Annotated in this window: 53 protein-coding genes and 1 pseudogene (1 of these 54 cut by a window edge); 40 read left to right on the top strand and 14 right to left on the bottom strand. The window is 68.9% G+C overall.

The annotated features are described in order from the left end of the window. A protein-coding gene (locus tag ACG04R_RS23900; RefSeq protein WP_394416134.1) for an HNH endonuclease signature motif containing protein crosses the window boundary here: on the top strand, positions 1 to 891 show its 3' portion. The gene continues 129 nt to the left of window position 1, outside the view; 891 of the gene's 1,020 nt are visible here — the last part of the coding sequence; its start codon lies off the left edge, out of view; the stop codon is at positions 889 to 891. Between the two features lie 97 nt (positions 892 to 988). Here ACG04R_RS23900 and ACG04R_RS23895 read toward each other — a convergent pair. Further along, a pseudogene (locus tag ACG04R_RS23895) lies at positions 989 to 1,855 on the bottom strand (YifB family Mg chelatase-like AAA ATPase); the annotation flags it as partial. A gap of 288 nt (positions 1,856 to 2,143) precedes the next feature. Here ACG04R_RS23895 and ACG04R_RS23890 point away from each other — a divergent pair. From ACG04R_RS23890 to torT, 7 genes are all read left to right on the top strand, one after another. After that, a complete protein-coding gene (locus ACG04R_RS23890; protein ID WP_394416133.1) occupies positions 2,144 to 2,908 on the top strand; it encodes a TorF family putative porin in 765 nt (254 codons plus the stop codon). A gap of 19 nt (positions 2,909 to 2,927) precedes the next feature. Next, positions 2,928 to 3,266, top strand: a complete 339-nt coding sequence (gene glnK, locus ACG04R_RS23885; protein WP_233370978.1) for a P-II family nitrogen regulator — start codon at positions 2,928 to 2,930, stop codon at positions 3,264 to 3,266. Between the two features lie 34 nt (positions 3,267 to 3,300). Beyond that, positions 3,301 to 4,830 carry an ammonium transporter gene (locus tag ACG04R_RS23880; RefSeq protein ID WP_394416132.1) on the top strand — a complete coding sequence of 510 codons (1,530 nt, stop codon included), beginning with the start codon at positions 3,301 to 3,303 and terminating at the stop codon, positions 4,828 to 4,830. Positions 4,831 to 4,930: 100 nt separating this feature from the next. Further along, entirely contained in the window at positions 4,931 to 6,064 is a 1,134-nt protein-coding gene (locus ACG04R_RS23875; protein ID WP_394416131.1) for a GGDEF domain-containing protein, read from the top strand. Positions 6,065 to 6,272: 208 nt separating this feature from the next. Continuing rightward, positions 6,273 to 7,541, top strand: a complete 1,269-nt coding sequence (gshA, locus tag ACG04R_RS23870) for a glutamate--cysteine ligase (RefSeq protein ID WP_394416130.1) — start codon at positions 6,273 to 6,275, stop codon at positions 7,539 to 7,541. 137 nt (positions 7,542 to 7,678) lie between these two features. After that, on the top strand, positions 7,679 to 9,562 hold the full coding sequence (locus ACG04R_RS23865) for a potassium transporter Kup (protein ID WP_394416129.1): 1,884 nt from the start codon (positions 7,679 to 7,681) through the stop codon (positions 9,560 to 9,562). 313 nt (positions 9,563 to 9,875) lie between these two features. Next, positions 9,876 to 11,006 (top strand): TMAO reductase system periplasmic protein TorT, encoded by a 1,131-nt coding sequence (gene torT, locus ACG04R_RS23860; RefSeq protein WP_394416128.1) that lies wholly within the window; start codon positions 9,876 to 9,878, stop codon positions 11,004 to 11,006. 81 nt (positions 11,007 to 11,087) lie between these two features. Here the strand turns inward: torT and ACG04R_RS23855 are convergent, their stop codons facing one another. Continuing rightward, a complete protein-coding gene (locus ACG04R_RS23855) occupies positions 11,088 to 11,723 on the bottom strand; it encodes an NAD(P)H-dependent oxidoreductase (protein ID WP_394416127.1) in 636 nt (211 codons plus the stop codon). A 100-nt stretch (positions 11,724 to 11,823) separates the two neighbouring features. Continuing rightward, positions 11,824 to 14,205, bottom strand: coding sequence for a TonB-dependent receptor plug domain-containing protein (locus ACG04R_RS23850; RefSeq protein WP_394416126.1), 2,382 nt, complete (start codon positions 14,203 to 14,205; stop codon positions 11,824 to 11,826). A gap of 135 nt (positions 14,206 to 14,340) precedes the next feature. Between ACG04R_RS23850 and ACG04R_RS23845 the strand changes: the two genes are divergently transcribed. Continuing rightward, entirely contained in the window at positions 14,341 to 15,693 is a 1,353-nt protein-coding gene (locus ACG04R_RS23845; RefSeq protein ID WP_394416125.1) for an APC family permease, read from the top strand. Here ACG04R_RS23845 and ACG04R_RS23840 read toward each other — a convergent pair. After that, entirely contained in the window at positions 15,680 to 16,525 is an 846-nt protein-coding gene (locus tag ACG04R_RS23840) for a hypothetical protein (RefSeq protein ID WP_394416124.1), read from the bottom strand. The genes ACG04R_RS23845 and ACG04R_RS23840 overlap by 14 nt on opposite strands. Positions 16,526 to 16,588: 63 nt before the next feature. Here ACG04R_RS23840 and ACG04R_RS23835 point away from each other — a divergent pair, with 63 nt between their 5' ends. The 3 genes from ACG04R_RS23835 to ACG04R_RS23825 all read left to right on the top strand — a co-directional run bounded on the left by ACG04R_RS23835 (position 16,589) and on the right by ACG04R_RS23825 (position 20,552). Next, entirely contained in the window at positions 16,589 to 17,761 is a 1,173-nt protein-coding gene (locus tag ACG04R_RS23835) for a benzoate/H(+) symporter BenE family transporter (protein ID WP_394416123.1), read from the top strand. Between the two features lie 131 nt (positions 17,762 to 17,892). Continuing rightward, positions 17,893 to 18,840 carry a glutathione synthase gene (gshB, locus tag ACG04R_RS23830; protein ID WP_394416122.1) on the top strand — a complete coding sequence of 316 codons (948 nt, stop codon included), beginning with the start codon at positions 17,893 to 17,895 and terminating at the stop codon, positions 18,838 to 18,840. Next, a complete protein-coding gene (locus tag ACG04R_RS23825; RefSeq protein WP_394416121.1) occupies positions 18,837 to 20,552 on the top strand; it encodes a DUF885 domain-containing protein in 1,716 nt (571 codons plus the stop codon). Before gshB ends, ACG04R_RS23825 begins: the two co-directional genes overlap by 4 nt. A gap of 109 nt (positions 20,553 to 20,661) precedes the next feature. Here the strand turns inward: ACG04R_RS23825 and ACG04R_RS23820 are convergent, their stop codons facing one another. Further along, positions 20,662 to 21,483 (bottom strand): TIGR02285 family protein, encoded by an 822-nt coding sequence (locus tag ACG04R_RS23820; protein WP_394416120.1) that lies wholly within the window; start codon positions 21,481 to 21,483, stop codon positions 20,662 to 20,664. 75 nt (positions 21,484 to 21,558) lie between these two features. Between ACG04R_RS23820 and ACG04R_RS23815 the strand changes: the two genes are divergently transcribed. From ACG04R_RS23815 to ACG04R_RS23790, 6 genes are all read left to right on the top strand, one after another. Then, entirely contained in the window at positions 21,559 to 23,967 is a 2,409-nt protein-coding gene (locus tag ACG04R_RS23815) for a tetratricopeptide repeat protein (RefSeq protein WP_394416119.1), read from the top strand. After that, positions 23,964 to 26,093 carry an FUSC family protein gene (locus ACG04R_RS23810; RefSeq protein WP_394416118.1) on the top strand — a complete coding sequence of 710 codons (2,130 nt, stop codon included), beginning with the start codon at positions 23,964 to 23,966 and terminating at the stop codon, positions 26,091 to 26,093. Before ACG04R_RS23815 ends, ACG04R_RS23810 begins: the two co-directional genes overlap by 4 nt. 2 nt (positions 26,094 to 26,095) lie before the next feature. Continuing rightward, entirely contained in the window at positions 26,096 to 27,196 is a 1,101-nt protein-coding gene (locus ACG04R_RS23805) for an S-(hydroxymethyl)glutathione dehydrogenase/class III alcohol dehydrogenase (RefSeq protein ID WP_394416175.1), read from the top strand. Between the two features lie 634 nt (positions 27,197 to 27,830). Next, the gene (gene fghA / locus ACG04R_RS23800) at positions 27,831 to 28,655 is read left to right on the top strand and encodes an S-formylglutathione hydrolase (protein WP_394416117.1); all 825 of its coding nucleotides are present in this window, start codon (positions 27,831 to 27,833) and stop codon (positions 28,653 to 28,655) included. Between the two features lie 22 nt (positions 28,656 to 28,677). Beyond that, positions 28,678 to 30,552, top strand: coding sequence for an ATP-binding cassette domain-containing protein (locus ACG04R_RS23795; protein ID WP_394416116.1), 1,875 nt, complete (start codon positions 28,678 to 28,680; stop codon positions 30,550 to 30,552). Beyond that, complete coding sequence (locus tag ACG04R_RS23790; RefSeq protein WP_394416115.1) at positions 30,549 to 30,929, top strand: hypothetical protein; 381 nt, start codon at positions 30,549 to 30,551, stop codon at positions 30,927 to 30,929. The genes ACG04R_RS23795 and ACG04R_RS23790 overlap by 4 nt, the downstream gene beginning before the upstream one ends. 7 nt (positions 30,930 to 30,936) lie before the next feature. Here the strand turns inward: ACG04R_RS23790 and ACG04R_RS23785 are convergent, their stop codons facing one another. From ACG04R_RS23785 to ACG04R_RS23745, 9 genes are all read right to left on the bottom strand, one after another. Further along, entirely contained in the window at positions 30,937 to 31,557 is a 621-nt protein-coding gene (locus tag ACG04R_RS23785) for a DNA-binding transcriptional response regulator (protein WP_394416114.1), read from the bottom strand. Between the two features lie 103 nt (positions 31,558 to 31,660). Beyond that, positions 31,661 to 32,023 carry a DUF6916 family protein gene (locus ACG04R_RS23780; protein WP_394416113.1) on the bottom strand — a complete coding sequence of 121 codons (363 nt, stop codon included), beginning with the start codon at positions 32,021 to 32,023 and terminating at the stop codon, positions 31,661 to 31,663. Beyond that, a complete protein-coding gene (locus ACG04R_RS23775) occupies positions 32,020 to 32,511 on the bottom strand; it encodes a GNAT family N-acetyltransferase (RefSeq protein ID WP_394416112.1) in 492 nt (163 codons plus the stop codon). The genes ACG04R_RS23780 and ACG04R_RS23775 overlap by 4 nt, the downstream gene beginning before the upstream one ends. 12 nt (positions 32,512 to 32,523) lie before the next feature. Further along, entirely contained in the window at positions 32,524 to 33,042 is a 519-nt protein-coding gene (locus ACG04R_RS23770; RefSeq protein WP_394416111.1) for a phage tail protein, read from the bottom strand. Between the two features lie 15 nt (positions 33,043 to 33,057). Next, positions 33,058 to 33,573, bottom strand: a complete 516-nt coding sequence (locus tag ACG04R_RS23765) for a phage tail protein (RefSeq protein WP_394416110.1) — start codon at positions 33,571 to 33,573, stop codon at positions 33,058 to 33,060. 15 nt (positions 33,574 to 33,588) lie between these two features. Then, positions 33,589 to 34,098, bottom strand: a complete 510-nt coding sequence (locus ACG04R_RS23760; RefSeq protein WP_394416109.1) for a phage tail protein — start codon at positions 34,096 to 34,098, stop codon at positions 33,589 to 33,591. 9 nt (positions 34,099 to 34,107) lie between these two features. Further along, positions 34,108 to 34,404, bottom strand: a complete 297-nt coding sequence (locus tag ACG04R_RS23755) for a DUF6916 family protein (RefSeq protein ID WP_394416108.1) — start codon at positions 34,402 to 34,404, stop codon at positions 34,108 to 34,110. Next, on the bottom strand, positions 34,397 to 35,119 hold the full coding sequence (locus ACG04R_RS23750) for a PEP-CTERM sorting domain-containing protein (protein ID WP_394416107.1): 723 nt from the start codon (positions 35,117 to 35,119) through the stop codon (positions 34,397 to 34,399). Before ACG04R_RS23750 ends, ACG04R_RS23755 begins: the two co-directional genes overlap by 8 nt. A gap of 100 nt (positions 35,120 to 35,219) precedes the next feature. Continuing rightward, positions 35,220 to 36,656, bottom strand: a complete 1,437-nt coding sequence (locus ACG04R_RS23745; RefSeq protein ID WP_394416106.1) for an aminotransferase-like domain-containing protein — start codon at positions 36,654 to 36,656, stop codon at positions 35,220 to 35,222. A 74-nt stretch (positions 36,657 to 36,730) separates the two neighbouring features. Between ACG04R_RS23745 and ACG04R_RS23740 the strand changes: the two genes are divergently transcribed. From ACG04R_RS23740 to ACG04R_RS23635, 22 genes are all read left to right on the top strand, one after another. Continuing rightward, positions 36,731 to 37,663 carry a DMT family transporter gene (locus ACG04R_RS23740; protein ID WP_394416105.1) on the top strand — a complete coding sequence of 311 codons (933 nt, stop codon included), beginning with the start codon at positions 36,731 to 36,733 and terminating at the stop codon, positions 37,661 to 37,663. Then, the gene (locus ACG04R_RS23735; RefSeq protein WP_394416104.1) at positions 37,660 to 37,950 is read left to right on the top strand and encodes a DUF2917 domain-containing protein; all 291 of its coding nucleotides are present in this window, start codon (positions 37,660 to 37,662) and stop codon (positions 37,948 to 37,950) included. The genes ACG04R_RS23740 and ACG04R_RS23735 overlap by 4 nt, the downstream gene beginning before the upstream one ends. 82 nt (positions 37,951 to 38,032) lie before the next feature. After that, positions 38,033 to 38,728 (top strand): aspartate/glutamate racemase family protein, encoded by a 696-nt coding sequence (locus tag ACG04R_RS23730; protein WP_394416103.1) that lies wholly within the window; start codon positions 38,033 to 38,035, stop codon positions 38,726 to 38,728. A gap of 28 nt (positions 38,729 to 38,756) precedes the next feature. Then, entirely contained in the window at positions 38,757 to 39,965 is a 1,209-nt protein-coding gene (locus tag ACG04R_RS23725; RefSeq protein ID WP_394416102.1) for an aminotransferase-like domain-containing protein, read from the top strand. A 146-nt stretch (positions 39,966 to 40,111) separates the two neighbouring features. Beyond that, positions 40,112 to 41,341, top strand: a complete 1,230-nt coding sequence (locus ACG04R_RS23720) for an ABC transporter substrate-binding protein (RefSeq protein WP_394416101.1) — start codon at positions 40,112 to 40,114, stop codon at positions 41,339 to 41,341. Positions 41,342 to 41,452: 111 nt separating this feature from the next. Next, positions 41,453 to 42,328 (top strand): branched-chain amino acid ABC transporter permease, encoded by an 876-nt coding sequence (locus ACG04R_RS23715; RefSeq protein WP_394416100.1) that lies wholly within the window; start codon positions 41,453 to 41,455, stop codon positions 42,326 to 42,328. A gap of 15 nt (positions 42,329 to 42,343) precedes the next feature. Next, a complete protein-coding gene (locus tag ACG04R_RS23710; protein WP_394416099.1) occupies positions 42,344 to 44,257 on the top strand; it encodes a branched-chain amino acid ABC transporter ATP-binding protein/permease in 1,914 nt (637 codons plus the stop codon). A gap of 10 nt (positions 44,258 to 44,267) precedes the next feature. Next, the gene (locus ACG04R_RS23705) at positions 44,268 to 44,990 is read left to right on the top strand and encodes an ABC transporter ATP-binding protein (RefSeq protein WP_394416098.1); all 723 of its coding nucleotides are present in this window, start codon (positions 44,268 to 44,270) and stop codon (positions 44,988 to 44,990) included. Positions 44,991 to 44,995: 5 nt separating this feature from the next. Continuing rightward, on the top strand, positions 44,996 to 45,442 hold the full coding sequence (locus ACG04R_RS23700; RefSeq protein WP_394416097.1) for a GNAT family N-acetyltransferase: 447 nt from the start codon (positions 44,996 to 44,998) through the stop codon (positions 45,440 to 45,442). After that, on the top strand, positions 45,435 to 46,274 hold the full coding sequence (locus ACG04R_RS23695; RefSeq protein ID WP_394416096.1) for a PhzF family phenazine biosynthesis protein: 840 nt from the start codon (positions 45,435 to 45,437) through the stop codon (positions 46,272 to 46,274). The genes ACG04R_RS23700 and ACG04R_RS23695 overlap by 8 nt, the downstream gene beginning before the upstream one ends. Continuing rightward, positions 46,271 to 46,975 (top strand): alanyl-tRNA editing protein, encoded by a 705-nt coding sequence (locus tag ACG04R_RS23690; RefSeq protein ID WP_394416095.1) that lies wholly within the window; start codon positions 46,271 to 46,273, stop codon positions 46,973 to 46,975. Before ACG04R_RS23695 ends, ACG04R_RS23690 begins: the two co-directional genes overlap by 4 nt. 25 nt (positions 46,976 to 47,000) lie before the next feature. Next, positions 47,001 to 47,516 (top strand): GNAT family N-acetyltransferase, encoded by a 516-nt coding sequence (locus ACG04R_RS23685; protein ID WP_394416094.1) that lies wholly within the window; start codon positions 47,001 to 47,003, stop codon positions 47,514 to 47,516. 17 nt (positions 47,517 to 47,533) lie between these two features. After that, a complete protein-coding gene (locus ACG04R_RS23680) occupies positions 47,534 to 48,427 on the top strand; it encodes an SMP-30/gluconolactonase/LRE family protein (RefSeq protein WP_394416093.1) in 894 nt (297 codons plus the stop codon). Between the two features lie 159 nt (positions 48,428 to 48,586). Next, on the top strand, positions 48,587 to 49,084 hold the full coding sequence (locus ACG04R_RS23675; RefSeq protein WP_394416092.1) for an ATP synthase subunit I: 498 nt from the start codon (positions 48,587 to 48,589) through the stop codon (positions 49,082 to 49,084). A 16-nt stretch (positions 49,085 to 49,100) separates the two neighbouring features. Continuing rightward, positions 49,101 to 49,973: a F0F1 ATP synthase subunit A gene (atpB, locus tag ACG04R_RS23670; protein ID WP_394416091.1), complete on the top strand. Its 873-nt coding sequence runs from the start codon at positions 49,101 to 49,103 to the stop codon at positions 49,971 to 49,973. 69 nt (positions 49,974 to 50,042) lie between these two features. Next, positions 50,043 to 50,309 carry a F0F1 ATP synthase subunit C gene (gene atpE / locus ACG04R_RS23665; protein WP_394416090.1) on the top strand — a complete coding sequence of 89 codons (267 nt, stop codon included), beginning with the start codon at positions 50,043 to 50,045 and terminating at the stop codon, positions 50,307 to 50,309. A gap of 71 nt (positions 50,310 to 50,380) precedes the next feature. Further along, positions 50,381 to 50,851, top strand: a complete 471-nt coding sequence (locus ACG04R_RS23660; protein ID WP_394416089.1) for a F0F1 ATP synthase subunit B — start codon at positions 50,381 to 50,383, stop codon at positions 50,849 to 50,851. Then, a complete protein-coding gene (locus tag ACG04R_RS23655) occupies positions 50,852 to 51,385 on the top strand; it encodes a F0F1 ATP synthase subunit delta (protein ID WP_394416088.1) in 534 nt (177 codons plus the stop codon). A 95-nt stretch (positions 51,386 to 51,480) separates the two neighbouring features. Next, complete coding sequence (gene atpA / locus ACG04R_RS23650; RefSeq protein WP_394416087.1) at positions 51,481 to 53,034, top strand: F0F1 ATP synthase subunit alpha; 1,554 nt, start codon at positions 51,481 to 51,483, stop codon at positions 53,032 to 53,034. Between the two features lie 58 nt (positions 53,035 to 53,092). Continuing rightward, a complete protein-coding gene (atpG, locus tag ACG04R_RS23645; RefSeq protein WP_394416086.1) occupies positions 53,093 to 53,965 on the top strand; it encodes a F0F1 ATP synthase subunit gamma in 873 nt (290 codons plus the stop codon). Positions 53,966 to 54,005: 40 nt separating this feature from the next. Further along, positions 54,006 to 55,418 carry a F0F1 ATP synthase subunit beta gene (gene atpD, locus ACG04R_RS23640; protein WP_394416085.1) on the top strand — a complete coding sequence of 471 codons (1,413 nt, stop codon included), beginning with the start codon at positions 54,006 to 54,008 and terminating at the stop codon, positions 55,416 to 55,418. 73 nt (positions 55,419 to 55,491) lie between these two features. Continuing rightward, positions 55,492 to 55,905 carry a F0F1 ATP synthase subunit epsilon gene (locus ACG04R_RS23635; RefSeq protein WP_394416084.1) on the top strand — a complete coding sequence of 138 codons (414 nt, stop codon included), beginning with the start codon at positions 55,492 to 55,494 and terminating at the stop codon, positions 55,903 to 55,905. The last annotated feature ends 189 nt before the right edge of the window (positions 55,906 to 56,094 follow it).

Here is a 56,094-nt window from a genome sequence, read left to right as displayed (position 1 = left end):
GAGCCCTGGGCCAAGACCCATGACCACACGGCCCGGAACCTGGCCGTGTTGTGCGCGGAGCACCACGGTGAAGCGCACTCAACCCACGATCTGCAGATTTCGCTGACCGCTGCTCGACTGCGCGACTTTAAGCGGCGTTGGGAGGAACAGGCTGGGCGAGACGACGCACAAGCGATCCAGATGGGCACGCAGTTGCAGTCCGACCAGTGGAACTACTTCAATCACCTGCGCCTGGCTGAACTAGCCCGCGCGAATGGTGTCGATCTCGCCGGCTTGCCGGGGCGAGTGCAGGCCGAGCGCGCCGGCGTGTGCAATGAGGAGGGCGACATCATCGCGACGGCGCCACACGGCGGCTACATCTACGACGGCTCGCACAGGATGGCGCTCTATCGGTATGCCAAGGCGATGCTCTATCAACTCCTCGACCGTTCGGCAGTTCGGAACATCTCCGACGATCTGGATCGTGGCCCCTTGAAGGTGGCCGTGCTGCAGGGCGACCTTATTTATGTGCAGGGACGCCACATCTTCGAAGACATCCAGCCGGCTCCGGCGAACGTTGAGGCTGTCCGCGCCCGGCGATCAGCGAACCGGGTGGAGGTCACTTTCGATTTCGACCGCCGAGAAGCAACCTCGAATTCGGCATGGACTATCTGGCTGCGCGGTGCGCAAGACGTCGGCAGCCTTGTGCAGGTGAAGGCATTGAAGCGCGGTGATCGGGGCAAGCTCTACATCGTCGGCACCGTGATCGGCATGCGCAACGCCCTAGAGGGGCTGAAGACGCGCACCTATGAAGCGGGGCTCTACAAGACCGGCCTAATCAGACCCTTCGGCGGTTGGGATGATGAAGATCCCGACGACCTCGGCGGATATGACGACACTGACTCGGAATAGAAGCACCGAACGCATTGAAATCAAAGCCATCCCCACGAGTGGTGGCATCCCAGTCGCAACTATTTCTGGTTAGTCTCGCCTTCAGCTGGAATTGACAGCCGCCTCCCACCAGTGCCACGCTGGACGCCGAATGGTGCGGCGCCCGGAAAGGCCGTTGCCCCCAGCGCGCGATGTCGAAATGGCCGGCCAGGCTCAGCACCGCGGCGGACTCCAGCGCGGCCTCGTCGTCCAGCGGCGGCAGCAGGCCGGCCAGGCGCTGCGCCAGCATGGATTTGCCGGAGCCGGGAGGGCCGCTCATCAGCAGCGAATGACCACCGGCGGCGGCGATCTCCAGCGCGCGCTTGGGGCCGGCCTGGCCCTTGATGTCGGCAAGGTCCGGCAGGCCGCGCTGGACCTCCCGCGGTAGCGCGGCGGCGCGGGGCAAGGCCTCGCCCTCAGGCTGCAGCGCCGCGACGACGTCCAGCAGGTGGCGCGCCTGGCGTATCGCCAGCCCGTCGACGAGGGCGGCCTCGGCGGCGCTCGCCTCGGGCAGCAGCAGCTCGCGCTGAACCGCGTCGTTGGCGCCGGCCTGGCGCAGCGCCAGGGCCATCGCCAGCGCGCCGCGCACGGGGCGCAACTCGCCGGCCAGCGACAGTTCTCCGGCGCATTCGAAGCTCGCCAGCCGGGCCGCGTCGAGTTGGCCGTTGGCGGCCAGCAGGCCCAGTGCCATCGGCAGGTCGAAGCGGCCACCTTCCTTGGGCAGGTCGGCCGGCGCCAGGTTCACGGTGATCCTCTTGTTGGCCGGAAAGCCCAACCCGCTGTTGGCCAGTGCGGCGCGCACGCGCTCGCGGGCTTCCTTGACCTCGGTGTCCGCCAGGCCCACGACCGTGAACGACGGCAGGCCGTTGGCCAGGTGCACCTCCACGGTGACCGGCGCGGCGGCGAGGCCGTCGAGGGCGCGGCTGTGAACCGTGGCGAGGCTCATGGAGGGTGTCCGCTGACGGGTGGATGGGCGCGTCGGCATGGGGCGCCGGGCGGGGCGGAGCGAGTCTAGCCGCGGGGCCGGGGTGGCGCATCGCGGTGCTTTTCCCTCAAATGCACGCATGTGGTGCGCAAATCCTCCGGAATCGTCGCCAGATTGGTGCGTCCGCCTGCTTGTCGGGCGGGCGTTGCCCAGATTTGTGCAAATGACCGAGGTGTGACGCTTGGCACGGAAGCTGCAAATGTCCCTTGGCAACGTCCTTCCTCTCACTATTCAAACTGGAGCCTCGCCATGAAGTTGTCCCCCACGCTGCTCGTCCTGGCGCTGTCCGCGGCCGCACTGCCCGCCTTCGCCGATGAGCCTGCGCCGGCCGACCCGCTGTCCTTCAACGTCGGTGGTGTCACCGAGTACCGCTACCGCGGCATTTCGCAGTCTCGCCTGAAGCCCGCCCTGCAAGGTGGCATCGACTACGCCGCTGCCAATGGCTTCTATGTCGGCACCTGGGCGTCCACGATCAAGTGGATCAAGGACGCCGGCACGATCAACAGCGTCGATGCGGGCAAGACCGGGCAAGAGATCGACCTGTACGGTGGCTACAAGACCGAAGTGGCCAAGGACCTGACGCTGGACGTCGGTGGTCTGTACTACCTCTACGCCAGCAACAAGTACGGCAACGTGCCCGGCGGTGCGAACGCCAACACCTTCGAGATCTACGGTGCGCTGACCTTCGGCCCGGTCACGGCCAAGTATTCGCACAGCACGACCAACCTGTTCGGCAATGCCGACAGCAAGGGTTCGGGTTATTTCGACGTGACGGCCAACTTCGACCTCGGTGACGGCCTGAGCCTGGCGCCGCACGTCGGCCACCAGACGGTCCACCACCTGGGCGTGGCTTCCTACACCGACTACTCGCTGACGCTGACCAAGGACTTCTCCGGCCTGGCGCTGAGCGCGGCCCTCGTCGGCACGGATGCCAACAAGTCCTTCTACGTCAGCCCGGAAGGCAAGTTCCTGGGCAAGACCACGCTGGTCGTCGGCCTGAAGAAGACCTTCTAAGTACTCACTGGAGCGCGACATGAAACTGATCACTGCCGTCATCAAGCCCTTCAAGCTCGACGAGGTGCGTGAGGCCCTGAGCGCCATCGGCGTGCAAGGCCTGACGGTCACCGAAGTCAAGGGCTTCGGCCGCCAGAAGGGCCACACCGAGCTGTACCGCGGCGCCGAATACGTCGTGGACTTCCTGCCCAAGGTCAAGATCGAAGCCGCCGTGAACGACGACGTGGTCGATCGCGTCATCGAGGCCATCGAGTCCTCCGCCCGCACCGGCAAGATCGGTGACGGCAAGATTTTCGTGTCGCCGCTGGATCAGGTCGTTCGCATCCGCACCGGCGAAACCGGCAATGACGCGCTCTGAGCGTCGCATCACCATCCTGTTGGAGACCTATCAAATGAAGAAACTCCTCGCCGGTCTTGCCCTTGCGGCTGGCCTGCTCGCGCCGGCAGCCTGGGCCCAGGACCCGGCCGCCTCGGCTCCCGTTGCCGCGTCCGCCGTGGCGACCGCAGCCGCTCCGGCAGCGCCCGCTGCCTCCGCTGCTGACGCCGCCGCCTCCGCGCCGGCCGACGCGGCCTCCGCTCCCGCCGTCGTGCCCAACAAGGGCGACACGGCATGGATGATGGTGTCGACCCTGCTGGTCATCATGATGACCGTGCCTGGCCTGGCGCTGTTCTACGGTGGCCTGGTGCGCAGCAAGAACATGCTGTCCATCCTGATGCAGGTCATGGTCGGCTTCTCGCTGATCGTCGTGCTGTGGGTGCTGTATGGCTACAGCCTGGCGTTCACCGAGGGCAATGCCTTCATCGGAGGCACGGATCGCCTCTTCCTGAAGGGCATCTGGAACAACGTCGCAGGCACTTTCGAGAACGCGGCCACCTTCAGCAAGGGCGTGGCGATTCCTGAACTGGTCTACGCGGCCTTCCAGGCGACCTTCGCCGGCATCACGGGCTGCCTGATCGTTGGCGCCTTCGCCGAGCGCGCCAAGTTCGCTGCGGTGATGGCCTTCCTGGCCCTGTGGTTCACCTTCGCCTACCTGCCGATCGCGCACATGGTCTGGTTCTGGCCCGGCCCGGATGCCTACACCTCGGCTGCCGTCGTCGATGCGACCAATGCCAAGGCCGGCCTGCTCTGGCAGTGGGGCGCGCTGGACTTCGCCGGCGGTACCGTCGTGCACATCAATGCCGCCGTGGCGGGCCTGGTGGGCGCCATCATGATCGGCAAGCGCATCGGCTACGGCAAGGAGCAGTTCACGCCGCACAGCCTGACGCTGACCATGGTCGGAGCCTCGCTGCTGTGGGTGGGCTGGTTCGGCTTCAACGCCGGCTCGGCGCTGGAAGCCAACGGCTCGGCCGCGCTGGCCTTCATGAACACCTTCGCCGCCACGGCTGCCGCCGTGCTGGCCTGGTGCGTCGGTGAAGCGCTGATCAAGGGCAAGGCCTCGATGCTGGGTGCCGCTTCGGGCGCCGTCGCCGGCCTCGTCGCCATCACCCCGGCCGCCGGCAACGTCGGCATCGGTGGCGGCCTGATCGTCGGCCTCGTGGCGGGCTTCGCCTGCCTGTGGGGTGTGACCGGTCTGAAGAAGCTGCTGAAGGTGGACGACTCGCTGGACGTGTTCGGCGTGCACGGCGTGGGCGGCATCCTGGGTGCCCTGCTGACCGGCGTGTTCAACGCGCCCCAGCTCGGTGGTCCGTCGTTCCCGGTGGACTGGTTCACCGGCACGCTGACCAGCGCGGATGCCTACTCCATCGGCGCCCAGGTGCTGGTGCAGGCCAAGGCCGTCGGCGTGACCATCCTGTGGTCGGCAGTCGTCTCCGTCATCGCCTACAAGCTGGTCGACCTGACCATCGGCCTGCGCGTGACGGAAGAGGAAGAGCGCGAAGGTCTGGACATCTCGTCGCACGGCGAGACCGCGTACCACAAGTGATCCCCTAGGGCCGGCCGCGTGCCGGTCCTTCATCACGCGAAGCCGCCCTCCGGGGCGGCTTTTCTTTTGGCTGCGTGAACCGGCCGTTATGCTGGCCCGCATGCACGTCATCACCCTGCTCGTCGCGGTGCTGGTCAATGCGTTGCTGATGAGCCTGGCGTTGGTCGTCAGCGTCGGTATCCGCGCGCGCAGCGGGCTGCAGGCCTGGCAGTTCATGCTGCTGGGGCAGGCGGCCGGCTTCGGGCTGTTGATCGGCGCGACGCTGACGCTGCCGAGGCTGCTGGCCACGCTGGGTGTCATGGCGCTCAGCGCGTCGGCGTCGGCCATGGTGTTGACGGCCTGCCGCTTCCTCGGCTTGCCGGTGCCGCGGCGCGCGCTGCTGGCGGCACCGCTGGCGCTGGGGCTCGTGCATGCCTTCGTGTTCTGGCACCAGGGCTTGTCCACGGCGGTGACCAACCTTGTCATCGGCGTGCAGATCCTGTGGGCCAGCTGGCTGCTGTTGCGCGGCGCAGGCCGGCTGCGTTGGCGTTGGCTCTGCGGCGTGGCCTCGGCGGCGAACGCATTGCTGATCCTGGGCCGGGCCGCGCTGGTCCTGGGCTGGCCGGAGACCTACCCGCGCTTCATCGCGCCGCACCCGCTGAACTTCGCGTCGCTGATGCTGCTCAACGCCAGCCTGGTGCTGGGCACCATGGGCTTCCTGCTGGCGCACCGCGACGAGGCCGAGCAGGCGCTGGTGCGGCTGGCGTCGCTGGACCCGCTGACCGGCCTGCTGAACCGCCGCGAGTGGATGCAGCGCGCCGCCCGGGCGCTGGGCGCCAGCGGCGCGTCCGAGGGCGACACGGTGCTGCTGATGCTGGACCTGGACCACTTCAAGTGCATCAACGACGAGCGAGGCCACCCGGTCGGTGACGAGGTGCTGAAAATCGCCGGCGAGGTGCTGCGCGGCGAACTGCGCGCCAGCGACCTCGTCGGCCGCTACGGTGGCGAGGAGTTCTGCCTGCTGCTGCGCCACTGCGAGCCGGGCGCCTTCGGCCGGCTGGACGCGCGGCTGCACATGGCGCTGACGAAGCGCTGCGAGGCCAGCCTGGGTTTTGCGGTCGATTTCAGCGCCGGCGCCGTGCGGGTGCAGCCCGGCGAAACGCTGGCGGCGGCCATCAAGCGCGCCGACGACCAGCTCTACCGCGCCAAGCACGCCGGCCGCGGTCGCACGCTCTGCACCGACGGCGTCTTGTGATCCGCTCGAGCGCCCCAAAGTGGGCGGCCCTGCAGAAGCTGTAAACGAACCCCGCACGCCCGCTCATCCCGCCGCAACGCCACCACTCGGCGTTGCAACCCTTGCCGTAGCGCCCAGCCACGGCTGCGGTTTGCGCCTTGATTGGCGACGTTGCGTCGGTCCGCTCGGCCGCGCAGAGTCCATTCACAGCTTCTGAGATCATTCGGCCATGGTTCCCCATCTGATCACCGCCCTGAACGGCCCCATCAACGAGTTGGAGGCCCGCATCCTGGAATCCATGCCGGCCACGGAACGCTGGTTCAGGCTGGAATGGATGGAGCACACGCCGACCTTCTACGCGTCCGTGGACCTGCGCAACGCCGGCTTCAAGCTGGCGCCGGTCGACACCAACCTCTTCCCGGGCGGCTTCAACCTGCTCACCGACCAGATGCTGCCGCAGGCCGTGCAGGCGGCTATGGCGGCCATCGAGAAGATCTGCCCCGAGGCGCGCAACCTGCTCGTCATTCCCGAGACCGGGGCGCGCTGCAGCTTCTACCTGGAAAACCTCGCCACGCTGGCGCGCATCTTCACGCAGGCCGGCCTGAACGTGCGCTTCGGGACGCTGGACGCCGCCATCACCGAGGCCACCGAGCTGAAGACGGCCAACGGCGTCAGCATCGTCATCGAGCCGCTGGTGCGTAAGCGCGGCCGGCTGACGATCAAGGGCTTCGACCCCTGCACCATCCTGCTCAACAACGACCTCTCCGCCGGTACGCCGCCGCAGCTGATGGGCCTGCACGAGCAATACCTGCTGCCGCCGCTGCATGCGGGCTGGAGTGTGCGCCGCAAGAGCCAGCATTTCCGCGCCTACGAGGAGGTGGCCAAACGCTTCGGCAAGCTGCTGGGCATGGACCCGTGGCTCATCACGCCGTCCTTCCAGGCCGTCGACATGCACGGCAAGAAGGGACTGGAGGCACTGCAGACCGCCGCCGACGCCCAGCTGACCAAGGTGCGCCGCAAGTACAAGGAATACGGCATCAACGAGAAGCCCTTCGTCGTCGTCAAGAGCGACGTGGGCAGCTACGGCAAGTCCGTGCTGACCGTGCGCGACGCCAAGGACATCGAGGCCCTGGCGCAGCGCCTGCCCGAGAATCTGGGCTCCGAGGTGCTGGTGCAGGAGGGCGTCGCGACGCACGAGCGCGTGCACGAGGCGGTCGCCGAGCCGGTGGTCTACACGATGGACCGCTACGTCGTCGGCGGCTACTACCGTGTGCATGCCAGCCGTGGCATCGACGAGAACCTCAACGCCCCCGGTGCCAGCTACGTGCCGCTGGCGTTCGCCGATTCACCGCACCTGCCGCGCCCCGGCGAGAAGCCTGGCGCCAGCGCGCCCAACCGCTTCTACATGTATGGCGTCATCGGCCGCCTGGCCATGCTGGCCGCCAGCTACGAGCTGGAGGCCACCGACCCGCAGGCGGAGGCCGAGGAGGCCGCCTGACCCGTCCGGCGGTACGTGGTGCCGCATAAGGAGTCAAGACGGAGTTGCGGGTTTGCTGCACTGCACCAAATCCCAAAACCGAGCGCAGAATCCCCACTTTCGAACAAACGCCACCCCAAGCCGGTGGTCCTCGTGAAGTGAGTTCTTCCCACGCGGTTCGCAGCCCTTCGGCGCTGGCGGGCCTCACCCTTGGTGCCCTGGGCGTCGTCTACGGAGACATCGGCACCAGCCCGCTGTACGCGCTCAAAGAAGTCTTCCATGGCGGCCATGTCGCCACGACGCCGGACAACATCCTCGGCGTGCTGTCGCTGCTGTTCTGGACGCTGACGATCGTCGTCTCGCTCAAGTACGTGCTGCTGATCCTGCGCGCCGACAACAACGGCGAGGGCGGCCTCATCGCCATGCTGGCGCTGGCCACCAACGCGGTGAACGACAAGCCGCGGCTGCGCCGCGGGCTGCTGCTGGTGGGGCTGTTCGGCACGGCCATCTTCTTCGGCGACGCCGTCATCACGCCGGCCATGACGGTGCTGGGCGCCGTCGAGGGCATCGACGTCTACGAGCCGCAGCTGCACGACGCCATCCTGCCGCTGACGCTCATCGTCATGGTGGGCCTGTTCTCCGTGCAGCGCTTCGGCACGGGTGGCATCGGCAAGGCTTTCGGGCCGGTCATGCTGGCCTGGTTCGCCAGCCTGGCGCTGCTGGGCCTGCCGCACATCCTTGAGAACCCGCACGTGCTGGCCGCCGTAAACCCGCTGTACGCGGTGCGGTTCTGCCTGGAGTACCGCTGGGTCGCCTTCGTCGCCCTGGGCGCGGTCGTGCTGGTCGTCACCGGCGGAGAGGCGCTCTATGCCGACCTGGGCCATTTCGGCAAGCAGCCCATCCGCATCGCCTGGTACGGCGTCGTCATGCCTGCGCTGGTGCTGAACTACTTCGGCCAGGGCGCCATGCTGCTGGACAACCCGCGCGGCGTGGAGAACCCGTTCTTCCTGCTGGCGCCATCGTGGGCCGAGATCCCGCTGTTCCTGCTCGCCACCGCGGCCGCCATCGTCGCGTCGCAGGCCCTCATCACGGCCGCGTTCTCGGTCACCAAGCAAGCCATCCAGCTGGGCATCCTGCCGCGGCTGCGCATCCTGCACACCAGCGTGCGCGACACCGGCCAGATCTACGTGCCCTTCGTCAACTGGGGCCTGTTCGTGCTGGTCCTCGTCGCGGTCGTGTTCTTCGGTTCGTCGACCAAGCTGGCCGGCGCCTACGGCGTGGCCGTCACCATCGACATGACGATCACGACGGTGATGACCTTCTTCGTCATCCGCTACGGCTGGCGCTACCCGCTGGCGCTGTGTATCGGCGCGACGGGGGTCTTCTTCCTGATCGACGTGACCTTCCTCGCGTCCAACCTGCTGAAGATCATGGCCGGCGGCTGGTTCCCGCTGCTGATCGGCATCGGCATGTTCACGCTGATGCTGACCTGGAAGCAGGGCCGCCGTCAGCTGTCGGCCAAGCTGCGCGAGGACGCCATCGAGCTGGGCGCCTTCCTGGAGGCGGTGTTCATCAACCCGCCCACGCGCGTGCCAGGCACGGCCGTGTTCCTGTCGGCCGAGAAGGGCACCACGCCCAACGCGCTGCTGCACAACCTCAAGCACAACAAGGTGCTGCACGAGCAGAACATCTTCGTGACGGTGAAGCACCACGAGGTGCCGTGGATCGGCTTCGACAAGCGCTGCGAGGTCGAGGCGCTGGGCCACAGCTGCTGGCTGGTGGCGCTGCACTTCGGCTTCAAGAACGAACCCGACGTGCCCGAGGCGCTGGAGCTGCTGAAGAAGCACGGCGTGCAGCTGGAGGAGATGGAGACCAGCTACTTCCTGAGCCGCGACATCGTCATCCCGACCATCGGCTCCGGCATGGCGCTGTGGCGCGAGAAGCTGTTCGCCAGCATGCACCGCAACGCCGCCGCGGCGGCGGACTTCCTGCACCTGCCGACGAACCGGATCGTGGAACTCGGCAGCAAGGTCGAGATCTGAGCCTGCGGGCGCGAGCCGGGCGGCGAGGCCCGTCAGGGGCGGCCTCGGCGCAACTCGCAAGCACAGGTGCTAGCGTCCTCTGAGCGCACACACCTTCAACGGCGGCACGCCACTGTGCTGTCCGTGCCGAACGAGGTGGCGCTTGCCTTTGCACAATCGACGACAACCCCAGGCAGGCCTTCAGGGCTCTGGTCCACGCCCGGCGGCGCAATGCGTCGGACAACTTCTGTGAGCCTCGACCCCGCTACCATGCAGACGATGTTGATCCCGGGCCTAGGTAGAGGAGGTAGGCGTGCCTAGCCTTTTCAGGACCATGGCGATGATGGCCGCATTGGGCGGCATGCTGGTGTCTCCTGCGAGTGCGGGGGGCAACCCTGCAGCCTGGGATGCCGATCCCGTCGCCACGTATTCGATCTTCCCGCCCCTGAAGCCGGGGGGTACCGCCGATGACGCCTGGGCGACCGGCCGCGTGGTCCGTGGGTACTTCAGCATGAAGGCGCCGGCCAGCAAGCCCTGGCGGATTGCCTTTCTGTTTCCCCACATCAAAGACCCTTACTGGGTCGGTTGCAACTACGGTGTGATCACTGAGGCGAAGCGCCTGGGTGTCGCTGTCCGGATCTTTGTTGCCGATGGCTACGACGACATCGGCGGCCAGTTGCGCAAGATGGCCGAGGTGACGGCCGACAGGTACGACGCCATCGTCCTGTCTCCCATCGACCTGGTCGCGAACAATCCCTCGATAGCCGCCGCCCGTGCCCAGGGCATCCCGGTGTTCGAGCTGGCCAACGACAGCACGAGCGACGACCTGGTCAGCAAGGTCACGACCTCGCTGAAGGGCATGGGCGAGGAAGCGGCGCGCTGGATGATCCATGACGCGCTGCGGCGCGGCCTGAAGTCAGTCAATGTGGGGTTGCTGCCCGGCCCGCGAGGCGCGGGTTGGGTGACCGGCGAAGTGGAAGGCAGCCGCGAGGTGTTCGCCAAGGCGCCACTGCCCGTCCATGTCGTCGACATCAAGTACGGGGACAGTGACCAGCGACTGCAGGGGCACCTCGCCCGGCAACTGCTGCGCGAGCAGGGGCAGTCGCTCGACTACATCATCGGCTGCACCGGCTGTGCGCCGGCTGCGAGTGCCGAGATCCGCGCCGCCGGGCTGCAGAAGAAGATCAACGTCATTGCCTACGACCTGACCCGCGAGATCGCCGACCTGATCAAGAACGGTCAAGTGTCTGCCGCTGCCGATACCAAGGCCGTGAGCCAGTCCCGGGTGGTGCTGAACACCGTGGTCGACTACCTGGAAGGACGCGCCGGCAAGCCGCCCCACACCGTGCTGATCAAGCTGGGGCTGATCGACCGGAGCAATTACGCCAGCTACAAGCTCGACGCCAGCATCGCACCGGCAGACTTCGTCCCCGTGTTTTCCTATGTTCCGACGAGTCAGAAGTAGCTCGCGGCCCAGGGTGGCCGGCTGGCGCAGCAGGCGCAAAAAACGGCCCCTCGGGGCCGTTGTTCCTGGCGACGCAGGCGTTCAGATCGTCGTGACGAACTGGTCCTTGGCGCGGCGCACCTTCTTCAGGTTCACGAGCCAGTCGCCTTCGGGCTGGCGGTAGCCCAGCGGCACCAGCAACACGGAGCGCAGGCCGCGGGCCGTCAGACCCAGGATCTCGTCGACCTTCGCGGGGTCGAAGCCTTCCATCGGCGTCGCGTCCACCTGCTCCTCGGCGGCGGCGATCAGCGCCGTGCCCAGGCCGATGTAGGCCTGGCGGGCAGCGTGCTGGTAGTTCTCCTCGGCGCTGCGCTGCGGATAGCTGGACAGCAGCTTCTGGCGGTAGGCCTCCCAGCCTTCGTTCTTGAAGCCGCGCTGTTCGTTGACGAGGTCGAACATCTGGTTGATGCGCTCGGCCGTGTAGTTGTCCCAGGCGGCGAACACCAGCAGGTGCGAGCCTTCGGTGACCTGGGCCTGGTTCCAGGCGTGCTCGCGGATGCGTTCGCGCAGCGCCTTGTCGGTGACGACCAGCACCTCGTAGGGCTGCAGGCCACTGGAGCTGGCTGTCAGGCGCACGGCCTCCAGGATGCGGTCCAGCTTGTCCTGCGGCACGGGCAGGGCGGGGTTCATCTTCTTGGTGGCGTAGCGCCACTGGAGCTTGTCGATCAGCGTGGTCATGGACGGGAGAAAAACGAAAGGTGCGGGATGCTGCCAGTTCGGCCGCCCGCCTGCCGGGCGGCGCGCGCGTGTCCCTGTGCGACGCTCGCCCTTGTGCGGGTCAGAAACTCAGGCGGGCCCGGGCGTAGTAGTACGCGCCGTTGAAGCCTATGGGCGACAGCACGTCGTAGGGGAAGTTGCCGAAGTAGGCGATGTCCGGGATGGACCGCGTCGGGTACTTGTCCGTCGCGTTGACGGCGCCGACGCTCAGGTTCAGCGCCTTCGTGACCTGGGCCTGGGCCTCCAGGTCCAGCTGCCAGACGGCGGCGTAGGTCTGCGTGGGCACGTAGCCGTCGCCGAAGTCGAACACGCGCGTCGTGCTGCCGTGGCGCGTGGCCCGCGCCAGCAGGCCCCAGATGCCGCCCTGCCACTGCGCCGTGAGGATGTGGCGCTGGCGCGGCGAGGCGTCGGTCAGCGTGTTGATCTCCTCCAGGCCGACGTTGTCGCCGCCGCGTACCGTCGTGCGGTTGAACGAGGCCGTCCAGCCCAGGCTCAGCTCGCCGCCCAGCGCGGCGCCGCGCCATTGCGTGACGAGGTCGGCACCGCGGGTGTGGGTGTCCAGCGCATTGGTGAAGAAGTTCACGCCGTCGATGCCGCCGGCGCCGAACTTGGCCAGCAGCTCGTCGGCCAGCCCGTCGCGGCTGATGCGCTCCGACAGCGTGATGCGGTTCTTCACGCGGATGGCGTAGGCGTCCAGCGTCGTCGACCAGGCCTTGCTCGGCTGCCAGCTCAGGCCCACGCTCGCGTTGCGCGAGGTCTCGGCCTTGAGGTCCTGCGCGCCCAGGTAGCGGGCGATGGGGTTGTCGACCGGCAGCGTGCGCACCTGGCTCAGCGTGCCGCCGTCGCCGCGGTCGGTCACCGTGAACGCGAAGCCCTGCTGGGCCAGCGACGGCGCGCGGAAGTTGGTGGACAGCGCGCCGCGCAGCGCCAGCGTGCGGTCCAGCGCGAGGCGGGTGGAGAGCTTGGCCGTCGTCGCGCTGCCGAAGTCGCTGTAGTGGTCGTGGCGCAGTGCCAGGTTGGCCTGCCAGTCGCGCGTCAGGTCGGCGCTCAGGTCCACGTAGGCGCCCACGACGTTGCGGCCCAGCCGTGTCGCATCACCGGCCTGCAGGCCCGGGCCGGCCTGCGCGCCGCCCGGGGCGTCGAACGTGCCGACCGCGTAGGACGCGGCATCGCCCGCACCGGTCACGAAGCCGTCGCGCCGCACGTCCAGCCCGGCGGCCAGCGTCAGCGGCCGGGCCAGGCCGGGGGCGGCCAGTTCGCGGCTGAGGTCCAGCGTCAGGCCGGTGAGGCGGCTGCCGAAGTCGCCCAGGTGGAACTCGCGCGGGCTGGCGGCGCCCAGCGACGCATTGATCGTGTGGCGCACGCCGTAGTCGAAGTCGTTGCGGCCGTGGTTCAGCGCCACGTCCACGTCCCAGTCGGCCCAGCTTGTCTTCAGGCCGGCCACCAACTGCAGGTCGCGGTTGTCGCCGGTGGTCTGCGGGCGGTAGCCGTCAGGGTAGACCGACTTCACGTTGGCCGTGCTGTCCGGGTAGCGGTAGTAGGCCGCGCCCAGCGTGCGGCGCTGCTGCCAGGTGCCGAAGGCGTAGGTGCGCGTGCCGGGCGCCACGTCCGCGGCGGCGTTGAACCAGGTCTGCCACTGGTGCGTGGCCGGCTCGCCGGGCGCGTAGTTGCGCTTGCCGACGGTGGCGAGGTTGTCGGTGCTCTGGTCTTCCCACGGCGGCAGTTCGTCCAGGCCGGCGCGGTTGGTGGGGTTGCGGTGCAGGCCTTCCAGGCCGGCGCGCACGAAGCCGTGGCCGGCCAGTGCCCAGCCCTGCGTGATGCTGGCGCTCTGCGTCTGGCCATCGGTCAGCGTCTGGCCCGTGGGCTCGAACTTGGTGTGGAAGGCCCCGGCCTCGGTCACCAGCTCGCCGCCGCTGGCGCGTTCGTCCAGGATGATGTTGACGACGCCGGCGATGGCGTCGGAGCCGTACTGCGCGCCCGCGCCGTCGCGCAGCACCTCGATGCGCGCCACGGCCGACAGCGGGATGGTGTTGAAGTCCACCGGGTTGGTGCCCTTGCCGGTCTTCGATTCGAGGTTGACGACGGCCGAGGTGTGGCGGCGCTTGCCGTTGACGAGCACCAGCACCTGGTCGGGCGACAGGCCGCGCAGCTGGGCGGCGCGCACGTGGTCGCCGCCGCCGGAGTTGGACTGGCGCGGGAAGTTGAACGACGGCAGCAGCGCCTGCAGCGCGGCGGCAAGGTTGCCGTCCGGCCCGGCGGCGCGCAGCACGTCGTCGCGGCTCAGCACGTCCACCGGCACGGCGGTGTCGGCCAGCGTGCGGTCCTTGGCGCGGGTGCCGGTCACGATGACGGCTTCCAGCGAGGACGGCGTGGCCTGAGCGAAGGCGGTGGTGGCGATCAGCGCCTGGGCGGCGGCGAGGGCAAGGGGACGGAGCTTGGGCATGCGATGGCGGCGTGCGGGAACGACAAAGCCCGACAGCCTACGGCTCCGCGCACCTGCCGGCTCAGACATGTTGCGCATATGCACATGCCGCTTCGGCGCCAGCTAGCATCGCGCGCTTTGTCCCGCACCGATGCCATGACCGCCGTACCCCACGCCCAGCCCGAACGCCGCCTCGATGTGCGGCATGCCGGCGCGCTGTGCGTGGGCATGGTCATCGGCGCCGGCATCTTCAAGACCTCGCCGATGGCCGCCCAGGCGCTGGGCGACCCCACCCAGCTGCTGCTGGCCTGGGCGCTGGGCGGCGCGCTGTCGCTGGTGGGCGGGCTGTGCTTCGCCGAGCTGGCCGCGGCCTTCCCCGACACCGGCGGCGACTACCACTTCCTGCGCCGCGCCTATGGCCACCGCCTGGGCTTCCTGTTCGCGTGGTCGCGCTTCGCCGTCATCCACACGGGGTCGATGGCGCTGCTGGGTTTCGTCTTCGGCGACTACCTCGCGCAGGTGGTGGACTTGACGCCATGGCTGGGCCCGCACGCCAGCGCGCTGATGGCGGCGCTGCTCATCGTCGGCCTCACCGGGCTCAACCTGCTCGGCGTGCGCGTGGGCCTGGGCACGCAGCTGGGCCTGAGTGCCGCCGTGCTGCTGGGCCTGGTGCTGCTGGGGCTGGGCGCGGGCGCGCAGGTACTGGCCGGCCATGCACCCGCCACGCCGGTGCCGGCCGCGCCGGGCACGGATTGGGGCCTGGCGCTGGTGTTCGTCTTTCTGGCCTACGGCGGCTGGAGCGACGCGGCCACGCTGTCGGCCGAGATGCGCGACCCCAACCGCGGCATCCAGCGCGCGCTGCTGCTGGGCCTGGGCCTGGTGATGGGCCTGTACCTGCTGGCCAACTGGGCCTACCTGCGCGTGCTGGGCGTGGCGGGCCTCGCGGCCAGCGAGGCGCCAGCGGCCGAGCTGATGCGCGTGGCCTTCGGCCGTGGTGCGGAGCTGCTGATGGTGGGCGTGGTCACGCTGACCGCGCTGTCGGTCATGAACGCGCTGCTGATCGCCGGCCCGCGCACCACCTACGCCGCCGCGCGTGACCTTGCCACCGAGTGGCACCTCGCACGCTGGAACCATGCGCGCGGCACGCCCACCGGCGCCGTGCTGGCCACGGCCGGTGTGGCGCTGCTGCTGGTGGCCTTCGGTGACCTCACGCGCGGCGGCTTCTCGACGATGGTGGACTACCTGTCGCCGGTCTACTGGTTCTTCATGACGCTGAGCGCGCTGGCCGTCATCGTGCTGCGCCGTCGCGAGCCGCACCAGCCACGGCCGGTGCGCGTGCCGCTCTACCCCTGGCTGCCGCTGTTGTTCGCGGCCAGCAGTGCCTACGTGCTGTGGTCCAGCGTGGTCTACGTGAAGGCCGGCGCGCTGGTGGGCCTGGGCGTGCTGGCGTTGGGCGCGCTGGTGCTGGCCTGGCATGGCCGGGCGCGCGACGGCGTCAGGGCAGCATAGGCAGGTCGGTGCCGCCTGGTGGCGGGCTGCACAGCGGCTGCTCGGGCAGGGTGTCCAGCAGCGGGCCGGCGTAGATGAACTGCTCCGGCACCTGCAGCATCCTGGCCGTGTCGGCGCGGCTGGCGGGGCGGTAGCCGGGTGCATCCACCCCCAGCTGGCGCAGGCCCTCGGCGTCGGGCAGCCACCACAGGCAGCGCTGCGGGCCGCCCTCGAGGCCGAAGCGGAAGCTGTCCTCGTTGAAGCTCAGATTGGTGATGCGCCAGCCGCCCACCGCGGCTTCGAGGAAGCTGCGCACGCGGTCCGGCAGCGGCGCCAGTTGCGACTGCAGCTCACGCAGGGCCAGCGATTGTTCGATGCGGACCTTGAAGGTGGCCAGGAATCGCTCGCGCGACGCCTGGCTGCGTTCGTCGTCGCTGAACAGCTCGCCGGCGTCGACCTGGTCCTTCACGGTCGCAAACGTGTTGCCCATGCCGCCGAACGCGATGACGGTGCCGGGCTCGATGCGCAGCGGCCCGCCGCTCATCAGGAGGGATCGGGCGCAGCTGGCCACGCAGCTGCGGGAGAGCTTGAGCTCGGGCCGCCGGGGCTGCATCCACAGCCCGATGCGGGCCAGCTCGCGTGCGTCGCTGAGTGGACTGAGCGACAGGGCGAGCGGCAGCTTCAGCGTCGCGGTGAAGGTCCTGGCCACCTCGTCGGCCTCGCCCGGCTTCACGACGCCGATGATGTGCGGCGCCGCGTTGAACGGCCCGGTGCCGATGAACGCGGCCTGCGCCATTGGCGCGAGCAGCGCCCCCGCGCAAGCCGTGGCAATGGCCCGCCATGTCTTTGTCATCCCGTCTCCCCGTCTTGTTGTCGTCACAGATTGTGAAGACGTTGCGTCGCTATGCTGGCCGCCATGCGCGCGCTGCTGAAAGACTTCTCCCCTTCGACCGTCGTGGCCGGCTTCGTGGCCGTGCTGGTGGGCTACACCAGTTCGGTGGCCATCATCTTCCAGGCCACCGTCGCGCTCGGCGCCACGCCGGCGCAGACGGCCTCGTGGCTGTGGGCGCTGGGGCTGGGCATGGGCCTCACCAGCCTGGGCCTGAGCCTGTGGACGCGCAAGCCCGTGCTGACCGCCTGGTCCACGCCGGGCGCCGCGCTGCTGGCGTCCACGTCCGGGCTGGACATGCCCGAGGCCATCGGCGCCTTCATCGTCTGCGGTGCACTCATCACCTGGGCGGGCGCCAGTGGCTGGTTCGAGAAGCTGATGGACCGCATCCCCGTATCAATAGCGTCGGCACTGCTGGCCGGCGTGCTGGCGCGCTTCGGGCTGGACGCCGTCGGCAGCGTGAAGACCGACCCCGGCCTCGTGCTCGCGATGGCCGCGGCCTACCTGGCCGGGCGGCGCTGGTGGACGCGCTATGCCGTGCCGGGCGTGCTGCTGGTGGGCATCGCCTACGCGCTGGGCGAGGGGCGGCTGAGCTTCGTCGGGCTGGACACGTCCCAGGTCTGGGTGCTGCCGGCGTGGACGAAACCGGTGTTCACGTGGCATGCCGCCGTCGGCGTGGCGCTGCCGCTGTTCATCGTCACGATGGCCTCGCAGAACCTGCCCGGCGTCGCGGCGCAGCGCGCCAGCGGCTATGCCACGCCGGTGTCCACGTCCATCGCCGTCACCGGCGCGGCGACCACGCTGCTGGCGCCGTTCGGCGGCTACGCCTTCAACCTGGCCGCCATCACGGCCGCGATCTGCATGGGCCGCGAAGCCCATGAAGACCCGGCGCGGCGCTACACGGCCGTCGTTGCCGCGGGGCTGTTCTACGTGCTGATCGGCCTGGCCGGCGGCGCCGTCGCGATGCTGCTGGCCGCCTTCCCGCCCGAGCTGGTCAAGACCATCGCCGGCCTCGCGCTGCTGGGCACCATCGCCGGCGCGCTGGCCACGGCGCTGAAGGACGAAGCCCACCGCGACGCGGCGGGGCTGACCTTCCTGGTCTGCCTGTCCGGCGTCAGCGCCTTCGGCATCGGCGCCGCCTTCTGGGGCGTGGTGGCCGGCGGCACGGCGCTGCTGGCGATGCGGCTGGGCCGGCGCTGAGGCGCGGCGGCGCCCGTCCACCCGCTCGCGCCGCACCTCGCGGCGCAGCGTTGCAGGGGTACTCCGGGCCGGGCGGGCGGCGGTGCAGGGCTCTGTGCAACACTGCCCAGCCATCCCGTGAGATGCCCACCATGAAGCTGTTCTTCGTTGCCGACCCGCTCGAATCGTTCAAGACCTACAAGGACTCCACCTTCGCGATGATGCGGGAGGCCGCGCGGCGCGGCCACACCATCCTCGCCTGCCAGCCGCAGCAGCTCGTGTGGCAGCGTGGCGGCCGCGTGACGGCGCGCGGCGCCGTCGAGATCACGCTGACCGGCGACCCGCACGACTGGTTCAAGGTCGAGGCCACTGCCGACGTGGCGCTCGCCGACGTCGACGCCGTGCTGATGCGCAAGGACCCGCCGTTCGACAGCGAGTTCTTCTACACGACCCACCTGCTCAGCCAGGCCGAGCGCGAAGGCGCCCGGGTCTTCAACCGCTCCAGTGCGCTGCGCGAGCACCCCGAGAAGCTGGCCATCCTCGAGTTCCCCGGGTTCATCTCGCCGACGCTCGTCACGCGCGACCCCGCCGAGATCCGCGCCTTCCACGCCGAGCAGCGCGACATCATCCTCAAGCCGCTGGACGGCATGGGCGGCATGGGCATCTTCCGCGTCAAGGACGATGGCCTGAACCTCGGCAGCATCATCGAGACGCTGAACAAGGACGGCACGCAGACGGTGATGGTGCAGCGCTTCATCCCCGCCATCGCCGAAGGCGACAAGCGCATCCTCATCATCGGCGGCAAGCCGGTGCCGCACTGCCTGGCGCGCATCCCGCAGGGCGGCGAAGTGCGTGGCAACCTGGCCGCCGGCGGCAAGGGCGTGGCCCGGCCGCTGACGCCGCGGGACCGCGAGATCGCCGAGCACCTCGGCCCCATCCTCGCCGCGCGCGGCCTGCTGCTGGTGGGCCTGGACGTCATCGGCGAGAACGTCACCGAGATCAATGTGACCAGCCCGACCTGCTTCCAGGAGATCACCGACCAGAGCGGCTTCGACGTGGCCAAGATGTTTGTCGATGCGCTCGAGGAGGCGCTGTCGTGAAGCGCCGCCAATTCGCGCATGTCGCCGCGCACATCGCCGCGCTGGGTGCCGCCGGCCTCGTGCGGCCGGTGTTCGCCGACGACGCCGGCTTCGACCGTCAGGCCGAGGCCTTCATCGAGGCACTGTGGCAACTGGACCCCGACGCGGCAATAGCCGCTGGCCGCTTCGAATTCGCGCAGCGCATCACGTTGCCGAGTGCCGACCAACGCGCCAGGCACCGCGCCTTCCTGAAGGGATGGCAGGCACGCCTGGGCGCCGTGCAGGAGGCCGGACTCTCCGCCGGGCAGCAGATGGACCGCGCGATGCTGCTGGCCAAGATCCGCGGCGACCTGTGGCGGCTGGACACGCTGCGTGAATGGGCCTGGAACCCGGCCGAGCACAACCCGGCCGCCCCCATCGACCTCGCCCTCAACACCGATTGGGCGCCCGAGCAGGAGCGCGTGAAGGCGCTGCACGAGCGCATCCGGCGCCTGCCGGCCTTCTACGCCGCGGCGCGCGCCAGCCTCAGTGGTGTCACGCGCGAGCACACCGAGTTGGCGCTGCAGCAGGCGCCCGGCGTGCTGGCGGTGCTGGACGATGTCGAGTCCCACGCGCAGGAGCTGGGCCTGGGCTCGCTGATGCGGCCCGACCTGAACGCCGCCCGGCAGGCCGTGGCCGGCTACCAGGCACACCTGAAGACGCTGCTGCCCACGGCCAGGCGGCCGTGGCGCCTGGGCGCGGCGCTGTACGAGCCCAAGTTCGCGCACGACATCCAGTCTGCCGCGACCGGTCGCCAGACCTACGAGCTGGCCCTCGCGCGCCGCGAGGAGGTGCTGGCCAGCATGCACACGCAGGCCGCCGCGCTGTGGCCCGGTGTCATCGGACCCGAGGCGCCGCCCACCGACCGCTTCGCGTTGATCGGCCGCGTCATCGCCAAGCTCAGTGAGCGGCACGTCAAGCGCGAGCGCTTCGTCGACGAGATCCGTGCGCAGATCCCGCAGCTGGAGGCCTGGGTGCGCGACCACGACCTGCTGACGCAGGACGCCGCCAAGCCGCTGGCCGTGCGCGAGACGCCTGCCTACCAGCGCGGCGTGGCCGGTGCCAGCATCGACGCGCCCGGCCCCTACCGGCCGCAGGACCGCACCTTCTACAACGTCACGCCGCTGGACGACCTCTCACCCGAGGAGGCTGAGAGCACGCTGCGTGAGTACAACCACTGGATTCTGCAGATCCTCAACATCCACGAGGCCATCCCGGGCCACTACACGCAGCTCGTCTACGCCAACCGCTCGCCCAGCAAGGTGAAGGCGCTGTTCGGCAGCGGCTCGATGGTGGAAGGCTGGGCCGTCTACGGCGAGCGCGTCATGATCGAAAGCGGCTATGAGGCCTCGCCCGAGATGACGCTGATGTGGGGCAAGTGGCATCTGCGCTCGGTGACCAACACCATCCTCGACTACAGCGTCCACGTGCTGGGCATGGGCGAGAAGGACGCGCTGGACCTGCTGACCCGCCAGGCCTTCCAGACCGAGCGCGAGGCCGCCGAGAAGTGGCGCCGCGTGCAGCTGACATCGGTGCAGCTGACCAGCTACTTCAGCGGCTACAGCGAGATCTTCGCGTTGCGCGAGCAGCTGAAGGCCCGGCCGGGCTTCAGCCTCAAGGCCTTCCACGAGAAGTTCCTCAGCTACGGCAGTGCGCCGGTGCGGTTGATCGCGGCGGAGATGCTCAAGGCGTGAGCCTGCGGCGCCGTTGTTGGCGTGATTGGCAGCTCGCCGGTCATGTGCAGGCCTCATCGGCCGCAGTGCATTCCTTGAACAGAGGCGGAGGATTGCCTTGTCGGCTGCCTCAAGGCCGGTCGCTCGGCCGCGACCCGCTGCTGTAGCCCGTCTGCATCTGCGGCTCGGCCAGCACGACGTTGGCGCGCTTGATGACCTCGGCACCCAGTTCGCTGCGGGAGCAGGCCACGTGGCCCTGGCGCGCCGTCGGCTGTTCCACCAGCGGCAGCAAGCGCAGCCCGTTCAGCTTCACGCCGTGCGTGGCGGCCAGCGCGCGGGGCTCGAAAGGCAGCATCAGCACGCCGTCGACGCGGCCGCGCTCCAGCATGCGCAGCAGGTTCAGCGCCGGGTTCTGGCTGCTAACGCGCTCGACGCGCCGTGCAGGCAGTGCGGCGACGAGGTCGTCGACGGCGGCCCCGTAGGCGCGGCCCTCGGCCTGGCCCAGCTTCAGGTCGGGGTCGTTCAGCCAGCCCTGCAGCGACAGACGCCCCTTGGCGTCGCGCAGCGCGCTCAGCCTGGGCAGGTCGGCCTCGCGCACCATCAGGCCCGGCGCGCTGTGGATGGGGAAGGGTATGGAGAACGTCAGGAAGGTCTCGCGCTCCGCGTTCCTCAGCATGCCGAAGGCGCAGGCGTTGGGCAGGTCGCGCAGGCTGGCCTCCAGCCGCTTGGGCGGCACGGTGACGATGCGGTGCCGCAAGCCCTTCAGCCGCGGCAGCAGCCGGCCCAGCGCCTGGTCCAGCACGCCGCGGCCCTGCATGGGGCCTTCGGTGATGTACAGCGGCGGCAGCTCGTAGCGCAGCCACAGCACCTCGGGCTCGGCCTCCGGCGCGCCCTGCGCCGTCTGCGCCAGCAGGGCGAAGGCGGCGACCAGGCTCAGGCGCGGGAACAGCATGCCCGAATCGTCGCACGCGGCCCCCGGGAGCGGTTCGACGATTAGCATGCCGGCTCCACTGACGGAGCTTGCCGAATGACCTGGCGCCGACTGGCCGTTGGCCTCGCTGTCTGCCTGACCTTGAATGCCGCCGATGCGGCCCCCGACGCTGCGCGCCTGCAGGCGCTGCTGACCGAGCAGCAGTACACCGCCGCGCGCGCCGACATCACCGCGCTGCTGCGCGCGAAACGGCCGAGCGCGGCCGAGCGCGACGTTCTCTATCAATGGCTGTTCGCCCGCGACGACGGCGCCGCCATCGACCGCCGTACGCGCACCGTGCTGAAGAGCGAGAAGGCCGACGCCGTCGACCTGCTGGCTGCTGGCCGCCTCGCGCTGGACCGGCGCGACTTCGAGCGCGCGCGCCTGTGCTTCGAGCGCGCGCTGGAGAGGGCCAGCCGCCCGATTGACCGCGCGCAGGCCTTGCGCGGCCTCGGCCAGCGCCACTACCAGCTGCGCGAGTTCGACGCGGCGCTGCAGAAGCTGGAGCAGGGCGTTGCTTCCGAGCGCACGGCCGATGGCCTGGCGGCGCTGGCCGAGACGCTGATCCGCCTGGGCCGCACCGAGGACGCCATCGCCGCCGCGGAAGCCGCGGTCGCGCTGAACCCGTACCACGAGGGCGGCCACTACCTGCTCGGCAACGGCTACGCGCGCGAGAACTACACGCAGCTCGCCGCGCGGCTGGGCGATGCTTTCCCGCCACTGCTGGCCGATGTGCGGCGCGCGTCGGACGCCTTCGAGCAGGGCGACTTCGACACCGCGCTGCGCCTGAGCCTGGCCGTGCTGCAGCGCTGCCCGCAGCTGGGGCGTGCCCACGCCATCGCGGCCAAGGCGCTGGAGTCGCAGCGTTTCGCCATCGATGTGCACCGCGCCGCCTACGAGCGCCGCTTTGCCGCCACGCCCATGCCCGTGGTGCCGGGCATCGAGCGCTATGTGCTGAACTGGAAGGACCTCTCGCCGCGCCACCAGAAGCGCGTGGCGCTGTCCATCGCGCCGTGGAAGGCCTTCATCCCGGTGCTGGTGGAGGGCGGCGCAACGCACTTCATCAAGCCGATGTGGATGCGCCTGTCCGAGACGCCCGAGGCGCAGGCCTTGAAGGACGCGCGCATCGACTACGACTCGCGGCTGTGGGACGACGTGCGCGGCATGGGCGGCCACTTCACGGTGACCGGCATCGAGGACGTCGAGCGCAGCATCTTCGACAAGTACAACACCGTGCTGCACGAGCTGACGCACCAGGTGCACGGCGTGCTGACGGCCGACGCGTGGCGCGACATCGAGGCGGCCTACCAGCAGGCCAAGGCACGCGATGCGAAGACGCGCAACGGGTTCCTGTCGCGCTATGCCGGCGGCTCCGTGTGGGAATACTTCGCCGAAGGCGCCAACGCCGAGGCGTCGCCGCGCCGCGACGCCTACGACGGCCGCGAGATCGTGCGTGAACGGCTGATCGAGATCGACCCCGCGCTGCGCGCCCTCGTGCTGCGTTTCTTCGCCCAGCGTGACACCCGCAGCAGCCTGCCGGTGGCGCTCGTCAAGGCCGGCGAGCAGAAGCTGGAGGACGGCAAGCTGGCCGCCGCGACACCGCTGTTCGAGCGCGCGCTGGCGCTGGCACCCGACGACGAGAGCGCGCTGGCCGCCCGCCTGTATGCGCTGGCGCTGGAGGGCAATGGCGCCGCGGCCCGTGAGCTGTCGGCCCGCGCGCTGGACCGCCACCCGAACAGCGGCGCGCTGCGCGTGGCCGCGGCCGAGGCGCTGTGGCATGGCGGCGCGCCGCTGGCCGGCGAGGTGTTGCCGGAGCTGACGCGCGGCCTCGACCAGCTGCAGGGCGAGGACCGCTTCCGCGTCGACCTCGCGCTGGCCGACCACTATCGGCGCCTCGGCGACGTGCCCGCCGCGCTGAAGGCCTACGACGCCGTGCTGGCCTACCAGGGCGACCAGCCCGAGGCGCTGTGGGGCCGCGCGGCCACGCTGGCGCTGGATGGCCAGTGGGACGCCGCTTTCACGCAGTACGACGCCGTGCTGCGCCTGCGCACCGGCCTCGTGCCGCTGCGCCGCGACTACGCGCTGGACCTGCTGCGCGCCGGCCGGCTGGAGCCCGCGCGCGAGCAGATCAAGGCTGCGCTGCTGCTGGACCCGCGCGACCCCGGCACGCTGGCGCTGCAGGCCTGGGCCGCGCTGGCCGCGGGCGACGCCGCCGCCGCGCAGCGTGGGGCCGCCGACGCGCTGGCGCTGGGCCCGTGGTGTGACCTCGCCGTCATCGTGCAGGCCGGCGCGCTGCAGGCGCGAGGGCAGGGCGACGCGGCCCAGGCGGCGCTCGCGCCCATTCGCCAGCGCCTCGCGGCCGCCACGCCGCCGGGCTTTGTCTACCGGCCCGACAAGTCGACCTGGCAGTCGGTGCATGAGCTGCCGGCGGCCGAGCGCCGCGTCATGGAGGCGCTGGTCAAGTGAGAGCGTTCTTCCGACGCCTGCAGGCGACCCAGCTCAACGGCCTCAGCGTGGCCGTCGGCGTCGCCGCGACTCACCTCGTCATCGCCGCGTTGTTCGGCGAGACGGCCGGCCTCGCAGCCGTGGGCGGGGCCGTGTGCGCCAGCATGCCCGACGTGCCCAACCCGCCGCAGCGCGTGCTGTCGCGCGTGTTGCCGGCCGCGTTCGCCGCGGCCCTCGTCACGCTGCTGGTGGGCCTGGCCGACGGCTCGCTGCCGCTGACCCTCGCGCTGGTGGCGGTCGTCACCTTCCTGGCGCTGATGACGCTGGCATGGGGCGCGCGCGCCGGCCCGCTGTCGTTCTCGCCCATCCTCGCGATGGTGTTCGCGATGGCCTGGGACCGCACGACGGGCGCCACGTCGCCCTGGGTGCACGCGGCCTGGGTGGGTGTGGGCGGCGTCGTCTACGCCGGTTGGGCGCGTGGCGCGGCCGGCGTGCTGAGGCACCGGTTGCGCGAGTTGGCCCTGGTGCAGGCGCTGCGGGCGACGGCGGCGCGCGTGCGCTCGCGGGCCCAGCGCATCGCGCTGGCCGTGGGCGCCGACGAGACCCGCATCCGCGCGTCCATCGCCGACGACGTGCTGCTGGCCGAGGCGCTGCAGGCTGCGCGCGACCAGGTCTTCGCCGCGCGTCGTTCGCCGCGCAGCCGCCGCCAGACCGACCTCGTGCTCGGGTTGATCGAGCTGCGCGACCTGCTGCTGGCCAGCCGCCTCGACACCGAGCTGCTGGGCCAGGACTTCCCTGGCCGCCAGTGGCGCGCCGCGATCGCCGACACGCTGCGCCACCTGGCCGACGTGCTGGCGGCGCTGGCCGACACGCTGGCCTCCGGCGCACCGCTGCCCGAGGTGTCGGCCGAGGCCGTGCGCCAGCAGCTCGCCGCGCGGCTGGCCGACATCCATGTGCCGGCCGGCGACTCGCGCACCCACCTCGTGTCGGCGCTGCAGTCCCGCGTGGGTCACATGCTGGACGACGTCAGCTCGATGGTGGCCCGCCAGGCGCGCAGCGACGACGTCGACAGCGCCTGGACGCCCGAAAAGCTGGCGCCCTTCGTGTCGCCCGAGGGCTGGCCGCTGGCCGCGCTCAAGCCGCACCTGTCGCTGCAGTCCAGCGTGCTGCGCCATGCGCTGCGCTCGGCCGTCGCGCTGTCGCTGGCCTACGCGCTGGGGGCGGTGCTGCCGTGGGCGGCGCACCCGTTCTGGCTGATGCTCAGCGTCGCCGTGGTGCTGCGCGGCAACCTGGAGCAGACGCTGTCGCGCCGCAACGGCCGGATCATCGGCACGGTGCAGGGCTGCCTGCTGGTCATGGTGCTGGCGCACGTGCATTCGATACCGCTGCTGAGCCTGTGCTTCATCGCCGCCGTCGGCACGGCGCACGCCTACGTGAACCGGCGCTACCAGGTCGCCGCGACGGCCGCCACGCTGATGGCGCTGCTGCAGCCGCTGATGCTGGCGCCCGGCAGCAGCCCCGCCGTCGTCGAGCGGCTGGCGGACACGCTGATCGGCGCGGGCCTGGCCTGGCTGTTCAGCTTCGTGCTGCCGAGCTGGGAGCGTGCCGCCGTGCCGCGGCTGGCCGCGCAGCTGCGCGGGGCGCTGGCGCGGCACGCGTCCAACATGCTGCGCTGGGCCCCCACGGCCGACGAGCAACTGGCGCAGCGGCTGTCGCGCCAGCAGGCGTATACCGCGCTGGCGGCGCTGGCGGCGACGGCGCAGCGCACGCGCGTGGAGCCCGAGAGCGTGCGCCTGCCGGAGGCCGAGATCGAATCCGCGCTGAGCCACGGCTACCGGCTGATGGCCTTGCTGGGCGCCGTGCAGCAGCTGACGCAGCGCCGCACCGATCGCCTCGACGTCGCCCGCACCGAGACCGCGCTGCCGCTGGCCCGCAAGGCCTGCGTCGACGTGCTGAACGGCGAGCCGATGACCGGCACCGACCCGGCAGAGACGCCCGATGCCGACGCCGGCGCCTGGCCCGAGCATCTCGGGCAACAAGACCTGACGCCGTGGCTGCTGCGCCGGCTGCGGCTGTGCCGCCACGAGTCGCGCGAGTTCGTCTCCGCGCTGAACCAACTTCAACCGACAGGAGTACCCAAGACATGAGCATCCAAACCCGCGCTGCCGTTGCCTGGAAGGCCGGCGCCCCGCTGACCATCGAAACGCTGGACCTGGAAGGCCCGAAGGACGGCGAGGTGCTGGTGGAAGTGAAAGCCACCGGCATCTGCCACACCGACGACTTCACGCTGTCCGGCGCCGACCCCGAAGGCCTGTTCCCCGCCGTGCTGGGCCACGAGGGCGCCGGCGTCGTGCTGGAGAGCAAGGTGCCGTGGCTCAAGCCCGGTGACCACGTCATCCCGCTCTACACGCCCGAGTGCCGCGAGTGCAAGTTCTGCCTGAGCCGCAAGACCAACCTCTGCCAGTCCATCCGGGCGACGCAGGGCAAGGGCCTGATGCCCAACGGCACGTCCCGCTTCTCGCTGAACGGCGAGCCCATCTTCCACTACATGGGCACCAGCACGTTCTCCAACCACATCGTCGTGCCCGGCATCGCGCTGGCCAAGATCCGGCCGGACGCGCCGTTCGACAAGGTCTGCTACATCGGCTGCGGCGTGACGACCGGCGTGGGTGCGGTGCTGTTCACGGCCAAGGTGGAGGCTGGTGCCAACGTCGTCGTCTTCGGCCTGGGCGGCATCGGCCTGAACGTGATTCAGGGCGCCAAGATGGTGGGCGCGAACAAGATCATCGGCGTGGACATCAACCCGGCCCGCGAGGCGATGGCACGCAAGTTCGGCATGACGGATTTCGTGAACCCGAAGGATGTTGGCAACCTCGTGGATCACCTCGTGCAGCTGACCGATGGCGGCGCGGACTACTCGTTCGAGTGCGTCGGCAACGTGCAGCTGATGCGCCAGGCGCTGGAGTGCACGCACAAGGGCTGGGGCCGCTCGATCATCATCGGCGTGGCGCCGGCGGGTGCAGAGATCTCGACGCGGCCTTTCCAACTGGTCACTGGCCGGCACTGGGAAGGCTCGGCCTTCGGCGGCGCGCGTGGGCGCACGGACGTGCCCAAGATCGTCGACTGGTACATGGACGGCAAGCTCAACATCGACGAGCTGATCACGCACAAGCTGAAGCTGGAGCAGATCAACGAAGGGTTCGAGTTGATGCGTCGGGGCGAGAGCATTCGCTCGGTCGTCGAGTTCTGAGTTTTTTGGTTGTTTTTGCGTGGGCGGGTGTCTCATCGCTGCATTGCCGGGAGTCCCGCCCGGCAGCGGGGTAACTTTCTTCTGCGGGGCCAGAAGAAAGTCACCAAAGAAGAGGCCCTGAACCGCACACGAGCACGTTGCTGCCCCTAGCGGCGCGCGAAAACACCCACTGGCATGGCGCCCCGATGCGACCCGCTTCGCTCTCGCGTCTGACTTGTGACGAGCACCAGCCATCGCCCCGCCTGCCCGTCCGACGCGCGGCTGCACGCCGTGCTCAGCAAAACAGCCGAATGCAGCGCCGCCCGGGCGGCGCGGCTGTGCGGTATTCAGGCTGCCCAGCGCCGGCGTGCAGCCGCGCGGTAAGCGGGGTGCTGGTCCGAGCCGTGGTGGTCTGGACAAGTGGTGGGCGAGAGCGAAGCGGTTCGCGTGTGGGCGGGGTTCGCTTCGAGCTTGCGAGCGCGTCATCCCGCTCGAGTGCGGATTGCGTTGAGCGCCTCTTCTTTGGTGACTTTCTTCTGGCGCCGCAGAAGAAAGTTACCCCGCCGCAGGGCGGGACTCCCGGCAATGCACCGAGCAGACGCGCTTCTTGCAAAAGCCTCCAAACTCCACAGCAACGAACCAACCGGCACCTGCCATGAAGATCCTCTCCGAACACCGCTCCTTCAACGGCACCCAACGCTTCCTGCAGCACGACTCTGCAGAGATCGGCCTGCCGATGCGCTTCGCGCTCTACCTGCCTCCCCAGCCGAAGGCCTTGCTCGTCTTCCTCGCCGGACTGACCTGCACCGAAGAGACCTTCACGATGAAGGCCGGCGCGCAGCACCTGGCCAGCGAGCTGGGCCTGGCGCTGCTGATGCCCGACACCAGCCCGCGCGGTGCCAACGCGCCCGGCGAAGCCGACAGCTGGGACTTCGGCGTCGGCGCCGGCTTCTACCTCGACGCCACGCAGCAGCCGTGGAGCAAGCACTGGCGCATGGAAAGCTACCTGCTCAACGAGCTGATCCCGCTCGTCCAGCGCGAGTCCGGCCTCACGAAGACGGGCCTGTTCGGCCACTCGATGGGCGGCCACGGCGCGCTGGCGTTGGCGCTGCGGCACCCGGGCCGCTTCCAGTCGCTGTCGGCCTTCGCGCCCATTGCCGCGCCGACGCAGTGCCCCTGGGGCCACAAGGCGTTCACCGGCTATCTGGGCGAAGACCGCACCACCTGGGCCGCTCACGATGCCAGCGCGCTCATGAAGCAGCAGGTCGCCGCGCCCTATCCGCAAGGCATCCTCATCGACCAAGGCCTGGCCGACAAGTTCCTGCCCGACCAGCTCCACCCCGAAGCCTTCGAAGCCGCCTGCGCCGCCGTCGGCCAGCCGTTGACGCTGCGCCGGCACGAGGGCTACGACCACGGCTACTACTTCATCGCCAGCTTCGTCGACGACCACCTGCGCCACCACGCCGAGCGGCTGATGTGACCCGGCAGGGGACAATCGCCGCATGGCTGTCCTCTCCCTCACGAACGCGCATCTCGCTTTTGGCCACGTGGCCTTGCTCGATGGCGCCAACTTCTCGCTGGAAACCGGCGAGCGCGTCGGCCTCATCGGCCGCAACGGCACCGGCAAGTCCTCGCTGCTGAAGATCCTCGCCGGCATCGAGAAGCTCGACGACGGGCTGCTGCAACAACAGCAGGGCCTCACCAACGTCTACGTGCCGCAGGAGCCCGAGCTGCGCGGCGACGCGACCATCTTCGACGTCGTCAGCGAGGGCGTGGCCGAGGCCAAGTCGCTGCGCGAGCGCTACGAGCGCCACGACGAGAACGACGACCTGGCCTGGGTGCAGGAGCGCATCGAGCACATCGGCGCGTGGAACTGGGAGCAGCGCGTCGACGAGACGCTGCACCGCCTGGGCCTGGATGGCTCGCGGCTGGTGGGCAGCCTGTCCGGCGGCCTGAAGAAGCGCGTGGCGCTGGGTCGTGCGCTGGTGGCCCAGCCCGACGTGCTGCTGTTGGACGAGCCCACCAACCACCTGGACCTGGACGCCATCGCCTGGCTGGAAGGCCTGCTGAACGACTTCAAGGGCTCGCTGCTGCTGATCACCCACGACCGGCAGTTCCTGGACAACGTCGCCAACCGCATCGTCGAGCTGGACCGTGGCCAGCTGCGCGGCTACCCCGGCAACTACGCCGCCTTCCAGGCCGCCAAGGCCTACGAGCTGGAGAACGAGGCGCTGGCCAACGCGCGCTTCGACAAGCTGCTGGCGCAGGAGGAGGTGTGGATTCGCAAGGGCGTCGAGGCGCGGCGCACGCGCTCCGTGGCCCGCGTGCAGCGGCTGCAGGAGATGCGGCTGCAGCATGCCGCCCGGCGTGACGTGCAGGGCAAGGTACGGCTGGACATCGACACCGGCGGGAGCAGCGGCAAGATCGTCGCGGAGCTGGAGGACGTGTCCAAGAGCTACGGCGACCGCGCCATCGTGCGCGGCTTCACGAGCACCATCCTGCGCGGCGACAAGGTCGGCCTGATAGGCCCGAACGGCGCTGGCAAGACGACGCTGCTGAAGATGATCCTCGGCGAGTTGCCGCCCGACAGTGGCACGGTGCGCCTGGGTTCGCGGCTGACGGTCGCCTACTTCGACCAGATGCGCGACACGTTGAACCTCGACGCGACGCTGGCCGACACGATCAGCCCCGGCTCGGAGTGGATCGAGATCGGCACGCAGAAGAAGCACGTCAAGAGCTACCTCGGCGACTTCCTGTTCTCGCCGGCGCGTGCGAACTCGCCGGTGCGCACGCTGTCGGGCGGCGAGCGCAACCGCCTGCTGCTGGCCCGCCTGTTCGCGCGGCCAGCCAACGTGCTGGTGCTGGACGAGCCGACCAACGACCTCGACATCGAGACGCTGGAGCTGCTGGAGGAGCTGCTGGCCGAGTACGACGGCACGGTCTTTCTCGTGAGCCATGACCGGCGCTTCCTGGACAACGTCGTCACGTCGACCATCGTCTACGAGGGTGACGCACGCTGGCGCGAGTACGAGGGCAGCGTGGAGGACTGGCTGACGCAATCCAAGCGCGCCGCGGCACTGCAGCAGGCGCAGGCGCCGAAAGCCGCCGCCCCCACGCCACCGCCCGCACCGGAGCCGGCCCCGGTCGTCGCCACCAAACGCAAGCTCAGCTACAAGGAGCAGCGCGAGCTGGACGAGATCCCCAAACAGATCGCTGCGCTGGAGGCGGAGCAGACGCAGCTCAACGCGCTGCTCAACGGCACCGAGCTGTACACACAGGGTGCCAAGCGCATTGCCGAGGTCACGGAGCGTGCCGGCGATATCGACACCGAATTGCTGACGCTGATGGAGCGTTGGGAAGCGCTGGAGGCCAAGTGAGCGCCTTGCACGATGAATGGCTGGCCCTGCAGGGCCAGCACGAGCGCTACGAGGCGCTGGCGCTGGGCGTGAAGCTGGCGGCGTTCGCCGTCGTGATCTTTGTGTCGGACCCACGCGTCACGCTGCCGCTGCTGGCCCTGCTGTGGCTGCAGGAGGGCGTGCTCAAGACCTTCCAGGGCCGCCTCGGCGACCGGCTGCTCGCCATCGAGCCGGCGCTGAAGGCCGGTGCCGACGCTGCCGCAATGCAGTTGCACAGCGACTGGGCAGCTCGCCGACCGCGTGGCATGGGCCTCGTGGTGCAGTACCTGAAGAGCGCGCTGCGACCGACGGTGGCGCTGCCGTATCCGCTGCTGATGGCGGTCAGCTACTGGAGCTGACGACGGGTCAACCCGGCTGGAGATCGCGCAGCGGGATCAGGCCCGCGACGCCCTTGAGCTGAACGACCGTCTCGCCGGTGCGGTGCACGACGTACTGCGCCACGTGGCGCTGGCCCTTGTAGCGCACGCTGTCGCCCGGCTTGATGACCGGCTCGGGCGGGATGACGGGCAGGGCCACGCGTGGTGCCGGGCGGGCTTGGCGCATCGTGTCGCGCACCTGGCCGTGCAGGCCCGGCGAATCCTTGGCCAGCGCCTCCAGCGAGCGCGTCATCTGAGCTTTCAGCTGCTCCGCGGTAAAGGGCTTCTTCAGCAGGAAATGCGCGCCGTGGGCCTCGGCCTCCAGTTCGCGCTCCGGCGTGACCTCGAAACTCAGCAGCGACAGGTGCAGGCGCGGCTGTGCCTCCTTCAGGCGCTGGAACAGCTGCAGGCCGGTCAGTGGTGCCTTGGGGAACCAGTCGGTCACGAGGAAATCGGGCTTGAACAGCAGGCCCTGGGCCAGGCCGCTGTCGGTGTCGGCGCAGCACAGGATGCTGTCGGCCGGGAAGCCCCGGCTCTGCAGCAGTTGGCGGGCAAAGGTCTGGACACCGGCAAGCGGATCAACGACGAGGAATTTCAAGGGTTCGGTCATGGCCACATCGGAGCGCCGCCCGTGGCGATCCGGGAGCGGATTCTGCCGGCAGCCTCGTCGCTGCCGAGCCCGCAAATACGCGCAGGCGTGACCTTTTCCGTCGTCAGCCTTGCAGGCGGCAGAAATCTGCGCGCAGGCCCAACTGCGTACGGGCCAGGTAAAGCGGCAGGCTGGCGCCGGACGGGGTGGTCAGCAGGTGCAACCCATCGCCGATGCCGTCCGGCAACCGGCCTTCGAAGCTGAGGCTGAACTGCTCGTCCAGCCTTCCCCCGGAGCGGGCGCTGGCGGTCTTGAGCACGACGGCATGGCTGTCCACCTCGAAGGGCTGGCCCAGGTGCGCCTGCCAGCTGGCCAGGCCGGCGTGCTCGCTCAGGCTGGGGCGCGTGGCGGCAACCGCAGCGGCCGAGCCGGCGCTCGCAACGACGACGGCGGCGCCGCCCCTCAGGAAATCGCGCTTGTTCATCATGGCAGGCACTCCTCGGCTTGCGGCGTGGGCCTCAGCATGGCCTGGTACAGCCCCTGGGGCTCGCCCTCGGGAAGAAAGCCCAGCCGCTCGTAGAGCCGCCGGGCGGGGTTGTGGATCTCGACCTGGATGCCGATCGCGCGGTCGCCGGCCTCGGCTTCGGCCGCCAGCGCCTGCAGGCAGCGCGTGCCCAGGCCCTGGCCGCGCCAGGCGGGCAGCAGCGCGATGTCGAGGACATGCAGGCGGTCGCCGCGCTCGTCCACCCAGAGCCGGCCTGCCACGTCGTCGCCGACAAGGATGAGCTGGCAGACCGAGCGTGGAAAGTGGCGCGCGTAGTGCTGTTGTTGCGCGCGGTGTTGCTGCTGCACGAAGGCCTCGCACTGAGCGGCCGGCCAGCCGGTCATGGCCAGCTCGTCGGCCCGGGTGCTGGCGTAGATGGCCAGTTGCCAGGTCTCGTCGGCCGGCGTTGCCGTGCGCAGGCGGTAGTCCATGGCGGTGCGCGCTCAGCTGCGCGATGGGAAGATGCCTTGCAGCGCGATGCAGAACGTCAGGCCCAGGCAGGGCTGGCGGTTCTCGTGCGGCTGGCTGCCGCCGGCAACGCCAATCGCCGCGACGGCCATCGGCGCGAGCGTGCCGGGGGTGCGGTAAACATTGCCTCCGCCGCTGGCAGTGGGGGCCATCACGTTGCCGGCCGGACTGGTGGATGCGGGTGTGGTGCCGGCCATCAGCGTGTGGGTGTGGCTGGGCATCTCCGTGCCCAGCAGCGTGACCGTGGCAGAACCGGCGCTCTCGCCCAGATCGCGGGGGCTGAGGCCGTTGCCCTGACCGCTGCTCATCGCGAAGCTGTCGCGCAGGTCGGGCAGTGCGAAGTTGCTCCTGCCGTCGCCACCGTAGTACGTGCCGACCAGGGAGAACAGCGCCGTGTTCTGGCTGATCGGCATCAACTGGCCGTCGCAGCGCGCCCAGCCCTGAGGCGCGAAGTTGAAGGGCATGACGCGGATTTCGGCGACGAAGGGGTCCATGTCGTCCTCCTCGGTTCAGTTCTGGGTCGGGAAGATGCCGAACAGCGAGATGATGTAGTTCACCGTCAACGTCGGAGCCATGTTCTCGTGCGGCTGAGCGCCGCCCGCACTGCCAACGCCGGCGGCGGACATCGCGGAGCTGCCAGGGCCGGTGTCGTAGCTGGCGACGCTTGTGGCTGCCAGCTGGGCGCCGCCCGGCGTGCTGAGGTTGGCCGTGTCTGTGCTTGCCAGCAGCGTGTGCGTGTGCGCCGGCAGCTGGGCGGCCGACAGCGTGACCGTTTCCGCGCCGCCGACCTCGCCTATCGTGCGCGTCGACAGGCCCGTTCCCTGGCCCTGGTGCACCGGCACGCGGCCGCGCAGGTCGGGCAGCTGGAAGCTGTTCTGCCCGTCGCCGCCGTAGATCGTGCCGATCAGGTTGAACAGCGTCTCGAATTCCGAGATGGGCAGCAGCTGGCCTTGACACAGCATCCAGCCCACGGGCGAGAAGTTGCCGGCAAAGAGGCGGATTTCGCCCACGTACGGTGTCGACATCGCGGCTCTCCTGTTTCAGTTGCGGCTTGGGAAGATGCCCACCAGCGCGATGACCCAGTTCAGCACCGCGTAGGGCTGCATGTTGGGGTGAGGCTGGGTGTTTCCCGTGCTGGCCAGCGAGCTAGCGCCCATGACGGTGTTGCCGCCAGCGGGTGCATAGCGGTTGACGCCGCCGCGGCCCTTGGCAGCCGGCAGTGCGCCGCCGGGAACGCTGGCGTTGGCGAGGTCGCTGGTGCCGTTCAACATGTGGGTGTGGGCGGGCATTTGCCCGCCAGTCAGCGTGACGGCTTCCTGCCCGGCCATCTGGCCTAGCGCGACGCTCGTGTTGCTGTGCAGCGGCGTGCGGCCACGCAGGTCTGGCAGCGCAAAGGTGGTCTGCCCGTTGCCGCCGTAGTTGTTGCCCAGCAGCGCGAACAGGGCCTGGTTCTGGTTGATGGGCAGGATCTGGCCGTTGCACAACGCCCAGCCCTTGGGCGCGAAGGCGAAGCTCATCAGCTTGAGCTCACCGAGGAAGGGATCGGACATGAGACTCTCCTAGCCGAAAACGGCTTCGTAGTGCAGGCCGGCGGCGCTGCGCGCCACGGGCACGAGGAAGAGGTCGATCGCGTCGAGCTGCGGGTGCTCCAGCCGGTAGATGCGTTGCGGCAGGGCCGGCTCGGCCGGTGCTTCGAAGGTGAGGCTGAAGGGCTGCACGCCGCCTTCCGTGCCGTAGCGGCCAGCGCGGGCTTCGATGAGCTGCGCCGGCAGCTCGAGCGTGTCATCCGGCCGCAGCGTGAAGCGGCTGCCCACGAGCGGCTCGAAGCTGGCCAGCGTGAAACCGGCTTCAGCCACGGGCGGCCTTCCGGCGCTGAGCGGCACGGGCGCCCAGCGCGGCGACGGCGAACAGCGCCAGCGTGGCCGGCTCGGGCAGCTTGCCGCCGCCGCCGGTGCTGCTGTCCTGCAGGATCAGGTCGATGCGGAAATCGGCATATGCGTTACCCGTGCCGGTGCCGCGGTTGACGAACATGATGCTGTCGAGGTCGAAGCTGAGGGCATCGGCGCCGATCTGGTGCACGAGACTGCCGGCGCTCGGACCGGCGAGGCCGCTGAAGCCGCTGTCGGCGTAGTTGTCGAACGCGGAGACGGTGAAGCCGACGATGGTCTTGCCGGCGATGCTTAGGCCATCGAACTCGTAGAGCGCGTGAGCCCCGCCGCTGCCGAGGTAGCCCGTGAACAGGCCGGCGGCACCTTCATCGGCGCCAGCGAAGCTGCGCACGTGGATGCTGTTGTCGACGAAGGTGATTTCCTCGGTGTTGAGCATCCAGTTTTCGACGGCACCGCTGCCCCCTGCATGCAGCCCCGTGGCGAGATCGGCGACGCTCACGACCTGCTGGGCGCTGATCGGGGTCGTGTCGGTGGTGGTGCCGTCGGTGTAGCCGCCGGGCGCGATCAGCTTGACCGTGATGGCGCTCTGGAAACCTGCCTGCGCCGACAGCGCGCACAGCGCCAGCGTCGCGCCGGCCACGGCAGCGTGCAGGCTGCGGAAGAGGGATGGAACGCGTTGCATGGAGCCTCCCTGGCGTTGAGCAGGCGCTCAGTTGACTCGCCGCCGATCCCGTCCGCCAGTGTCCTTCCCCGCGACTGAGGGGGTCAGATTCCGTCAGAAGTTAGGGGGGCGTGGTGCGGCCGCGGATGTCGTCCGCGCAGGCGCGTAGCAGACGCCAGAAGGCCGGGTCCAGCGACGTGGCCATGTTGATGCGCATCAGCGAGCCGGGGCGGCGCGTGGCGCTGAACAGTGCGCCGGGCGCGGTGAGCCAGCCGGCGTCCAGCAGCGGCTGGGCGATGCGCTCGGTGTCAACGCCCACGTCCAGCCAGCCGAACAGTCCGTCCGGCGGCGCGGCCCATGTGAAGCCGTGCTTGGTGGCCAGCGCCGCGACGCGCTGGCGAGCCTGTGCAAGGCGCTCGCGCAGCCGCTGCGCGTGGCGGCGCAGGCGGCCCTGCTCCAGGCACAGCGCGACGGCGCGCTCCATGACGGGCGAGCTGGTCAGGCCGTCCAGCAGCTTGACGTCGGTCAGCGCGGCCAGCTTCTCGGGCGCGGCGGCGAGGTACCCCACGCGCCAGGCCGGCGTCAGCACCTTGGAGAAGCCGCTGACGTAGACGACGCGGCGCAGCCCGTCCAGCGCGGCCAGCCGCGGCACATGCTCGGCGGCGAGGAAGCCGTAGCTGTCGTCCTCGACGATGGTGAAGTCGTGTTCGTCGGCCAGCCGTAGCAGCTTGTGCGCGGTGGCCAGGTCCAGGCTGTGGCCGGTCGGGTTGTGCAGCACCGGCACGGTCAGGTACAGGCGCGGCGCGTGTTCCTTGGCGAGGGCGGCCAGCGTGGCCAGGTCCGGCCCGTGCGGGCCGCGCGGCACCGGCAGCAGCCGAATGCCGGCCTGCGTGAGCCGCGCAAAGATGATGGCCCAGCCAGGGTCGTCGACGAGCACCGCGTCGCCCGGCTGCAGCTGGGTGCGGATCAGCAGGTCCAGCGCGTGCGTGGCGCCGTGGGTCGTGAGGATCTGCGCCGGGCCTGCGTGGATGCCGAGGTCGGCCAGCCGTTGCGACAGCGCCGCGCGCAGCCGCTCGTCGCCGCTGGGGTCGCCGTAGCTGACCTGCAGCGCCTGCGACTCGGCCTGGTTGAGCCGGCGCAGCGCCGACTGCAGCAGCACCGGGTCCAGCCAGTCGGCCGGCAGCGTGCCCAGGCCCGGCGAGCGCGCTGCGTCGGCCTCGAACATGCCGCGGATCAGCGCGGTTGCGTCCACCGGCGCCTGGCGTGGCGCTGCGGCCAGCGGCTGGGGCGTGCGCGTGGCGGCGGGCCGCGTCTCGCGCACGAAGAAGCCGCGCTGGCGGCGCGCCTCCAGCAGGCCGGCGGCCTGCAGCTGATCGTAGGCGGCGACGACGGTGTGCGGGCTGACGCCGTGCTGGCGTGCGCAGTCGCGCACCGAGGGCAGGCGGGCGCCGGGCAGCAGCAGCCGTTCGCGGATGCGCTGGGCGTAGCGCTCGGCCAGCTGGCCGGCCAGCGGCTGGCTGGCGTCGCGTTGGAGTGGCGGCTGTGTACCGGTCAGCATGGCAGTACAGATTCGGCGTGTGAGGTGGTTTACTGTACTGCTGCTGTATCGGATGTTGTCTCTATGCTGAGTCCATGCAAGGGTCTTCCATCTCTCCCTCGGTCCTGACGACCACGGCGTCCAACGCCACCCGTGGCCTGCTGCTCGGGCTGGCGGGCGTCGTCATGTTCGCGCTCAGCCTGCCGATGACGCGGCTGGCCGGCGGCAGCGTCGAGGCGCCGCAGCTGAACCCGGCCTTCGTCGCGTTCGGCCGTGCCGTCGTGGCCGGGCTGCTGTCGGTGGCCTACCTGGCGGTCACCGGCGCGCGCCGGCCGCGCGGCGGCGAATGGCGGCTGCTGGCGTTCACAGCAGGCGGCGTCGTGTTCGGCTGGCCGCTGCTGTCCGGCCTGGCGGTGCGGCATGTGGACGCAGTGCACGCCGCCGTCATCTCCGGCGTGCTGCCGCTGGCCACGGCCGTCATCGCCGCGCTGGCGCTGCGCCAGCGGCCCAGCCCGGCGTTCTGGGCCTGCGCGGTGGCGGGCCTGGCGCTCGTCGTCGGCTTCGCGGCCTGGCGCGGCGCGGGCGGGCTGGAGATGGCGGACGGGCTGCTGCTGGGCGCGGTGGTCTGCGCGTCGGCGGGCTATGTCAGCGGCGCGCGGCTCACGGGCGGGATGACGGCCGAGCAGGTGATCTGCTGGGTGCTCGTCATCAGCCTGCCGGTCACTGTGCCGGTGGCCGTCATGACGCGCCCGACGGCGCCGGTCGCGGCGTCGGCTTGGGGCGGCTTCGCCTACGTGTCGCTGTTCTCGATGTGGATCGGCTTCTTCGCCTGGTACCGCGGCCTGGCGCTGGGCGGCACGCTGCGCGTGAGCCAGGTGCAGGTGCTGCAACCCTTCCTGTCGATGCTGTTCGCCGTGCCGCTGCTGGGCGAGCGGCTGGATGCGATGACGCTGGTCTTTGCCGCCGCCGTGCTGGCCGTGGTGTGGTTCGGCAAACGCCAGCCGGTGGATACAAGGAGCGCGCCATGAATGACCGATTCACGACCCGGCTGGCCCCTGGCCAGGCGCTGACGCTGATCGCCGCACGCGGTCCGCGCCGGCTCGTCGTGACAAGTGGTCGGCTGTGGCTGACCCTCACCGGCGGCACGGACGATCACTGGCTGCGCGCCGGCGAGCACCTGACGCTGCCGGCCGGCGCTGAAGTGGTGGCCGAGGCCTGGCCGGAAGCGAGCTTCCAGTTGCTGCAGCCGGTGACGCCGCGGCGCGAGGCGCGACCCGTCGTCGGCCGTCGGCTGCCGCTGGGGCAGGGCGCATGAGCCGCGTCGCGCCGGGCCGCCCCAAGCAAGCGGCCGTCTCATCGGGAGACCGGCCGACGCACTCGTCGGACGGGAGGGCGACATGAAGACGCTGGGCATCCTTGGCGGCATGAGCTGGGAGTCCACCCAGTCGCTGTACGCGCTGATCAACCGCGGTGTGGCCGCACGCCTTGGCGGTCTGCACAGCGCCCAACTGCTGCTGCACAGCGTGGACTTCGCCGGCATCGCCGCCCTGCAGAAAGCCGGTTCCTGGGGCGAAGCCGCCGCCGTGCTGGGCGAGGCCGGTGCGGGGCTGCGCCGGGCGGGTGCCGAGGCGTTGCTGATCGCGAGCAACACCATGCATCTCGTGGCGATGGAGGTCGAGCGTGCCGCCGGTCTGCCGGTGCTGCACATCGTCGACGCGACCGGCGAGGCGCTGCGTGCCGCCCGCGTGCGCCGCGTCGGCCTGCTGGCCACGCGCTTCACGATGGAGCAGGGCTTCTACCGTGACCGGCTGTGGGAACGCTTCGGCGTCGAGACCATCGTTCCCGACGAGGCCGGCCGCGCCGAGGTGCACCGGTTGATCTTCGACGAGCTGTGTCGCGGGCGCTTCGAGCCGTCGTCCCGCGAGGCCTTGCGCGGCCAGGTCGCGGCGCTGGCCGATCGCGGCGCGCAGGCCGCCGTGCTGGGCTGCACCGAGCTGGGCCTGCTGCTGCCGGCAGGCTCTCCCGCGGCGCTGCCGCTGTTCGATTCCACCGAGTTGCAGGCCTGTGCGGCTGTCGAGTGGATGCTAGGCTGATCGCTTCAAGAAATCTGAGACAACCGTCATGAGTACTGTCTGGACCCAGGCGCGGCGCGCCGCGCGCATGAATCCGTCGATCATCCGCGAGATCCTCAAGGTCACCGAGAAGCCGGGTGTGCTGTCCATGGCCGGCGGCCTGCCGAGCGCGGACACCTTTCCCGTCGACGAGATCAAGGCCGCCTGCGACCGCGTGCTGACCGACACGCCGCGCGAGGCGCTGCAGTACGCGTCCAGCGAGGGCTACGCGCCGTTGCGCGAGTGGGTGGCGACGCGGGTCGCAACGCTCGGCATGAACGTGAGGCCCGACCAGGTGCTCATCACCAGCGGCTCCCAGCAGGGGCTGGACCTGGTTGGCAAGATCCTCTGCGATGCCGGTGCGCCGGTGGCCGTCGAGACGCCCACCTACCTCGGCGCGCTGCAGGCCTTCACCCCGTTCGAGCCGCTGTTCGCCAGCCTCGCCAGCGACGACCAGGGGCCACTCCCCGAGGCCATCACGGCCTTGCCGCACGACGCGCCCGGCACGCGCTTCGCGTACCTGCTGCCCAACTATCAGAACCCAACCGGCCGTGTCATGGGCGCGCAGCGCCGCGTCGAAGTCGTCGAGGCGTTGCGTCGCGCCGGCGTGCCGCTGGTCGAGGACAACCCCTACGGCGATCTGTGGTTCGACGAGCCGCCGCCGGCCTCGCTGTCCAGCCTGTGGCCCGAGGGCTCGCTCTACCTGGGCTCGTTCTCCAAGGTGCTGACGCCGGGGTTCCGCCTCGGCTATGTCATCGCGCCGCCGGAGCTCTACCCCAAGCTGCTGCAGGCCAAGCAGGCCGCCGACCTGCACACGCCGGGCTTCAACCAGCGCGTCGTGCACGAAGTCGTGAAGAACGGCTTCCTGGACGGCCACGTGCCCAGCATCCGCGGCATCTACAAGGCCAATCGCGACGCGATGGCCGCGGCGCTGCGCGAGTACCTGCCGCCGGGCTGCGAATGGCAGTCGCCGAAGGGCGGCATGTTCTTCTGGGTCCGACTGCCCGCGGGCCTGGATGCGATGGCGCTGCTGCCGCAGGCGGTGGATGCCGGCGTTGCCTACGTCCCCGGCGCGGCCTTCTATGCGCACCAGCCTGATGCACGCACGCTGCGCCTGAGCTTCGTGACGCTGACACCGGAGCTCATCCGCGAGGGCGTCGAGAAGCTGGGACGGCTGCTGCATGAGGCGCTGGAGCCGGCCGCGGAGCATGCCCCCTAATGGGCAAGCCTGACAGATAGCTGAAGCGAGGTCGGCCCAGCCACTCGGGTTTCCACATCCCCATTTCGACGTTGCTCTGGCATCGTATGCAGTCGGCCCCCGGCAACCCGCCGGGGTGGATCTCATAACGACAGACGAGGCAAACGATGAAACAGGTCTGGACGGCCGTCGCCCTGGCGACATTCGCGTGGAGTATTCAAGCAGCGGAGCCGATCAAGATCGGCGTGTCGGGGCCGTTCACCGGCGGCTCCTCGTCGATGGGCGTCAGCATGCGCGACGGCGTGCGGCTGGCCACCGACGAGATCAACAAGGCCGGCGGCGTGCTGGGCCGCCAGCTGCAGCTCGTCGAGCGTGATGACGAGGCCAAGAACGAGCGCGGCGTGCAGATCGCCCAGGAGCTCATCAGCAAGGAAAAGGTCGCCGCCACCGTTGGCTACATCAACACCGGCGTGGCCCTGGCATCCCAGCGCTTCTATCAGGATGCCAAGATCCCGGTCATGAACAACGTGGCCACCGGCTCGGCGATCACGCTGCAGTTCAAGGATCGCCCCGAGAACTACATCTTCCGCAATGCGGCGCACGACTCCATCCAGGCGCCGATGATCGTGGAGGAGGCCGTCACCAAGCGCGGCTTCAAGAAGGTCGCGATCCTGGCCGACAGCACCAACTACGGCCAGCTCGGCCGTGCCGACCTGGAGGCTGCGCTCAAGCTCAAGGGCATCACGCCGGTCGCCGTCGAGAAGTTCAACATCAAGGATGTCGACATGACGGCCCAGTTGCTGAAGGCCAAGGAAGCCGGCGCCGAGGCCGTGCTGACCTACGGCATCGGCCCCGAGCTGGCCCAGATCGCCAACGGCATGACCAAGCTGGGCTGGAAGGTGCCGATGATCGGCTCGTGGACGCTGTCCATGGCCAACTACATCGACAACGCCGGCCCCGGCGGCGAGGGCGCGCGCATGCCGCAGACCTTCATCCAGGAGCCCACCACCCCGAAGCGCCAGAGCTTCATCATCAACTACCTGAAGACCTTCAACCCGAAGAACTCGCGCATCGAGTCGCCGGTGTCGGCCGCCCAGGGCTATGACTCCATCTATCTGCTGGCCGCGGCCATCAAGCAGGCCGGCTCCACCGACGGCCCCAAGATCAAGGCCGCGCTGGAAGACCTGAAGACGCCGGTCGAAGGCGTCGTGACCACTTACAGCAAGCCCTTCTCCAAGACGGACCACGAGGCCATCACGGCCAACATTCCGGTCATGGGCGAGGTCAAGGGCCAGCGCGTCGTCTACGCCTACCCCGAAGACTTCAAGAAGGCCTCCGAGGTGCGTCTGAAGGACGTGAACGCCAAGGGCGCCATCGAGCAGAAGAAGCGGCAGTAACTCGCCCACCCCCTACCGGCTTCGCCGGCCCCCTCAAGGGGGCGCCGCTGGCGGCCCGGCAAAGCCGGTTCCGCGGCGGCCGCTGGGGAAGGCACTACGCATCGGACCTATATGCAAATCCTGACCCAGCTCGTGTTCAGCGGCATCTCGCTGGGCATGATCTACGCCGTCATCGCCTTCGGCTACCAGCTGACCTTCGCGACCAGCGATACGCTGAACTTCGGGCAGGGCGAATCGCTGATGCTCGGCGCCCTCGTGGGGCTGAGCCTGGTCGGCTGGGGCGTGAACTACTGGGCCATGATCCCGCTCGTGTGCCTGTTCGGCGCCTTCCAGGGCGCGGTGGTGGAGCGCATCGGCGTGCGGCCCGCCATCAAGATGAAGAGCGAGTTCGGCTGGATCATGTCCACCATCGCTTTGGGCATCATCTTCAAGAACGTGGCCGAGAACGTGTGGGGCCGTGACGACCTGAAGTTCCCGTCGCCGCTGCCCGAGGCGCCGATGAAGTTCCTCGGCGCCAACGTGCTGCCGATGGAGATCCTCGTCATCGTCGGCGCCGTCGGCATGATGCTGGCCGTCGAGGTGTTCAATCGCAAGAGCATCTACGGCAAGGCGGTCGTCGCGACCTTCAACGATCGTGATGCCGCCAAGCTGATGGGCATCAACACCGGCCTGGTCATCACGTTCTCGTACGCGCTGTCCTCGCTGACGGCCTCGTTCGCCGGCGTGCTGATCGCGCCGCTGACCCTGACCGGTGCCACCATGGGCGCCGTGCTGGGCCTGAAGGCTTTCGCGGTGGCCATCATCGGCGGCCTGACCTCGGGCATGGGCATCATCGTGGGCGGCATCATCCTCGGCGTGGCCGAGACGACGACGGGCTTCTACCTGTCCACCGGCTACAAGGACGTACCCGGCCTCGTGCTGCTGCTCATCGTGCTGGCCGTGAAGCCGGCCGGCCTGTTCGGCAAGACCGCCATCAAGAAGGTCTGAGGGAAGGCCCGACACGTGAATCTCAAGAAACTCGTTCTCGGCGCCCTGGCCATCGCGGCCGTCGCCGGCTTCCCGCTGGCCTCCGGCAACCCGTACTACATCCACCTGGTCGAGACCATCATGATCTACGCGATCGTGCTGTTCGGCCTGGACATCGTCGTCGGCTACACCGGCCAGGTCTCGCTGGGCCACGCGGGCCTGTTCGGCATCGGCGCCTACACGGCCGGTGTGCTCATCCTCAAGCTCGACGCGCCGGTCTACGCAACGCTGCCGGGCGCCATTGCCGTGGCTGCCGTCTTCGGCGCCATGCTGGCTCTGCCGGCGCTGCGCGTGACGGGGCCCTACCTCGCGATGGTGACGCTGGCCTTCGGCACCATCATCCAGATCCTCATCAACGAGATGACCTTCCTGACCGAAGGCCCGATGGGCATCACGCTGACCAAGCCCACCCTGTTCGGTCAACAAATGGACGAGACGCAGTACTACTGGCTGGTCATGGCCTGCCTCGTCGCGGCGCTCATCTTCGTGCACCGCGTGCTGCACTCGCAGCTGGGCCGGGCCTTCGAGGCGCTGCGCGGCAGCCCCGTGGCGTCGGACTGCATGGGCGTGTCGGTCTACCGCTACAAGGTCTATGCCTTCGTCATCTCGGCGGCGCTTGCCGGGCTGGCCGGCGCGCTGTACGCCTATTCCGAGCAGTACATCAGCCCCAATACCTACAACTTCGAGCAGACGGTGATGTTCCTGCTGGCCATCATCATGGGCGGCCGCAAGACCCGCACGGGTGCGCTGCTGGGTGCGGCCATCATCGTCATGCTGCCCAAGCTGCTGGACGACCTGGAGCTGTTCCGCATCGGTGCCGTGGCGCTGGCCGTCGTCGTGACCGTCTCCGTCGGCGTGGCGATGAAGCGCGGCAAGATGACCGGCCAGCTTGCGGCCATTCCCGTGTTCGGCACCATCGGCCTGGCTTTGGTGTCGTTCAAGCTGGAGACGATGACCGACTGGCGGCTGTCCATCTTCGGGCTCATCACGCTCTTCGTCGTCTACTACCTGCAGGACGGCATCGTCGGCTTCGTGCGCCAGGCGCTGAACCTGAAGGTGAAGCACGAGCGCGACGCGGCCCAGGGCTCGGCGGCTGCGCTGACGCGCGCCAGTAGCCAGGGCGAGCCCGAGTTGCTGAAGGCCAGTGGCGTGCTCATGCAGTTCGGCGGCCTGAAGGCGCTGAACAACGTCGACCTGGTCGTGCGGCGCGGCAGCATCCACGGGCTGATCGGCCCCAACGGTTCGGGCAAGAGCACGATGATGAACGTGCTGACCGGCATCTACCAGCCGACGGCGGGTTCGGTGGTCTTCGCCGGTCGCACGGTGAACGGCCGCACCTCGTCGGACATCGCGCTCTCCGGCATCGCCCGCACCTTCCAGAACGTGCAGCTGTTCGGCGAGATGACGGCGCTGCAGAACGTGCTGGTGGGTCTGCACCACAGCTTCCACAGCAACCTGATCGACGTCGCGCTGCACCTGCCGCGCTACCGCCGCGAGGATCGCGAGCAGCGCGCCCGCGCCCATGCGCTGCTGGACTTTGTCGGCCTGAACGACCTGGCCAGCGAGGAGGCGCGCAATCTGCCCTATGGCAAGCAGCGCCTGCTGGAGATCGCCCGCGCGCTGGCACTGGACCCGCAGCTGCTGCTGCTCGACGAGCCCGCCGCCGGCCTCACCGCGCCCGACATCAAGGAGCTGCTGGAGATCATCCGCAAGATCCGCGACGCGGGCGTCACCGTCATCCTCATCGAACACCACATGGACGTCGTCATGAGCCTGTGCGACCGCGTCTCCGTGCTGGACTTCGGGCAGAAGATTGCCGAGGGGCTGCCGGCCGAGGTGCAGGCCGACGAGAAGGTCATCGAGGCCTACCTGGGCGGCCAGGCCAGCTGAGGACGTAAAGATGCTGACCATCAACAACCTCAGCGCCGCCTACGGCAAGGTCCAGGTCCTGCATGGCATCTCGCTGGAGGTGCCCAAGGGCCAGGTCGTCACGCTGATCGGCTCCAACGGCGCCGGCAAGACGACCACCATGCGCGCCGTCAGCGGCATGATCAAGCCCACCGGCGGCGAGATCTCGCTGAACGGGCGCCGCATCGACGGCATGGAGAGTTATCACATCGCCCGCCGCGGCCTCGCGCATTCGCCCGAAGGGCGGCGCGTGTTCGCGACGATGACGGTGACGGACAACCTGCGCCTGGGCGCTTTCCCGCGCTACACCGGCGAGCGGCCCAAGGGAGACATTGCCGGCGACCTGGAGCGTGCGCTGGAACTCTTCCCGCGCCTGAAGGAGCGGCGGCTGCAACTGGCCGGCACGCTGTCCGGCGGCGAGCAGCAGATGCTGGCGATGGCCCGCGCCATCATGCTCAACCCCGAGGTCGTGCTGCTGGACGAGCCGTCCATGGGCCTCGCGCCCATCCTGGTCGACGAGGTGTTCCGCATCATCGAAAGCCTGAAGGCCCGCGGCGTGACGATGCTGCTGGTCGAGCAGTTCGCCGCCGCGGCGCTCAAGGTGGCCGACTACGGCTACGTGCTGGAGAACGGACGCATCGCCGTGCACGGCCCTGCGAGCAAGCTGCGCAACGACCCGGCGGTGCAGGCGGCCTACCTGGGCGGCGGCCACTGACCGTGGTGCGGCCCGGCTACCGGCTCAGCTTCGAGGACATCGACGCCGCTGCGGCCCATGCCTTCCTGACGACGGCCTACTGGTGCGAAGGCATCCCGTTCGCGACCGTCGAGCGGGCCATCGCGAATTCGCAGTGCATCGCGCTGCATGCCGATGGCCAGGGGCAGGTCGGCTTTGCTCGTGTCGTCACGGACCGCACGACCTTTGCCTACCTCTGCGACGTTTACGTGCTGGAAACCCACAGGCGGCAGGGGTTGGCGGATTGGATGGTTCAATCGCTGCTCGCCCACCCGGACCTGCAAGGCTTGCGCCGCTTCATGCTGTTCACGCGAGACGCCCACCCGCTCTATGCCCGTCACGGCTTCAAGCCGCTGGCGACGCCGGATCGCGGCATGGAGGTCGTGCGGCCGGGGATCTACCGCCTCACCGCCACGCCGCGCTCCGATGCCTGAACTCCGCCGCTTCGTCCAGGTCGACGTCTTCACCGCCACCCCGCTGAAGGGCAATCCGCTGGCCGTCGTCGTCGACGCCGCGGGCCTGTCCGATGCCGACATGGCCGACTTCGCCCGCTGGACCAACCTCAGCGAAACCACCTTCCTGCTGCCACCCACCGATCCGGCGGCCGACTACCGCGTCCGCATCTTCACGCCCGGCGGCGAGCTGCCGTTCGCCGGCCACCCGACGCTGGGCAGTGCGTACGCCTTCCTGGCCAGCGGTGGCGACGCGAAGAAACCCGGCGAGGTCGTGCAGCAATGCGCCATCGGCCTGGTGCGCGTGAAGCGCGACGGCGCGCGGCTGGCGTTCGCCGCGCCGCCGTTGCTGCGCAGCGGCCCGGCCGACGACGCGACGCGCGCCCAGGTGCTGGCCTCGCTGAGCATTCCGCCCGACGCGCTGCTGGATCTCGTCTGGTGCGACAACGGCCCCGGCTGGCTCGCGGCCCGCCTGCCCGACGCGGCCAGCGTGCTGGCGCTGCAGCCCGACTTTGCCGCGATGAAGCCGCTGAAGCTCGGCGTCGTCGGCGCCCATCCCGCGGGCAGCGAATGCCAGTTCGAGGTGCGCGCCTTCGTGCCCGGCCTCGGCGTGCCGGAAGACCCCGTCACCGGCAGCCTCAATGCCGGACTGGCGCTGTGGCTGCAGGAAGCCGGTCTGGCAGGTGATAGCTACGTCGCCGCGCAGGGCGCCGCCCTGGGCCGTGCCGGCCGCGTGCACGTGAAGCGCGACGCCGAAGCGACGTGGATCGGTGGCGACGTGACGCCGTTGATTCATGGTCAGGTGAGGCTTTGATGACGGAAGAGCTGTTCCGCGAGGACGCGACGTTGCTGGCCTGCGAGGCCGTGGTGGTCGGGCAAGGGGAGGGTGGCGTCATGCTCGACCGAACCGTCTGCTACCCGCTCGGCGGCGGTCAGGCGGGCGACACGGGCTGGCTGGTCTCGGGCGAGCAGCGCTGGCGCATCAACGACACGCGCAAGAGCAAGGAGCAGCCCGGCGCCGTCGTTCACCTCATCGAAGGCGAGCCGCCGGCGGTTGGGACTGTCGTGCAGGTCGAGGTCGACGCTGTGCGCCGCCAGGCCCACCGGCGCTTCCACACGGCCACGCATTTGTTGTGCGCACTGCTGCCCTATCCGGTTGATGGCTGCTCCATCACCGAGACCTATGCGCGGCTGGACTTTCACACCGACGAGCCCTTCGACAAAGAGGCCATCCAGGCCGGGCTCTCCCGTCTCGTCGCCGAAGCGCACCCGGTGCGCCACCGCTGGATCAGCGAGGAGGAGCTGGACGCCAACCCCGGCCTCGTCCGCTCGATGAGCGTGCAGCCGCCGCGCGGGCTTGGTCGTGTCCGCGTGCTGGAGGTGGAGGGTGTCGACCTGCAGCCTTGCGGCGGCACGCATGTGTCGAACACTGCGGAGATTGGCGCCGTCGTGGTGACCAAGATCGAGAAGAAATCAGCCAAGACCCGCCGCGTGGTCTTGGGATTCGCGTCCTGACATCGCTGGCTAAACTGCGCCGTCTATGTCCGGCCCAGACATCCAGCTCATCACGCCCGAGTCGCCCGAGGACTGGCAGGAAGCCCGCCTCGTCCTGCGCGACTACGCCAACAGCCTGGATGTGGACCTGTGCTTCCAGGGGTTCGAGGAGGAGCTGGCCGGCCTGCCAGGCGCCTATGCCCGGCCCGGCGGCCTGATGCTGTTGGCCCTCGTTGACGGCGCCGTGGCCGGCAGCGGCGCCTTTCGTCCGCTGCCCGATGCCGACTACCCCAACGCCTGCGAGATGAAGCGCCTGTTCGTGCGCCCGGCCTTCCGTCGCTTCGGCCTGGGCCGCATCCTCGCGCAGCAACTGATGGACCGCGCCACCGAGGCGGGCTACTCGTCCATGCTGCTCGACACGCTGGACGACATGGAGGCGGCACGTGGCCTTTACGAGAGCCTGGGCTTTGTCGAGGTGCCGCCGTTCTACTTCAACCCCATCCCCGGCGCGCACTACCTGAAGGCCGAACTGGGCGCCTTCCGGCCAAGTTACTTCGGATAACCGCCTAGAGTGCCGGCATGGCACTCGAACACGACATCCAAGCCCTCGGCGCCCACCGCTGCCTGCTCGGCGAATCGCCGCTGTGGCATCCCACGGAGCAATGCCTTTACGCGGTCGACATTCCTGGCCGCCAAGTCTTGCGCTGGCGCGACGGCGCGGGCGCACCCGACGTATGGCCGCAGGACGCCGAGCCCGGCTGCATCGCGGCGCGCGCGAGCGGTGGCCTGCTGGTGGCGCGGCGTGACGGGCTGTGGACGCTGGACACCACGACGGGTGAGCAGGCGCTGGTCAGCGCGCCGCCCTACGACGCGACGCGGCTGCGCTTCAACGACGGCAAGGTCGACCCTGCCGGCCGGTTGTGGGTCGGCAGCATCTCCGACGCCCGCGAACCGGAAGCCGCGCTGTACCGCTTTGACGGCCGCGAGTTCGCGGCGCAGGTGCCGGGCCTCACGACGTCCAACGGCCTGGCCTGGAGCCCGGACGGGCGCCGCGTGCACTGGTCCGACACCAAGGCCCATCGTGTCTACGCGGCTGACTTCGACGTCGCGACGGGAGCGCTGTCTGCGCCGCGCGTCTTCGCCGAGTTCAAGCCGCGCACGCCCGGCGAGGCCTACGGTGGCCGCCCCGACGGCGCCACGATGGATGCCGAAGGCTGCTACTGGGCCGCGATGTTCGAGGGAGGCTGCGTGCTGCGTATCGCACCCACTGGCGAGGTCGTGCAGCGCATCGACCTGCCTGTGACCTGCCCGACGATGCCCACCTTTGGTGGTGCCGATTTGCGCACGCTCTTCATCACGACGGCGCGCGAGAAGCGCCCCGCTGACGAACTGGCGCGCGAACCGCTGGCCGGTGCCGTGCTGCAGTTGCGCGTCGACGTGCCGGGCTTGCTCGCGACGCTGACGCAGGCCTGAATCCCGCGCGTCACCGGAGGCGCATTTACCCCGGTGTAACTCGTCACATATAATGAGGGGCTTTGTTGGATGGCGCTCAAGCGTCATCCTGGTGCAACTGGCCCCTGGCAGTCTTCATTTGAAGCAGGGACCGGGCCGCCCACCCCAGGATCTGGCGCCATGACCGAGAACGGCCCCCGAAAGACCTGGCCCCCCGCTGTTTCGACGGCCGGCGGCTGGGACGATGACAACGAGGAGCCGCCCGTCAAGGCGCTGAACCCGGAGCAGGCGGCGGCGCTCAAGTCCGCGTTGCCGATGTTGTCCCCCTGGCGTGTGCTGGGTTGGCAGTTGATGGCAGGTTTGCTGTGCGTGGCCGTGATCCGGCTGTGGACGGCATCCGGCGTGGCCATGGTCTCGGCGCTTTATGGCGTCGCCGCCGTGGTGCTGCCGAACCTGCTGCTGGCGCGAGGCCTGACGAAGCGAGTGAACTCTGCGGTCGGAGCGGCAGCAGCGTTCATGGCATGGGAATTTTTGAAAATCGGTGCATCGGTCGCGATGCTGGTGCTGGCGCCAAAGGTGGTGCCGGGCCTGAGCTGGCCAGCTTTGCTGGTCGCCCTCGCGGTGTGCATCAAGGTGAACTGGCTGGCGCTCGCGTGGCGTGGCCGCAGATTGAACTGACGAGGCAGAACTGAACATGGCAGCAGAAGGCCACGCCGAACTGGCAAACGGAGCAGCCCCGACCTCCGGTGAATACATCATTCACCACTTGCACCATGCCCAGAGTGGCGAGATGAAGGGCATCGTCGACTTCTCCGTCGTCAACCTGGATTCGCTGTTCTTCAGCATCGTCATCGGTGTGCTCGGCTGCTTCCTGCTGTGGCGTGCTGCGAAGTCCGCTACGTCGGGCGTTCCTGGCCGTTTTCAAGCCGCCGTGGAAATCCTCGTGGAAATCGTCGGTGACCAGGCCAAGGGCATTGTCCACAACGCCAACAGCCGCAAGCTCGTCGCCCCGCTGGCCCTGACCGTCTTTGTCTGGATCTTCCTGATGAACGCGATGGACCTGTTGCCGGTCGACCTACTGCCCTTCATCTGGCAGCACGCGGTGGGCGACCACGAAGCCAAGCTGCGCGTCGTGCCGACTGCCGACCTGTCGATGGCGTTGGGTCTGTCTGTCGGCGTGCTGATCACCTGCCTGATCTACAACGTCAAGATGAAGGGCGTTGGTGGCTGGGCGCATGAACTGGTGTCGGCACCGTTCGGCGACAAGGTCGCGCTGTACCCCGTCAACTTCGCCATGCAGATGGTCGAGTTCGTCGCCAAGACCGTGTCTCACGGTATGCGGCTGTTCGGCAACATGTACGCCGGCGAACTGATCTTCCTGCTGATCGCCCTGATGGGTGGCGCCTGGGCCAGCGTCGGCCCCGTGGGTGGCGTGCTGCTGGCCGCCGGCCACATCGTCGCCGGCTTCATCTGGGCCGCCTTCCACCTGATCATCATCACGCTGCAGGCCTTCGTGTTCATGATGCTGACGCTGGTCTACATCGGCCAAGCCCACGACGCGCACTGATCGCGTCCCCCAGTTTCCCCAAGCAGTTTTTCCCTCAACCCTTTTTCTCTAGTCCCTTAAGGAGTCATCGTGGAAGTCATTAGCTTTGTTGCCCTCGCCGCTGGTCTGATCATTGGTCTGGGCGCCTTCGGTGCTTGTATCGGTATCGGCATCATGGGCAGCAAGTACCTTGAGTCCGCCGCTCGTCAGCCCGAGCTGATGAACGAACTGCAAACCAAGATGTTCCTGCTGGCCGGCCTGATCGACGCCGCCTTCATTATTGGTCTCGGTATCGCCCTGTGGTTCGCAACGGCCAACCCGTTCCTGAGCCAGATCGCTCAAGTCGTCGCCAAGTAATCGACGTTGCCGCCCCGCCCTCGGACTCCTGGGGGCGGCTTCAAGCACTCGAAACTTTGTGAGGCACCCAGGTGTTTATTAACGCATCGCTCATCGTTCAGATGATCGTGTTCCTGCTGTTGGTCGGGTTCACGATGAAGTTTGTGTGGCCGCCGATCACCAAGGCACTCGACGAGCGTGCCGCGAAGATCGCCGCAGGCTTGTCGGCCGCTGACAAGGCCAAGGCCGAACTGGCTGGCGCCGAGGCGCAGATCGCCAAGGAACTGGCCGCCACCAAGGCTGAATCCGGCAAGCTGATCGCCGACGCTGAAAAGCGCGCCGCCGCCATCGTCGACGCCGCCAAGGGCCGCGCCGAAGAAGAAGGCGCCAAGATCCTGGCCGCTGCCAAGGCCGACGCCGAGCAGCAGGTGTCCCGCGCCCGCGAAGCGCTGCGCGAGCAGGTCGCCGCGCTGGCCGTCAAGGGCGCCGAGCAGATCCTGCAGAAGGAAGTCAACGTCGGCGTCCACGCCGAGCTGCTGGCTCGCCTGAAGACGGAGCTGTAAATGGCTGAGATCGCCACCATCGCCCGCCCCTACGCTGAAGCGCTGTTCCAGGTCGCCAAGTCGCAAGACCTGACCGCTTGGGGCCAGCAGCTCGACGCGCTGGCCCAGGTGGCGCAGGACGCCGATCTGCGCCAGTTCGCCGATCACCCCAAGGCCCAGGCCGAGCAGGTCGTCGCGGTCATGACCGCGGCCGCCAAGCAGACGCTGGTCGCGGGCGTGCAGAACTTCCTGCAGACCGTCGTCGAGAACGGCCGCCTGGCCGCGCTGCCCGAGATCGTGGCCCAGTACCACGTGCTGGCCAACGCCGCTTCCGGCGTGTCCGATGCGCAGATCTACAGCGCCTACGAGATCAGCGACGCTCAGCTCGCCGAACTCAAGGTCTCGCTGGAAAAGCGCTTCGGCCGCAAGCTCGACGCCCACGTGCAGCTGGAGCCTGGCCTGATCGGCGGCGTTCGCGTCGTCGTTGGCGACGAGGTGCTGGACACCTCCGTCAAGGCCCGCCTCGAGCGCATGAAGGTCGCCTTGACGGCATGACCACTGCCTGATCACCCGCAAGACATTCCACGATTCACCCCGCGTCTGACCCCGCCCTTGATCCGGCGACGGAACGGCCAACTGGGAGACCAAGCATGCAACTGAATCCCGCTGAAATTTCCGAACTGATCAAGAGCCGCATCGAGGGTCTTGGTGGCAGCACGGACATCCGTAACCAGGGCACCGTCGTGTCCGTTTCCGACGGCATCGTCCGCGTCCATGGCCTGTCCGACGTGATGCAGGGCGAAATGCTCGAATTCCCGCCGGCCGCCGACGGCACGCAGACCTTCGGTCTGGCCCTGAACCTTGAGCGCGACTCCGTCGGCGCCGTGATTCTGGGTGCCTACGAGCACGTCTCGGAAGGTGACACCGTCAAGTGCACGGGCCGCATCCTGGAAGTGCCCGTCGGCCCCGAGCTGGTTGGTCGCGTCGTGAACGCGCTGGGCCAGCCCATCGACGGCAAGGGCCCGATCAACGCCAAGATGACCGACGTCATCGAGAAGGTCGCCCCGGGCGTGATTGCCCGCAAGTCGGTCGACCAGCCCGTGCAGACCGGCCTGAAGTCCATCGACTCCATGGTGCCCGTCGGCCGTGGCCAGCGCGAGCTGATCATCGGTGACCGCCAGACTGGTAAGACCGCCGTCGCCATCGACGCGATCATCAACCAGAAGGGTCAGAACATGACCTGCGTCTACGTCGCCATCGGCCAGAAGGCGTCGTCGATCAAGAACGTCGTGCGCTCGCTGGAGCAGGCCGGCGCGATGGAATACACCATCGTCGTCGCCGCCTCGGCCTCCGAGTCCGCCGCCATGCAGTACGTGTCGGCCTACTCCGGCTGCACGATGGGCGAGTACTTCCGCGACCGCGGTCAGGACGCTCTGATCGTCTATGACGACCTGTCCAAGCAGGCCGTGGCCTACCGCCAGGTCTCGCTGCTGCTGCGCCGCCCGCCGGGCCGCGAAGCCTTCCCCGGCGACGTGTTCTATCTCCACAGCCGCCTGCTGGAGCGTGCCGCTCGCGTGAACGCCGACTACGTCGAAGCCTTCACCAAGGGTGAAGTCAAGGGCAAGACCGGTTCGCTGACGGCTCTGCCGATCATCGAAACGCAAGCCGGCGACGTGTCTGCCTTCGTGCCGACCAACGTGATCTCGATCACCGACGGCCAGATCTTCCTGGAAACCAACCTGTTCAACGCCGGTATCCGCCCCGCCATCAACGCCGGTATTTCGGTGTCGCGCGTCGGTGGTGCTGCGCAGACTAAGCTGATCAAGTCGCTGTCCGGCGGTATCCGTACCGACCTGGCCCAGTACCGTGAGCTGGCCGCGTTCGCGCAGTTCGCTTCCGACCTGGACGAAGCCACCCGCAAGCAGCTGGACCGCGGTGCCCGCGTGACGGAACTGCTGAAGCAGGCCCAGTACTCGCCGCTGCCCATCTCGCTGATGGCCGCGTCGCTGTATGCCGCCAACAAGGGTTTCATGGACAGCATCGAAGTGAAGAAGGTCCTGTCCTTCGAACACGGTCTGCACCAGTTCCTGAAGACCAGCCACGCCGCGCTGCTCGCCAAGCTCGAGAACGACAAGGCGATGGACAAGGACGCCGAGGCCGAGCTGAACGCCGCGATCACTTCCTTCAAGAAGTCGTTCGCTTAAAGCCGGAACACGCGGGGCCGAGCCTCAAAACTTAGCCCCGCACTGAACAGGAGTTCGAATGGCTTCAAGCAAAGAAATCCGCGGCAAGATCAAGTCGGTCGAGAACACCAAGAAGATCACCAAGGCGATGGAAATGGTCGCCGCGTCCAAGATGCGCAAGGCGCAGGAGCGGATGCGGTCGGCTCGTCCGTACGCCGAGAAGATCGGCAACATCGCCGCCGAACTGGCCAAGGCCAACCCCGAGTACCGCCATCCCTTCCTCGTGAAGAACGAGGAAGCGAAGACGGTCGGCATGGTCGTCGTCACGACGGACAAGGGCCTGTGCGGTGGTCTGAACACCAACCTGTTGCGCGCCGCCACGGCCAAGCTCAAGGAGCTGGAAACCGCGGGCCAGAAGGCCGAGGTCGTCGCCATCGGCGGCAAGGGCCTGGGCTTCATGAACCGCATCGGTGCCAAGGTGGTGGCTCACGCCACGCAGCTCGGTGACCAGCCCCACATCGAGGCCCTGATCGGCCCCGTCAAGGTGTTGCTCGACGCGTACGCCGAAGGCAAGCTGTCCGCCGTCTACCTCTGCTACACGCAGTTCATCAACACGATGAAGCAAGAGGTCCAGGTGCACCAACTGCTGCCGCTCAAGGCCAGCGATCTGGCGACGGAAAAGCCTGCCCACTCGTGGGACTACATCTACGAGCCGGATGCCGCCACCGTCATCAACGACCTGCTGGTGCGCTACACGGAAGCGCTGGTCTTCCAGGCCGTCGCCGAAAACATGGCCAGCGAGCAGTCCGCCCGCATGGTGGCCATGAAGGCTGCGACCGACAACGCCGGCACGCTGATCGGCGAGCTGAAGCTGGTCTACAACAAGACCCGCCAGGCCGCGATCACCAAAGAGTTGTCCGAGATCGTCAGCGGCGCCGCCGCGGTGGGCTGATCGGCCCGAACGCAAAGAATTGAATTGAAGGAACGCACAAATGGCTAACACTCAAGCCCAAGGCAAGATCGTTCAGTGCATCGGCGCCGTGGTTGACGTGGAATTCCCGCGCGACCGGATGCCCAAGGTCTACGACGCTCTGAAGATGGAAGGCTCGGCGCTGACGCTGGAAGTCCAGCAGCAGCTGGGCGACGGCGTGGTCCGCACCATTGCGCTGGGTTCGTCCGACGGCCTGCGCCGTGGCATCCAGGTCTACAACACCGGCGACACCATCAAGGTGCCGGTCGGCAAGGCGACCCTCGGCCGCATCATGGACGTGCTGGGCAACCCCATCGACGAGCGCGGCCCGGTCTCTTCCGAGCTGACCGCCTCCATCCACCGCGCCGCCCCGGCCTACGACGAGCTGAGCCCGTCGCAGGACCTGCTGGAAACCGGCATCAAGGTGATCGACCTGATCTGCCCGTTCGCCAAGGGCGGCAAGGTGGGCCTGTTCGGCGGCGCCGGCGTCGGCAAGACCGTGAACATGATGGAGCTCATCAACAACATCGCCAAGGCGCACAGCGGTCTGTCCGTGTTCGCCGGCGTGGGTGAGCGCACCCGTGAGGGCAACGACTTCTATCACGAGATGTCGGACTCGAACGTGGTCGTCCAGGACAAGCTGGAAGACTCCAAGGTCGCCATGGTCTACGGCCAGATGAACGAGCCCCCGGGCAACCGTCTGCGGGTGGCCCTGACCGGCCTGACCATCGCCGAGTCCTTCCGTGACGAAGGCCGTGACGTGCTGTTCTTCGTGGACAACATCTACCGCTACACGCTGGCCGGTACCGAAGTGTCCGCGCTGCTGGGCCGTATGCCTTCCGCCGTGGGCTACCAGCCGACGCTGGCCGAGGAAATGGGCCGCCTGCAGGAGCGCATCACGTCGACCAAGGTCGGCTCGATCACGTCCATCCAGGCCGTCTACGTCCCGGCGGACGACCTGACCGACCCGTCGCCTGCCACGACCTTCGCCCACCTGGACGCCACCGTCGTGCTGTCGCGTGACATCGCCGCGCTGGGTATCTACCCCGCCGTGGACCCGCTGGACTCCACCAGCCGCCAGATCGACCCCAACGTCGTCGGCGAGGAGCACTACACGACGACCCGCGCCGTCCAGGCCGTGCTGCAGCGCTACAAGGAACTGCGCGACATCATCGCCATCCTGGGCATGGACGAACTGTCGCCGGAAGACAAGCTGGCCGTGGCTCGCGCCCGCAAGATCCAGCGTTTCCTGTCGCAGCCTTTCCACGTCGCCGAAGTGTTCACGGGCACCCCGGGCAAGTACGTGCCGCTGAAGGAAACCATCCGCGGCTTCAAGATGATCGTCGCCGGCGAAGCCGACCACCTGCCGGAACAAGCGTTCTACATGGTGGGCACCATCGACGAGGCTTTCGAGAAGGCGAAGAAGATTCAGTGATGTTGACCGGGGCGCCTCACGCGCCCCGCTCCTCACAGAACCTCCTTCAACTGGTTAGCTAAGGAAGATTGACATGGCAACCCTCCACGTCGACGTGGTCTCCGCCGAAGAGCAGATCTTCTCCGGCGAGGCCAAGTTCGTCGCCCTGCCGGGCGAGGGCGGCGAGCTCGGCATCCTGCCGAAGCACACGCCGCTGATCACCCGCATCAAGCCGGGCGCCGTGCGCATCGAGCGCACCGACGGCAGCGAAGAGTTCGTCTTCGTCGCCGGTGGCATTCTCGAAGTGCAGCCCAATCGCGTGACCGTGCTGGCCGACACCGCCATTCGCGGCAAGGACCTCGACGAAGCCAAGGCCGCCGAAGCCAAGAAGCTGGCCGAGGAAGCGCTGAAGAACGCCAAGAGCGAGATTGACCTCGCCAAGGCTCAGAGTGAGCTGGCCATCCAGGCCGCCCAACTCGCGGCGCTGCGCAAGTTCCTCAAGAAATGAGCGGCTGCGTCGCGTGAGCGGCGCTGCTTCTCCCAGCAAAGCGCGGCCCAGGCCGCGCTTTGTGCTTTCCGGGCGGTGCATTTCGCGGCCGTGCGGCCGAGGTGAATTCTGGAGGTCCCGCTCCACTCCGAAGTCGGGAGTGCTGCGGATAATCCGCGACTTTCGCTTCACACCGCCACCTTGCCGACG

Origin of the sequence: Pelomonas candidula (assembly GCF_043555985.1) — a bacterium.
Taxonomy (GTDB): domain Bacteria; phylum Pseudomonadota; class Gammaproteobacteria; order Burkholderiales; family Burkholderiaceae_C; genus Pelomonas; species Pelomonas candidula.
The sequence above is the reverse complement of the archived record's forward strand: the minus strand, read 5'-3'. Positions and strand labels throughout refer to the sequence as shown.

Bases quoted from the DNA above. Each gene is read 5' to 3' on its own strand.
- ACG04R_RS23685 (WP_394416094.1), top strand. From the start codon at position 47,001: ATGTCCGGCCCAGACATCCAGCTCATCACGCCCGAGTCGCCCGAGGAC.
- ACG04R_RS23815 (WP_394416119.1), top strand. From the start codon at position 21,559: ATGACCTGGCGCCGACTGGCCGTTGGCCTCGCTGTCTGCCTGACCTTG.
- ACG04R_RS23890 (WP_394416133.1), top strand. From the start codon at position 2,144: ATGAAGTTGTCCCCCACGCTGCTCGTCCTGGCGCTGTCCGCGGCCGCA.
- ACG04R_RS23705 (WP_394416098.1), top strand. From the start codon at position 44,268: ATGCTGACCATCAACAACCTCAGCGCCGCCTACGGCAAGGTCCAGGTC.
- torT (WP_394416128.1), top strand. From the start codon at position 9,876: ATGGCGATGATGGCCGCATTGGGCGGCATGCTGGTGTCTCCTGCGAGT.
- ACG04R_RS23760 (WP_394416109.1), bottom strand. From the start codon at position 34,098: ATGTCCGATCCCTTCCTCGGTGAGCTCAAGCTGATGAGCTTCGCCTTC.
- atpD (WP_394416085.1), top strand. From the start codon at position 54,006: ATGGCTAACACTCAAGCCCAAGGCAAGATCGTTCAGTGCATCGGCGCC.
- ACG04R_RS23675 (WP_394416092.1), top strand. From the start codon at position 48,587: ATGACCGAGAACGGCCCCCGAAAGACCTGGCCCCCCGCTGTTTCGACG.
- ACG04R_RS23880 (WP_394416132.1), top strand. From the start codon at position 3,301: ATGAAGAAACTCCTCGCCGGTCTTGCCCTTGCGGCTGGCCTGCTCGCG.
- ACG04R_RS23785 (WP_394416114.1), bottom strand. From the start codon at position 31,557: ATGACCGAACCCTTGAAATTCCTCGTCGTTGATCCGCTTGCCGGTGTC.
- ACG04R_RS23695 (WP_394416096.1), top strand. From the start codon at position 45,435: ATGCCTGAACTCCGCCGCTTCGTCCAGGTCGACGTCTTCACCGCCACC.
- ACG04R_RS23720 (WP_394416101.1), top strand. From the start codon at position 40,112: ATGAAACAGGTCTGGACGGCCGTCGCCCTGGCGACATTCGCGTGGAGT.
- atpG (WP_394416086.1), top strand. From the start codon at position 53,093: ATGGCTTCAAGCAAAGAAATCCGCGGCAAGATCAAGTCGGTCGAGAAC.
- ACG04R_RS23780 (WP_394416113.1), bottom strand. From the start codon at position 32,023: ATGATGAACAAGCGCGATTTCCTGAGGGGCGGCGCCGCCGTCGTCGTT.
- fghA (WP_394416117.1), top strand. From the start codon at position 27,831: ATGAAGATCCTCTCCGAACACCGCTCCTTCAACGGCACCCAACGCTTC.
- ACG04R_RS23775 (WP_394416112.1), bottom strand. From the start codon at position 32,511: ATGGACTACCGCCTGCGCACGGCAACGCCGGCCGACGAGACCTGGCAA.
- ACG04R_RS23855 (WP_394416127.1), bottom strand. From the start codon at position 11,723: ATGACCACGCTGATCGACAAGCTCCAGTGGCGCTACGCCACCAAGAAG.
- ACG04R_RS23840 (WP_394416124.1), bottom strand. From the start codon at position 16,525: ATGACAAAGACATGGCGGGCCATTGCCACGGCTTGCGCGGGGGCGCTG.
- ACG04R_RS23835 (WP_394416123.1), top strand. From the start codon at position 16,589: ATGCGCGCGCTGCTGAAAGACTTCTCCCCTTCGACCGTCGTGGCCGGC.
- ACG04R_RS23765 (WP_394416110.1), bottom strand. From the start codon at position 33,573: ATGTCGACACCGTACGTGGGCGAAATCCGCCTCTTTGCCGGCAACTTC.
- ACG04R_RS23730 (WP_394416103.1), top strand. From the start codon at position 38,033: ATGAAGACGCTGGGCATCCTTGGCGGCATGAGCTGGGAGTCCACCCAG.
- ACG04R_RS23745 (WP_394416106.1), bottom strand. From the start codon at position 36,656: ATGCTGACCGGTACACAGCCGCCACTCCAACGCGACGCCAGCCAGCCG.
- ACG04R_RS23845 (WP_394416125.1), top strand. From the start codon at position 14,341: ATGACCGCCGTACCCCACGCCCAGCCCGAACGCCGCCTCGATGTGCGG.
- ACG04R_RS23795 (WP_394416116.1), top strand. From the start codon at position 28,678: ATGGCTGTCCTCTCCCTCACGAACGCGCATCTCGCTTTTGGCCACGTG.
- ACG04R_RS23680 (WP_394416093.1), top strand. From the start codon at position 47,534: ATGGCACTCGAACACGACATCCAAGCCCTCGGCGCCCACCGCTGCCTG.
- ACG04R_RS23635 (WP_394416084.1), top strand. From the start codon at position 55,492: ATGGCAACCCTCCACGTCGACGTGGTCTCCGCCGAAGAGCAGATCTTC.
- ACG04R_RS23740 (WP_394416105.1), top strand. From the start codon at position 36,731: ATGCAAGGGTCTTCCATCTCTCCCTCGGTCCTGACGACCACGGCGTCC.
- ACG04R_RS23770 (WP_394416111.1), bottom strand. From the start codon at position 33,042: ATGGACCCCTTCGTCGCCGAAATCCGCGTCATGCCCTTCAACTTCGCG.
- ACG04R_RS23725 (WP_394416102.1), top strand. From the start codon at position 38,757: ATGAGTACTGTCTGGACCCAGGCGCGGCGCGCCGCGCGCATGAATCCG.
- ACG04R_RS23715 (WP_394416100.1), top strand. From the start codon at position 41,453: ATGCAAATCCTGACCCAGCTCGTGTTCAGCGGCATCTCGCTGGGCATG.
- ACG04R_RS23750 (WP_394416107.1), bottom strand. From the start codon at position 35,119: ATGCAACGCGTTCCATCCCTCTTCCGCAGCCTGCACGCTGCCGTGGCC.
- ACG04R_RS23820 (WP_394416120.1), bottom strand. From the start codon at position 21,483: ATGCTGTTCCCGCGCCTGAGCCTGGTCGCCGCCTTCGCCCTGCTGGCG.
- gshA (WP_394416130.1), top strand. From the start codon at position 6,273: ATGGTTCCCCATCTGATCACCGCCCTGAACGGCCCCATCAACGAGTTG.
- ACG04R_RS23655 (WP_394416088.1), top strand. From the start codon at position 50,852: ATGGCTGAGATCGCCACCATCGCCCGCCCCTACGCTGAAGCGCTGTTC.
- glnK (WP_233370978.1), top strand. From the start codon at position 2,928: ATGAAACTGATCACTGCCGTCATCAAGCCCTTCAAGCTCGACGAGGTG.
- gshB (WP_394416122.1), top strand. From the start codon at position 17,893: ATGAAGCTGTTCTTCGTTGCCGACCCGCTCGAATCGTTCAAGACCTAC.
- atpB (WP_394416091.1), top strand. From the start codon at position 49,101: ATGGCAGCAGAAGGCCACGCCGAACTGGCAAACGGAGCAGCCCCGACC.
- ACG04R_RS23850 (WP_394416126.1), bottom strand. From the start codon at position 14,205: ATGCCCAAGCTCCGTCCCCTTGCCCTCGCCGCCGCCCAGGCGCTGATC.
- ACG04R_RS23735 (WP_394416104.1), top strand. From the start codon at position 37,660: ATGAATGACCGATTCACGACCCGGCTGGCCCCTGGCCAGGCGCTGACG.
- ACG04R_RS23875 (WP_394416131.1), top strand. From the start codon at position 4,931: ATGCACGTCATCACCCTGCTCGTCGCGGTGCTGGTCAATGCGTTGCTG.
- atpA (WP_394416087.1), top strand. From the start codon at position 51,481: ATGCAACTGAATCCCGCTGAAATTTCCGAACTGATCAAGAGCCGCATC.